Here is a 57,671-nt window from a genome sequence, read left to right as displayed (position 1 = left end):
TAATAAAAATGATAATTTTAAATGGGTACAAACTTATTTATTTACAGATTTACCTAGTTTATCCGCAAAATTTTTTGCGGGTAAATATTATACAGTAAGTAATGTATTTGATTCTGTACGTTTTAACGGTGTTAGTGTCTTTACTGATGAGAACATGTTACCGACTTCTCTAAGAGGGTATGCACCGAGTGTTACTGGAACCGCGACAAGTAATGCGACGGTTACTATCTCGCAAAATGGACGTATCTTGAATCAAATGAAAGTGGCACCAGGGCCTTTTTCAATTGATAACTTAAGTTCCTCTTTATCGGGGGCTCTTGATGTTAAAATTACAGAGGAAGACGGCTCTATACGTGAGTACCAAGTTTCTTCGACTAATATTCCATTTTTAACACGCCCAGGCATGGTGCAATATAAACTAAATGCAGGTCGGTTAGACCCAATGGGATATAAAAACATTAATGATGATTTTATATCAACTGAAGCTTCTTGGGGGATCCTCAATAATTTGTCTATTTTTGGTGGTGTTTTCGCAACCACTAATGATGAATACCATGCCTATAATGCAGGTGTTGGGGTAAATATGGAACGCTTTGGTGCAGTATCTTTTGATATTACACAGTCGAGAAATCAATTACAGGATGTTGCTTTACATACTGGTGAAAGTTACCGTATTAATTATGCAAAACGTTTTTCAAATTCGAGTCGACTGGATTTAACAGGGTACCAATTTTCTAACGAAGGCTTTATGTCAGTGAATGACTATATTAGCTTAAAAGAAACTCCGTTAACGCCACATTATCGGCAGAAAAATGTATTTACGACTTCTTTTACACAACAACTCCCTGATTTACAGGCAGATATAAGTTTAAGTTACTCACGGGAAAGTTATTGGAAAGAATCAAAAAATAACAATACTCTTAATTTATCGTTTAATAAAACCATAAACACAAGTTTTATAAATAATGCGATTTTATCATTATCAATTGGTGAAAGTAGCTACGTAAAAGGTACACGCTCTAAGCAAGCATACCTTTCGTTAAGCGTCCCATTGGGTGGCGAAAGAAATTCACGGATTCAATACTTTAGTTCTTATAATGATATTGATAAGAAATATAATAGTAATATTAATTACAACTCTAAAATTAATGATAATAACGTTAGTTTAGGTTTATCAAGTAAAGACTTTTTTGAAAATGCGGCAATGAATGCATCCGTTTATCGTGATACGCAATATGGTACTGCACAACTAACGGGTTCCTATGGCGAAGACTACCATACATTAAGTGGGTCACTAGATGGTTCTTTGACCATTACCAGCCAAGGCCCAGTCTTACACCGACGAGTTTATGATAACCAAGCTCGTATGGTTATTGATACAGATAAAGCGAAAGGGGTATCAATTAATAAAAATGAATCAGTCACGAATGGGTTTGGTTTAGCCGCAATTAGTAATGTTCCAACCTATTATAGGTCTACCCAGTATGTTGATCTTAATAATGTACCAGACAATGTCAGCATTGATGACAGCGTGATTGAATCAAATTTAACTGATGGTGCAGTTGGTTATTCAAAGCTTAATACATTAGTGGGTGAAAAAGCGTTAGTCACAATTAAATTCCCTGACGGCAATACGCCTCCATTTGGTGCTTTAGTTTATGGCTCTGATAATAAAAATGTATTGGGAATGATTGCAGAGGAAGGGCAAGTTTATTTAACAGGCTTCCAGCCAGATCAACAATTAATAGTTAAATGGAGTGGTGACCAGTCATGTCGAATTATGCTAGGTAAACAAAGTCATTTAACCAGTAAAAACATAACCTGTAATAAAGAATAGAAAATTATGAAAAAACTTAAATTAATAATGAGTGCTTTAATTTTAATTAGCACATACACACATGCATCAATTTCTGTTGACCGTACTCGCGTTATTTATGATGAAGCAAGTAAAGGTGTTAGCGTTGTGATTGAAAATATTGATAAAAAAGATCCTTATTTAGTCCAATCATGGATCGAAAATGAAAATGGCGAAAAAATTTCAGAACCACTGATTGCTTTGCCTTTATTACAACGTGTTGAAGCAAATCAAAAGAAGCAGGTTAGAATTAGTTTATCAAAAAATGATGTGAAAATACCGAGCAACCAAGAGTCATTATTTTACTTTAATGTCTTGGGTATTCCGCCGAAAACTAAGTTAGAAAATGCAGTTGAAATTGTCATTCAATCACGTTTTAAATTATTTTATCGTCCGAGTGAATTGAAAAAATACCCTAATAATGATTGGCAAAAAGAGTTGAAAGTGGAGAAAGTGGGAAAATCATTAAAATTAACTAACCCGACTCCCTATCACATTGTTGTGATTAATGTTAATGATAATGAATCTAAAGTTCCTGATTTTAAAGAAATTGTCGTGAAGCCAAATAGCAATGCAACATATTTACTATCAGATAAACAAGTGAAATCACCAAAAATGGTTGTGACTTATATTGATGATTATGGAACACCAAACTTATTGAAATATACATGTAATACCACTTGTTCTGTATCAAATGAAAAGGATAAGAGGTAATTTATGTTAATTTTGAAAAAAATAAATACATTCACTATATTATTTTTATTTTTGCTAAGTTTTCAGTCAGTAGCTGCGGTTAACAATTGTGTACCGAGTTCAGGAGCTACGTCTATAGAACAAGAATTAATCTTTGATATTACAAATAGTAGTGCCTCAATTCCAAATGGTACCTTATTGACATCAGCAATGAGCTCATATGTATCAGTGAAATGTGAGTTTACTGGCTCATCAAGTACAGCTAATGCAGTTTACTTTAAAAATACAATGCCGAATGCAATTAAAACATTGTTGATTAATAGTGGTGTCAGTGTGACACAACAAAATGTAATTTCATCTCCTAATCCAGTAACGATAACCAACCCAACTGTTCCAAATATTTATTTAGGGTATTGGAGTCAACCAGAGACAGGAATTACACGTAATATTGCTTTCATGTATAACTTCTATGTTTACAAGGGGGCTAATGCTCTTAAACCTTTTGATACTGGGTTATTTTTATTAGGAACTCATGTGGATTATTTAGGTAAGGATTTAGGCGGACCAACTTATGTGCGAATTAAAGGGGATTTAACCTTACTCTGCCCTGCGCCCGCGGTGAACATCACAGCTTCTAATGGGGGGAGTGTAAACTTTGACACGATTTCACCTAAACAAATGAATGCGGGAGAGGTAGTTAGCCGAACTTTTAATTTAGGTATGTCAGTGCCACAAGACTGCGAAACAGGGCTGAATATATCAGTTCGTTTTGAACCAAATAATAATACGGTGCTAGGCGGAAAATATCTTGATATGGGTAATGGATTACAAACGCTATTAACCCGTAATTCAACTGATATTAACTATAATGAAAGTTACAGTATTGGTGAAATCATGCCACAATCACCGATTAGTGTCCCTTTTACTGCGACATTAAGCAAGATTGCAGGCAGCACCATCGCTTCAGGTCCGTTTTCTAAAACAGTTCGAGTTGTTGTTTCATATTAAGAGTGTTAATTGACATTTTTTCTATGGTGTTATATTGAATATACATATTCTGATGCTGAGTATTATTAAATGAAAAAACTCAAATTAGTATTAGTTGATGATCATCCCATTGTGCTTTCAGGTTTGAAAGATACACTTTCTCAATCAATGAATTTAGAAATTTTAGGTGCCTACACTCAGGATGCTGAACTATTTTCTTTTTTGAAAAAAAATGAGGTTGATGTGATCGTAACTGATTATATGATGCCTAATAATACCCAGTCTAGCGATGGCCAGAATTATATTCAATTTTTACGTCGTCAATACCCAAATATTGCCGTGATTGTATTAACGATGGTTTCTAACCCCATGATTATACAAGTGTTATATGATTCAGGGGTGAGCGCGGTGGTGTCAAAAGAGGCGCCATTAAGCGACCTGATGAAGGCTATCACATTAGCGGGGCAAGGCCGCCAATATCGAGTTCCTGTTGCAGATATGACAACGACATTAAAAAGCCGTAATGCGGTAACATTAAATGATAGGGTAAAGACATTATCACCTCGTGAACTTGAGGTATTGCGCCTTTTTGTTCAAGGAAAGCCTATTGTTGATATTGCAAAGCAATTAAACCGCAGTGATAAAACTATCAGCTTACAGAAAAATGCCGCAATGCGTAAATTGGGTGTTGATAATAATCAAGCGTTAATCAGTTATTGCCTTACACATCATTTATTTGACTGATTTTTTTTATCCAATTAGCTAATTGATTGCAGATATTCTGGTTAACCTGAATATCAATGTGTGTTGATGCCTGTGAGTCTAATGTTGCCTCAAACTCACGAAGCTCATTAGCTAATTCACGTTGTTCCACACTAATTAATGCGCCACGGATACGATGGGATAACTGTTTTATTTCATCAATATTGTTATCTTCAACAGCTTGGCAAAATTGAGTAATATCGGTAATAAAATGATGAATAATTTTTTCTCTATCTTCTCCATTTAGCGGGTTAATCATTTCTAGGGGAGCCATTTCTAAAGTTGATGAGGAGTAAATCGGGAATAAACGGTTGAATAATTGAATTAAGGTTTCTAGCTCTATAGGTTTTACAAGCCATGAATCCATTCCAGATTCTAGGCATCGCTCTTCTTCTTCTTTTAATCCGTTTGCAGTAACACCAATAATCGGACATGTTTCGCCTTCACTGCGCAGCTGCTGTGCAAGTTCATAACCATTACGATAAGGCATATTAACGTCTGTAAGGATGATATCGACAATTTCGTTATCCCAAATCACCAACGCTTCTTCACCATCATTGGCAATAAATACCTTACAACCGAGTAATTCAAGCTGCTCTTGTAGAACAACTTGGTTAATGGGGTTATCTTCAGCAATTAAAACGCGAAGCGGGTATTTATGCATGTGAGTTTGTATACGAGATGTTGGACAAATAAGGGATCTCTGTTCTTTATTATTTTGTAGTAAGAATAGCTGCTGATTTAATTCAGATAGTCGGAAATTCATCTCAGGACTTACCCATTGTTGTCCATCCCAATGAGTTGGCAGAGGAAACGATGGAATTAAGATGCCGACAGCAATAACGGATGAGGTATCTATGGGGAGGCTATTTTCTGTGAAATAAACATTAGCCCCCCAACGTTTTAGCCATTGCGTTATATTTTCAGTCAATAATGGGTTTGGGGTTTGTAACCAAATATTGGTATTTTTTAGTGGTAGCCAATGTGGTTGCTGTATATCGAGTGCTAAAGGTAGTGTCACGAGAAACGAGCTACCAACCCCAACTTCACTCTGTAGGCTTATCTGCCCATCCATCAATTTAATGAGCTCAGAGCAAATAAATAGGCCTAAACCAGTACCGCCATAGGCATGAATTTCTGAATGAGCTTGATAAAATGGCTCAAATAATTTTATTTGTTGTTCAGGGCTAATTCCAACACCAGTATCACTGACACGTATTAATATATTATTATTACTTCTTTTGAGTTCAATAGTAACCGTGCCCCTGTGGGTAAATTTAATTGCATTACTGAGTAAATTACCTAAAATTTGTTGCAGTCGAGCAGAGTCACCAATTCTATTTGCTTGTACGCTTGGGTCAATAACAGCAAATAGGAGTAACCCTTTTTGCTGAGCAATACCTTGATATAGTTGAACGGTTTGTTGTACTAATTCTAATAAATCAAATGGATGATTATGGATTTGAATTTGGTTAGCTTCTATTTTGCTAATATCTAAAATATCGCCAATTAATTGCATAAGTAGTTGGGACGTTGTTGATATTCTCTCAATAAAATGAGCTTGTTGAGGTGAAAGAGAGGTGTTTGCGAGTAATTCTAACGTACCGATTAGGCCATAAAGTGGAGTTCTTATTTCATGGCTCATTGTTGCTAAAAATGTCGATTTAGCTCGGTTGGCTTCTTCTGCAAGCCGCTTCGCATCATCAAGTTGTTTTTCAGTTTCTGCTTGGATGGTGATATCAGTAAATGCGCATAAAATAACAGGGCGCTGTTGGTAATAAGTTGCTGTACTCACAACATAGAGGACATGCTCCCCTGATTTTAAAGTCGTTTTAACGTGTTCTGTGTCAGAAAGAACCTTGACGAGTAATTCATTATATTCATTTGAGTCGTGGGGAGTAGATATATTGGTTATTTTTAGCCAGTAACGAGCTAACTCATTCGCGAAGCGTAACTGCTGGGTTTCTTTATCTATTACACATAGGCCGATAGGGGTTGTTGCGATAAGCGTTTGGTTGAATGCTTCATTTTCTAAGATGGCTTGCTGGGAGTCTATTGCGGGTTGTAATATTTTTCGCTGGTACCAGCGGTGATATCCCCATCCACAAAATAAACTAAAGAAAAGAGCGATAACTAAACTGATAGGAAACCACAGGTTGTCTTCAAAAAAAGCAGCATAACTAATTCTATAATATCCAGTCCATTCATCAGTTTTAGATGAAAGCTTAAGAACCAGGCCATCTTTGGTATAAAAAATACCTTCTAATGCTTCTTCCTCAGGCGCTTGGGTTGTTCCAAGTAACTGACCATATTTCGTATGAATTAGCCAAAATTGATGTGTGAGTGTGGGGTTTAACATTCGTTCCAGCACACTTAACCTAGCTTGGCTTAACATACTGACCGCATAAATATTTTTAGGGGAAATGTGAGCATTCTGCCATAAATGCTCATCAAAACCTGCGGGAATAATCCCGATAAGAATATTATCAAAAGGCACTGGACGTAACCAAATAATTTGTTTTAAATCAGTCGGTTGTGATTCTGAAAACTGAGCGTGGATAGCAGGTAAATTTTTCCTGACGTTATCAATAACGGAATAATATAAGTTTGGAGATATCGATTCATTTCCTAATACAGTGCCAACAGAAGGCACACTGATACTAATTTGGTCGTGCTCATTGACAAAAAATACAGCGGCGGCAGGGAAATAGGACCCACCCCAAAACGTGGAATAATAATCAGCTAAGTAAGCGCCTAAAGAAAATAATATACTGGGTACTCGGGAGCATTCTAAACTTTTATCACAAGCCAGCGTGAATGGCATTGCGACTAAAGATTCTTTACCCTCAAGTAAATGTAATGGTAGCTTGATTGGTAGTGATTGCTCTTGTATTGCATAGGTTCGGCTTTCAACTAGCTCTGATAGATCTTGGTTTTGCTTATTTAACGATCTTAAAAATTTCTCTTGCTCATTGATATAGCCTATTAGTGACCTAAAATCGACTTCTAACCGCCTAGTTTCTTGTTGGACAATTCGTTCTGCGCTCCAAAATAATGTTGCTATTAGAATAAACAACAAAGGGAAAGCGACAGTGAGTATGCTGTTTGTGCGTCCTGATGTGCGAGTTATCCTTGAAAATGCAGTCGGAGAAGGGGTAGGCATAGTGCTGCTCTCATCGATTATAGGCAAACTCCATAATTTTCATAATAATATAAAATAAACAAATTAAACAATATTTCTTTATGCCAAAGGTTAGACAATTGCTGAATTGTAATAGTCTTTCAAATCATCTAATTCCCAACCAAAACCATTTAAATTAGTGATATGGTGTGAAAGTTTAGGATGATGGCTAACGATATAGAATAGCCTATGGTAAAAATCTGGAAAGTTAATACCGAGTATAAGAATAAATTTAAATAATACATCTACGGTTAATGCATTCTCACCTCGTTCATAACGGGATAATTGCTGTTGGCTAATACCTAGCTCTTTCGCAATGCTCTCACCGCTAATTCCTAACTCTTGTCGGTATTCTTGTAAGCATTTACCAACTAGCTGGCTGATATAATAAGTTGTATCTTTTTTCTTTTTCATGTGGAAACTTGACCCTAGTATCATTGATTCATAAAACTATTTTTATCTTGAAGAGTAAATTATGACAAAAATAAGATTTTAGAATATAAGGTATTCCTTAATTAAAAATAATGTTAAGTCATTTATTTCAGGTTCATATGTAGAGACTTATTTTAAGCATTATATTTATTTTCTTTTTATTTCAGAGAACTATTTTTGTTACTCAACAGTATGTTAAGTATTGATTGTGAATTGCTTGGTAAGGTTTAGTTGACTTATTGCATTAAGGCTTGGCTACATTCTCATTACAAATTATTATTATTTATTGTTTAATATTGTATTTGATTATTTTTTTAGCTCAATAGATGGGAATAAAAAATGATATTATAGTTTTTTAGTGGTTTATTTGAATAACTATTAATATAAAAACTTATTTTTAGGTTTTTAAATGAGACAACAAGCCAGTAAATACACGTAATAAGAGTGAGTGGGCGCCATTTAATGGATGAAATGAGAAAAGGGTGAGAATAATAATCTAGTTATAAACCTTAGCGTTTGGCTTTTTCTAGTTCTCTCCTAATTATTTAGTATAAGTTAAGCCAATTAACTTTGGTTTATGGTTATTTTTATATCTATATTCTGTATATAGGCTTATTACTCATAGCTTGCAAACAGAGAGTATAGAGAAATAGGTGTTTAGATGAGAGTAAAGGCCATTCCGTGTCTTTAGCCTAGTTAGCTAAGTATGAGTGTTTGAAAATACAAAAGCAAAAACCCGCCTTTTGGGCGGGTTCTTTAAATAGTGGTGCCCGGACTCGGAATCGAACCAAGGACACGGGGATTTTCAATCCCCTGCTCTACCGACTGAGCTATCCGGGCAACGGGGCGCATTAAACCGTATTCAGCTGTTTGCGTCAATGAGTTTTTAATAAAAAAACGTTTTTTTTTACTGAGTGTTTTCTTTTTCAGCAAAAGGTGATTGTTTAACGTGCTAATGTGGCTTTTTTAGCTTAGCGCCCCTTTTTTACGGCATAATGCGATCGTCAAAATATCTTCAGAAAGGTGCTGCGCTGTTTCAACATCTTGAATGTCACGTTGGACTAATAAACGGTTTAAGCACCCTTCGAGAACCAGTTCCATTTGGTTTGCAACAAGCTCAGAGTCTTCGATATCAAGTTCATCCAATAAATTTTTGGTAAAATTAAAGGAATTGTCTTTTTGTAGGCGACTGAGCTGGTGAATCGGGTGCTCTGAATCGGGGTAATAATTACAAGCAGAGATAAATAAACAGCCTGGAAAACGCCCCTCACTCACTTTCTCGGACAATTGTTGGTAACGGGCCATTAATTTCTGCTGTGGGCTTAGCGTTTCCTCTAGGAGCGTTTGGCGCTGCCATACTTCAATTTGTTGTCCATGAAAGCGCAAGCAATCATAAATAAGGGCTTCATCATCAGGCCAAAATTGGCGAATAGTCGAAAAATCAGATTCAATTTCACTGAGTAAATTTTCTGTTGATGCGGATAACCCCTGAATTTCTAACTGGTTTAATGCATGGCTTAAAATTGTTTCGCGCTGGATAGGCATTATGAACTCCATCGGCATCGTGTCTGTTTTTTTCATCATAGCAATGATCAATATTGAATTATAGCGCTTTGCTCAATAGCAATGGAGCTGGCGGAGCTACATAAATGAATAAACGGGGCATTTTTTGTAGAAAGGCGGGAGGAACAGGAGGGGGAAATATCCCCCCTGAATCTAAATTGACAGTGAATATCAAATTTAGACTGGAACGTTAATTAATCAAATTCGCCTCTAGCGCAACATCGATATAATAAAACTGAAAAATTTTCTTCATAAAATCATCGACATCATGCTTTCTTAACTCAAGGGCTTGTAAGATATCTAACAGACCTTGTATGGTGATGGCATTTTTACCCCTTTCGTAACGAGAAATTTGTTGCTGGCTAATGCTTAATCGTGATGCTAATTGCGCACCTGTTAAACCAACCGCTTTTCTTCGGTGTTTTAGATAGGTTCCAATATAAATGGAAATATCGGTATTATCATTTCGTTGAGTACTTAACATTCCTCCCCCAAATAAATTAATGCTGATGAGATAAATTATTTTAAGTAATGGACTTATTCTATAATTTAGCGCTCGTTTAACGGGTTTAAAAGAGAACCTGAATGGTTTTCTAATACCTATTAGACAAGGATGAGTTTAGCATTACCAATATTTATGGCGGATGGATTTTTGGGTATTAATAGATAGCGCCTATTTATAATACACAATAAAAGAGTATGCATTGTTGATTTTAAAGGATTATATATAAGTTTTATCACGTTAATATCTGTTTTTTTTGAAATTATACATTTAAAAATATCGTTGTTTTAGCTATATTGTTTTTGTTGTTTTCTGACGAACTTAGCGGAATTACACTGAGATATTAATCAATATATTCATTGCTTGTTACACTTATATTGAGGTTATTAATATAAATGTTTCATTGGAAAAATTTGGTTTATTTTATTCGATTTTTATATCTTATTTTGGTGTATTGAATATATATAAGATAGCTATGGTTTATATATTTACCTCTTTTATTAAATTTATAATATGAGACAGAAAATAATGTTGATGAATGATCTTTACAGATTTTATATTTATCATTGCCACTTTAGTGACAATGATAAATATATTTTCGAACAGAAAAAACCCGTGAATGATGTCACGGGTTTTTTAGGCTGTTCAATTGATGAATAGGGCTAGAGCATCATTCCACCGAACAGGAAGCCGAAAGTGACGGCTAATGCGACAGCAATGGTACCAGGGATAAAGAATGGGTGGTTGAAGACGAAGCGACCAATGCGCGTTGTCCCTGTATCATCCATTTGTACCGCAGCAACCAGTGTCGGGTAAGTCGGCAGAATAAACAGACCAGAAACCGCAGAGAATGACGCAATTGCAGTCAGTGGGCTAACACCTAAAGCCAGTGCCATTGGCATCAATGCTTTTGCTGTTGCTGCTTGTGAATACAGAAGCGCAGAACAGAAGAAGAAGATAACCGCTAGCATCCAAGAATGTTCGTGGATTAAGTCACCCGCAGTTGCTTTGATCCACTCAAGGTTGTGTTGTACGAAAGTATCACCTAACCAAGCCACACCTAAGATACAGATACATGCACTCATACCTGCTTTAAAGGTACTGGAGTTCAAGATAGCATCGGTATTTACGCGACAAAGGATAGTAATCAACGTTGCTACAGTCAGCATGATGATCAAAATCGCATTGGTGGTGTTCATCAATGGTGTTTCGACAATCCCTAAGCTTGGGCTATTGATGATGGCATAACAGACAACACCGATAACACCTAATAAGAACAGCATAACGGAAGATTTAGCACCAGGTTTGATTTCTTTGACTTGGCTACCACGCAGTTCAATTAAGCCTTCTGCTAAACGTTTTTGATAGATTGGGTCATCAGAAAGTTTAGAGTTAAACGTCCAAGAGATAATAAATGACATCAACATAATCGCGAGGAAGGTTGATGGCAGTAAAATTCCCAGCAGGGTGATGTAGCTGACTGTATTACCAGCACCCATCATCGCAGGGTTTTCCATAACCGATGCCATATAGACAACCGCAGCAGAAATTGGTGATGCAGTAATACCAATCTGAGCAGCAACGACCGCTGTTGATAATGGACGGCAAGGTTTAACGCCTTGTTCTTTTGCGACTTCTGCAATTACAGGTAGTGTGGCTAAAGAGATATTACCTGTACCTGCAAAGAGCGTCAGAAAGTAAGTGACAACTGGGGCAAGAATAGTGATGTATTTAGGATTGCGGCGCAGTAATTTTTCTGTTTGAGCAACTAAATAATCTAAACCGCCTGCAATTTGCATCGCAGAGATAGCGGCGATAACAGCCATGATGATGGAGATAACGTCAAATGGAATGGTACCTGGTTTCACGCCAATTGCAGCGAGTACCAGTACACCAAGGCCACCGGCAAAGCCGATACCTATCCCACCAAGACGGGCCCCCAAAAAAATGGCCAGCAGAACAATGACAAATTCTACGGCTAACATAGTGTTTACTCCTCGACAAAATGAAAATTAAAATTATGAAACTGTTATGTTAATTTTTTGTGTGTGCATGAATCAAAAAAGGCACGCTTTCCGATGAGAGGCGTGCCTTTATTTTTTTAAGTATTATTTATGATAAACATAAACTTTTAGTCATCAAAACGTTTTGCTTTGTAAGCTGGGTGTTTTAAGTTCTCAACAGAGAAAATATCATCCAGCTCTGCTTCAGTTAGTAAACCGCGTTCCAGCACAACTTCACGGACGCTCTTACCTGTTTCTGCACAGATTTTACCTACGATATCACCGTTATGGTGGCCAATGAATGGGTTCAAGTAGGTCACGATACCGATTGACTTAAAGACAAACGCTTCGCAGATTTCTTTGTTCACAGTAATACCGCTAATGCATTTCTCTTGCAGATTGCGACATGCATTGCTCATCAGAGAAATAGACTCGAACATTGCTTGACCGATAGCTGGTTCCATTACGTTTAACTGTAATTGGCCTGCTTCAGCTGCCATTGTTACGCAGATATCGTTACCAATAACTTTGAAACACGCTTGGTTAACCACTTCTGGAATCACTGGGTTAACTTTTGCTGGCATGATAGAAGAACCTGCTTGTAACTCAGGTAAGTTGATTTCTTTAAGACCTGCACGAGGGCCGGAAGATAGCAGGCGTAAGTCGTTACAGATTTTAGACAGTTTCATTGCCAGACGTTTTAAGCCTGCGTGAACAGTGATGTAAGCACCACAGTCAGAAGTTGCTTCGATTAAGTCTTCAGCAGGAACGCATGGTAAACCAGTCACTTCAGCTAATTTTTTCACTGCCAGTTCTGAATAACCAGGTGCGGTATTCAGGCCTGTACCGATAGCCGTTGCACCTAAGTTAACTTCGAGCAGTAATTCGATGCTACGTTTCAGATTTTTCTCTTCTTCTTTCAGAAGGGTAGCGAAAGCATGGAATTCTTGGCCGACGGTCATTGGAACGGCATCCTGTAACTGGGTACGACCCATTTTCAGAATGTCTTTGTATTCTTCAGCTTTAGCTTCAAAGCCTTTTTTCAGGTATTCAACAGATTCAATTAACTTCAGTACAGAGTTATACACTGCGATACGGAACCCAGTAGGGTAAGCATCGTTAGTGGATTGGCTTTTGTTCAGGTGGTCATTAGGGTTTAGGAATTCATATTCCCCTTTTTTATGCCCCATCAGTTCAAGACCGATATTTGCAAGAACCTCGTTGGTATTCATATTCAGTGATGTGCCCGCACCACCTTGGAATACGTCAACAGGGAACTGGTCCATGCATTTGCCTTCATTTAAAACAACATCACATGCTTTGATGATGGTTTCCGCGATATTACGTGGAATTGTGTGTTGTTCTTTGTTGGCTAAAGCCGCCGCTTTTTTAACCATAACCATGCCGCGAATAAATTCTGGGACATCGTTAATAGTGCGGTCGCTGATATAAAAGTTTTCAATCGCACGCAGAGTATGAACACCATAATAGGCATCGGCTGGAACTTCTTTTTTACCTAACAGGTCTTCTTCGATACGAGTATTGTTTGACATGAGAACCTTCTTAATTAGATTACAGTTACTGTCCGTTTATGCGCTTTTTAAAAATCCATATATCGTAAAAACAAAACTTAACAGGTGATTAATATCGCAAAATAAAACTTTACAAGCGATTAACACCTTCTACTACGTTATCAGCATTATGATCTACTGATTTATGGGTAGATAATATGCCTTTAATGAAACAATGCCTTGAACCTAGATCACTATATAGTTTGATTTATGCAACAGATTTTACGTTGTGTGATATTCATCACAGATAAGTCTGGTTAATCAAAAAACTCTATGAGTTGAAAAACGTTATCTTTGCCCCAATTATTATGGCTATACTAAAGAAAAAAGCGAACATTGATAGTTGTCTCTTAGATGCAGTTCACAAAGGTTTTCCGAGGGGCGTAAAATAGTTGATAGCTTATTGAAATAAAGGAGAACTTGTGCGCTGGTTACCACTAATTCTGATATGTATTCTCATTTACATTGAATCGGTTATTTTCGTGAGAGTCGCTTCCGAAGTGGGAGTTCTAATGACACTAATTTTAGTGGTCTTAACTTCCTGTTTGGGGGTCTCCTTGGTGAAAAACCAAGGCATGAAAAATGTCCTGCAAATCCAACAAAAATTAGCGTCTGGTGAAAGCCCAGCGGCAGAGATGATTAAAAGCGTTGCGCTCGTTTTAGCGGGCTTTTTACTCATCGTGCCAGGGTTTTTCACTGACTTTATTGGTTTATTGTTATTACTTCCACCAGTACAAAAACTTATCGTAATGCGATTAATCCCGCATATTCGTTTCTATCAACCTGGCGCGGGTTTTAATCAGTCAAGAAATGGCGGATATCAAAACGGTAATACGTTTGATGGCGAATTCCAACGTAAACAAGACGACCCGTCTTTTACCATTGATAACACTGATAAATCAGACTCATCAGATAAAGACGACCGTCCGAAACCGTAAATCCTTCGTATTTGTGGGGAGATAAAAATGAAAAATTTTTTATCTCCCCCCTTGAAGTCCCTCTGTCTAGCCCCAATCTGCTCAAACATGGTACTAGTTTATTTAAGACATGCTGGTATCGTCCTTTTACCTAGTGTGGACTTTATTTATAGGAGAACTATTAATGAAAATTCGTCCATTGCATGACCGTGTTATCGTTAAACGTAAAGAAGTAGAATCTAAATCTGCGGGTGGCATTGTTCTGACCGGTACTGCGGCAGGCAAATCAACGCGTGGTGAAGTTCTGGCAGTAGGCCAAGGCCGCATCCTCGAAAATGGCGAAATTAAAGCGCTGGATGTGAAAGTTGGCGATATCGTTATTTTTAACGACGGTTATGGCGTGAAAGCTGAAAAAATCGACAATGAAGAAGTCCTGATCATGTCTGAAAGTGACATCCTGGCAATTGTTGAAGCGTAATTTTCACTTAAAACTTCTCAACGAACGAAAAGAATTTGAAGGAAAGAGATAATGGCAGCTAAAGACGTTAAATTTGGTAGTGATGCACGTACGAAAATGCTTCGTGGTGTGAATGTTCTGGCAGACGCAGTTAAAGTAACCTTAGGTCCTAAAGGCCGTAATGTTGTTTTAGACAAATCATTTGGCTCACCTGTTATCACTAAAGACGGTGTTTCTGTTGCACGTGAAATCGAATTAGAAGATAGATTCGAAAACATGGGTGCTCAGATGGTCAAAGAAGTTGCCTCTAAAGCAAATGATGCTGCGGGTGACGGTACAACAACAGCAACAGTGTTAGCACAAGCTATCATCACTGAAGGTTTAAAAGCGGTTGCTGCGGGTATGAACCCAATGGACCTGAAACGTGGTATTGATAAAGCAGTTGTTGCTGCGGTTGAAGAGCTGAAAGCACTGTCTGTTCCATGTTCAGATACCAAAGCGATTGCACAGGTGGGTACTATTTCTGCAAACTCTGACGAAACCGTTGGTCGTTTAATCGCAGAAGCAATGGATAAAGTCGGCAAAGAAGGCGTTATCACCGTTGAAGAAGGTACAGGTCTGGAAGATGAGCTGGATGTGGTTGAAGGTATGCAGTTTGACCGCGGTTACCTGTCTCCTTACTTCATCAACAAACCAGAAACTGGTGCAGTTGAGTTAGAAAACCCATTCATCCTGTTAGTTGACAAAAAAGTCTCTAACATCCGTGAATTACTGCCAGTATTAGAAGGCGTTGCGAAAGCAAGCAAGCCACTGCTGATCATCGCTGAAGATGTTGAAGGTGAAGCGCTGGCTACCTTAGTGGTTAACACCATGCGTGGTATCGTTAAAGTGGCAGCGGTTAAAGCTCCAGGCTTCGGCGACCGTCGTAAAGCAATGCTGCAAGATATCGCAACTCTGACTAACGGTACTGTTATCTCTGAAGAGATCGGTATGGAGTTAGAAAAAGCAACATTAGAAGACTTAGGTCAAGCTAAACGTATCGTGATCAACAAAGACACCACCACTATCATTGATGGTATCGGTGAAGAAGACGCGATCGCAGGCCGTGTTGCTCAAATCCGTCAACAAATCGAAGAATCTTCTTCAGATTACGACCGTGAAAAACTGCAAGAGCGCGTTGCTAAATTAGCTGGCGGTGTTGCGGTAATTAAAGTTGGTGCAGCAACTGAAGTTGAAATGAAAGAAAAACGTGCTCGCGTTGATGATGCTCTGCATGCAACTCGTGCTGCTGTTGAAGAAGGCGTTGTTGCTGGTGGTGGTACTGCACTAGTTCGCGTTGCAGCTAAACTTGATGCACTGAGAGGCGACAACGAAGAACAAAACGTTGGTATTCGTGTTGCTCTGCGTGCGATGGAAGCGCCAATGCGTCAAATCGTCACCAACGCAGGTGAAGAAGCGTCTGTGGTTGTTAACAACGTGAAAGCAGCGAAAGGTAACGAGGGTTACAACGCAGCAACTGACACTTATGGCGATATGATCGACATGGGTATCTTGGATCCAACTAAAGTCACGCGTTCTGCTCTGCAATTTGCAGCCTCTATCGCTGGCCTGATGATCACCACTGAAGCGATGATCACTGACCTGCCAAAATCAGATGCACCTGACTTAGGTGGCGCTGGTATGGGCGGCATGGGTGGAATGGGCGGCATGATGTAAGCCATTTGGCAAACATCATGCACTAGTCACGAATATTTGTGACTTAGCCTGAATAAGACCAGCACGGTGGAGTTATCTCGCCGTGCTGGTTTTTTTTGGTTTTTAATTATATCGAACGATTAATTATAGATAATAATTAATATCCCCAATCAATGTACAATTGATGCGAAACACGATTTATTTTTGCGTCGACATTGCTTAGCGGGTTATATTTAACGTAAGGTAAGTGGTTTGAATTAGCAAAGAATAGGGCAGTTTCTTGATTAATTTGTGGTAGACTCTATTCGGCTGGTGATGTGTGGCAATTGTGACGCAGTATGCGGAGCACTTCCTAGCGATTTATGATATACCGTATTAGGGCTAATAATTTTTCAAACCAGCTGCAAAAACACAATGAAAAATGAGGGAAAACATGCGAATTAAAGTCTTGCTTGGTGCTGCTGCATTACTGCTATTAGCGGGTTGTTCAACGTCAACTAACTTGACTGCGGCAGGCTCACAAGTTCGTTTTGTTGAGAATCAACCTGGAAGTGATTGCCAACTTCTCGGTCAGGTTGCAGGGACACAAAGCAACTGGTTGAGTGGTGTAAATAATGAATCCAGCTCAATGCGTAGCGCAGCGAATGATTTGCGCAATAAAGCGGCTGAAATGGGCGGAAATGTGATCTTCGGTGCAACTAGCCCAAGTGAAACCGTGTTATCTAGCTTTATCCCACTAGATAGCAAAATGGTTGGTCAAGTGTACAAGTGCCCCTAAAATGAATTAGCGACGCCCAAATACCGATTATTTGGGCGTTTTGCTGATTAGCTCTGCCTTAAATTGAGATCGAGCAGTGTTTTGCTTGGTTCTCCTCCAATTTCCCGTGCAAGTTTAGGCACGAGATACCCAGATACTTTGCTCAATAATTGTTGTATCAATTGCCGAGCTTCAATATCGCTGACGAGAAAGTGGGCCGCACCTTGCACTTTATCCAATACGTGTAGGTAGTAAGGTAAGATCCCAACATCAAATAAGGCATTACTCAAATTCATCAGTGCCGTTACGTTATCATTGACTTGTCGCAGTAAAACACTTTGATTTAATAATGTTACACCTGCTTTTTTGAGCTTTTGCATTGAGTTCGCTAATGCTTTGTCTATCTCATTAGCGTGGTTGATATGCGTCACCATAACCACTTGTAAGCGCGAGCGTGCTAGTCTTTCGCACAAGGTATCTGTGATACGCTCAGGGATCACAACAGGCAAACGTGTATGAATTCTCAAACGGGTGATATGGGGAATTTCCTCCAATTGGCTTATCAACCAATCGAGTTCATGGTCTTTTGCCATTAATGGATCACCTCCAGAGAAGATGATTTCATTGAGTTCGGTGTGGTTTTTTATATAATCCACAGCCATCAACCAGTTATTTTTATTTCCTTTGTTATCTTCATAAGGAAAATGCCGGCGAAAACAGTAGCGACAGTTCACTGCACAGCCACCTTTAACGAGCAGTAATGCGCGGTTGTGGTATTTATGCAGTAAACTTGGGATCTCATTATCCTGCTCTTCCAGCGGGTCGGTAGAAAAACCAGGATGGACATCAAACTCGGCTTTTGCGGTTAATACCTGCAATAACAGCGGGTCTAGTGGATCGCCTTTTTTCATTCGTGAGATAAATGGCATTGGGACACGCAACGGAAATAATTGACGTGCCTCACGGCCTTCTTGCGAAGCAAGATGATTTTCCAAGTTCAGTATTTGCAGCAATTCATCAGGATTAGTGATTGCTTCAGCAAGTTGTTGTATCCAGACTTCTCTGGATGAGGTATTTTGAGTTACAATATCGACCATTTTTTGGCTATGCCATTTTTAGTTTATAAATTAGAGGATCACCATGGCTACTTATAGTACCAATGAATTCCGCTCAGGTCTTAAAATCATGTTAGATGGCGAGCCTTGTGTCGTTTTAGAAAGCGAATTCGTAAAACCAGGTAAAGGTCAAGCGTTCGCACGTGTGCGTATCCGTAAACTGATTTCTAACAAACTGTTGGAAAAAACCTTTAAATCTACTGATTCTGTTGAAGGTGCAGATGTCATGGATATGAACTTAACTTACCTGTACAACGACGGTGAGTTCTGGCATTTCATGAACAACGAAACTTTCGAGCAGTTAGCCGCGGATGAAAAAACCGTTGGCGACAACGCAAAATGGTTAGTTGACCAAGCAGAATGTATTTTAACACTGTGGGACGGTCGTCCTATCGCGGTAACGCCACCTAACTTTGTTGAGTTAGAAATTACCGATACTGACCCAGGCCTGAAAGGTGATACCGCAGGTACAGGTGGAAAACCTGCAACACTGAGCACTGGCGCAGTTGTTAAGGTTCCTCTGTTTGTTCAGATCGGTGAAGTTATCCGTGTTGATACTCGCTCAGGCGAATACGTTTCACGCGTAAAATAACGGCGTATCCTATACGGAATCGTTAAAAATAAAAAGCCGTGGTCGAGTGCCACGGCTTTTTTTGCATCTTTTTCTGGCCTAACAGCACTTAAATCCACCTTTTCCGCCATAACGTGCATCTTGGCGCTCTTTAAAAAACTCCTCGTAAGTCATCGGAGTTTGATCGGGGTGAGTCCGCTGCATATGGGCGACGTAGTTGTCGTAGTCGGGAACGCCGACCATCATTTTTGCCGCTTGGCCGAGGTATTTTGCGGCTTTCCCTAAATCTCCAAACATTTTTTTCTCCTTCATACTTCGCGCTACAGCGTTGTTGACTGCTCTCGGCTACCCAAGCCACATACTAGGGCATGCTCCTAGTTTCTCCTTCATACTTCACGCTGTTGCAGCGTTGGCTTCATTCGCTAACCCTAGTCACATACTAGGGTATGCTCCTAGTTTCTCCTTCATATTTCACGCTGTTGCAGCGTTGGCTTCATTCGCTAACCCTAGTCACATACTGGTGTATGCTCCTAGGGATTATCTTCTTTGCCGCCTTGCTCCAACGTGAATTATTTTGGAGAAAGAGCATGTACTCAAAACATGAAAAGCTTTTCCGCGAAAATCAATAGTGGCGCGTATTTGCCACGATTTCCTCGTAGTTGGCTGGCATTGGCTCGTATGGCACTTCATTCGCAGTCGGTTCGCTTGATTTTAACGCTTTAAGCGCGGTGCGGATCGAGAACAGAGCCAGTAATACCACGACAATCATAAAGAAAATCGTTAAGCCTGCATCTAAACGGTTATTGAAAATCAACTGTGTAAGCTGAGATTCGGTATATTGCACTGGAATATTGCCACTATCAATCATCGCTTGGAATTTATTCGCTACAGCTAAGAAACCAACGCGGGCATCTTCACTGAAGGTCTTTTCCCAGCCTGCCGTCATAGTACAAATCAGCAACCAAGCCGTTGGGACAAGGGCAACCCATGCATATTTTTGGCGCTTCATTTTGAACAGTACCACGGCACACAGCATTAACGCCATACCTGCCAGCATCTGGTTTGCGATACCAAAAAGCGGCCATAAGGTATTAATACCACCAAGTGGGTCGACAACACCTTGGTGAAGGAAATATCCCCATGCGAGCACACACAATGCTGTTGCAATCAAGTTGGCAGGTAATGAATCAGTACGTTTCAAGGATGGAGACACCACTCCCAGTAAATCTTGTAGCATAAAACGTGCCGCTCGAGTTCCTGCATCCACCGCGGTTAAAATAAATAATGCTTCAAATAAGATGGCAAAGTGGTACCAGAACGCCACATTCATCAGACCACCAAGCGCCCCATGCAGAATATAGGCCATCCCAACAGCAAGCGTTGGCGCACCACCAGCACGGGAGATAATACTGGTTTCACCGACTTCATTGGCAATGGTGTTGAGCTGCTCTGGGGTGATTTGGAAGCCCCAACTGCTCACCACTTGTGCGGCAGAAGCGACCACATCTTCGGTGCCTGCTGGTGCCAACATTGCCATTGGACTGTTCATGGCGAAATACACACCAGGGTCAATCACACACGCTGCGACTAACGCCATGATGGCAACAAATGACTCCATTAACATACCGCCGTAGCCGATAAAACAAGCTTGGTTCTCATTCGCTAACATCTTCGGCGTAGTACCCGATGAAATCAGTGCATGGAAGCCGGAAACAGCACCACAGGCAATAGTAATAAATAAGAATGGGAACAAATCTCCTGCCCATACAGGGCCTGTACCATCAATATATTTCGTGAGTGATGGCATTTGCAGGTTTGGGTTTAAAATTAAAATACCAATAGCGAGACCAATAATCGTCCCGATTTTTAGGAAGGTTGAAAGGTAATCACGCGGTGCAAGCAGCAACCAAACGGGCAAAACAGCGGCAACAAAGCCGTATCCAACTAACATCCACGTTAATTGTACGCCAGTATAGTCAAAGTACGGTGCCCATGTTTCACTTTCGGCAACCCATCCACCTGAAATAATAGCAAAAACAAGGAACACCAGCCCAATAATAGACACTTCACCAATGCGCCCTGGGCGAATATAACGGGTATAGATCCCCATAAAAATCGCCAGTGGAATAGTGAATGCGACGGTGTAGGTTCCCCATGGACTGTGAGTTAAGGCTTTTACTACGATCATCGCAAGTACTGCTAAAATGATCACCATGATCATAAAGCAGGCTATCAAAGCGAGAACACCTGCGGTATTGCCCATTTCTTCTTTGACTAACTCGCCGAGCGAACGTCCATCTCGGCGTGTCGAAACAAACAACACCATAAAGTCTTGTACGGCGCCTGCGAGTACGACCCCAGCAAGCAACCACAGCATACCAGGGAGGTAACCCATTTGCGCGGCAAGCACTGGACCGACTAAGGGGCCAGCGCCTGCAATCGCAGCAAAATGGTGACCAAATAACACTTTTTTATCTGTTGGAACGTAATCTAATCCATCATTATGACGAATTGCTGGTGTCATACGTGTTTCGTCAACTTGCAGGACTTTTTTCGCGATAAACAACCCATAATAACGGTACGCAATGAGATAAATACATACTGCTGCGACCACAATCCACAGCGCATTTATTTGTTCACCACGATATAAGGCGATGTAACCGAGTGAAAAAGCACCGAGCAGAGCGAGCACAATCCAAATAAATTGTTTACCCATAGTCATCCCCATCTGTTCAATGAATGATATCTGTTATTTATTTAAGTAAAACTGAGGAAGATATAGCGATAGTTAAGTTAAAGAAAAAGTAGCTAAAACGAGACACCTAATTGAAATTTTAGATAAATTCGATAATTGCAGTGAATATCACTAATCCAAGATCATTTATTGGATTTTATCTGGTTTTGAACTAGCGAATAGCTAATGGTGTTGGTATTTATCTTATTTTTATTAATAATGCAATATTTTCATCTAAACAAAGAGGTAGGAGAATAAAATGGAAACGAATGAGAGTGTTGATTACCGAAAGTTAAAAACCTTCGGTAATCAAATGAGTTATCTTAGGTGTGTCTTAAGCGTTGGATAATTTTTTTGCCAAAAAGCGTCGTAATAAGACCGAACATGATCAAAATTAAACCAGCGACTTGTATGCCATTAATATGCTCACCAAGGAATAATGCACTGCTGCTTAAACCGAACACTGGCACTAATAATGAAAACGGTGCAACACGCCATGCTTCATAGCGCCCGAGCAGTACACCCCATAGGCCGTAACCGACAAAAGTGGATAAATAAGCTAAATACAAAATCACTCCGAGCACAGGCCAATCAAAGCCTGTTAATCCGTCCACAATGGCATCTTCGCCCTCAAGTATCCACGAACTAATTAGGAAAGGAATAATGGGGATCAGCGCACTCCAACTGACGAGAGACAACGCACTGCATTTTTCTGCACCTTGATTTTGCATAATAATTCGGTTGGTAATATTACCACAAGCCCATGATAAACCAGCAATTAATGTGAATGCCAAACCGAGCATTGGAATATCATCTAACCCGCCTGCTGTCGCACCATTGGCTAACACCGTTAATCCTGCGATAGCGATAAACATGCCAATAAAATGGGTTGGTTGTAGCGTTTCCTTTAAAATCATGGCACCAAGTAATAAGGTAAAAAAGGCTTGAGATTGCAAAATAACGGAGGTGATCCCCGCAGGCATACCAACGCGGATAGCACAGAATAAAAAGGCAAATTGACCAAAGCTGATGGTTAACCCATACAATAATAACAATTTAAACGGAATTTTAGGCCGCTTGAAAATAAAAATGGCAGGAAAGGCAACAAAAACAAAGCGCAATGCCCCAAGGAGTAATGGCGGAAGCGCGGTCACACCGAGCTTGATAATGACAAAATTAACACCCCAAATAATGACCACACAGAGGGCAAGTAATATATCTTTGAAATTCATGCTAATTTCTCGATGGATAGGCTCGATAAGATTTTCTACTTTACCCTTGCTAAGGAGGGAGTGCGATATCAATGATGCTTATTAGCAAAAAACAGAATAAACAGGTTAAAAAAGGTCGCTAATTTATATTTATTTGTTATTTTTCGTTGCTTGAGTCTGTGCTGGTGAATGTTTATAATGAGGTACACATCACACGTATTCAGGACGACCTGGATCTCGTCATTCAATTATGGGGACGACCCCGAGTTATATACGGGAGCAACGACCATGGCATGGATCGTCCTTTTATTTGCAGGTTTACTCGAAGTGGTTTGGGCTGTAGGGTTAAAGTACGCCCATGGCTTTACACGCTTAACACCTAGTATTATTACAATTGTCGCGATTATCGCCAGTATGGGCTTATTAGCCTATGCTATGCGTGACTTACCTGTCGGAACGGCTTATGCAATTTGGACGGGGATTGGTGCTGTGGGTACGGCTATTGTTGGGATTATTTTCCTTGGTGAATCTGCGAATATGTTTCGTTTATTAAGCCTTGCGTTGATTATTACAGGGCTAATTGGCTTAAAAATATCGAGTTAGTTTTCAAATCAAGTATTATTTAATTAAAAATGAATAATAAGCGGGTGACAGAAAAAGTTACCCGCTTTATTTTTTGATATTTTTTGGGCATAAAGAAAACGGCTCTTTTGTTATTTTTCGTTATAACGAGATGGCCAAATTTCTGCAGGTTCCATACCTAAAAACTCTGCAATGATTCTTTCTCCCTTTGGCCAACGCCTTGATAGTGCATTGTTAAGTGTTGATGAATTTAGCCCTGCGGAACGCGATAATTCAGCAAGGGAAGAGTCTTTTTTCTTTATTGCCGCAATGATGTCAGCTGGGTGCCAATCTTTTTTCATAATATCTCCAGTGTTATTAGTTGAATAATGCTTGGTAGTTTTAAGAATAATATTACTGTATTTTTTATTTTCTTTTTTTAATACTATTATTAAATTATACTTTGAATGTTTTTTATTCTGTGATAGTGATATATATCCTTGGTTATTATTTTTTTATTAACATTTAATTATATTAAAAGGAATTATTATGGATGTTAAGAGTGAACTCTTGGAAAAAACATGTTCAGGTTTAAAAAATACTTTTTCTAATTATTTTGATTGGAATGATATTGACTTGTCTTTTTCAAAAGTAGATATTTTAAATAGGCAGGTTTATACTACATCGAGTAATTATGATTGGGTTCTGATGTATTGGGATGCGGATTTGGATAAAGTGATTGGTGAGCGGCTATCGACAGGGATACAGTATTGGAGTAACTACTCAAAAGAATATATGAACACCTTATTAAGAACAGATAAGTGTAAACTAAAAGTGGATTTTTGTGCTAAATATGGAAGTGTATATGAAATTACGTCAATTAATTCTAAACGAAAGTTATCGATAAAAGATATAATGGCAATATATAAATGCCGACCTATTATTTCTGATTATACTCACGGAGTATGGAAACAAAATGATGAAAATTATTTACCATTAAGAAGTCGTTTAGATATACCAATAGAAGGTAAGAACAGTATTAATGACTTAGAAAGTGAAATTTTAGATATTCACCAGTATATGCGTTTTGGAAATATTCGCTTTACTCGAAAAGAAATTACTACAATAAGAATGCTTCTATCTCATTGTAAAGTAAAGGAAATTAGCTATGCACAGGGATGTTCAGAGGTGTGTGAACACAAACGAATTCAAAGGATTAAAGAGAAACTTTCTTGCCCTCATGCTTCTTCAAGTGGCTTATTTAGTGCATTAAAAGAAAATGGAATTACACTCGCCTGCTTAGAAACTTTAGTCAATTATCCTTAATTTTCAATGTATAAGATAGCTGATGTATGAAATTCTAGGGATGATAAGGATAAAAAGATGAAATGGAAATTCAGGTTTGGTGCCGTCGCAGGTAATGCACTCGAATACTATGATATTGCTGTTTTTGCTGCAATATCAACTTATTTGAGCGCTGAGCTAACAAAGTTAGGTTATGAGCAAGCGACAGAAATGGTTTGGGGGATATTTGCACTGCGTTTTTTAATACGGCCTTTAGGCGGATATATTATAGGGCGCTATGCAGATACGGTTGGGAAAAAACCTGCCTTAATATTAACAAGCTTAATTACAGGTATTGCAACATTAATGATGGCTATATTACCTATTGAACTATTAGGTAACTATACACCAGTTGCTATATTAATATTACAACTCGCTTTGTCATTTAGTTTTGCAGGGGAGTATCCGTCTTTAATTACCTACTTATTTAAAGATGCACATATTAGAGAGCAAGCAAGAGTTTCGTCTATTATTGTCGGTAGTTCTTTGCTTGGTGTTATTGCTTCTTTAGGCATTGTTTTGGTGTTAAAAAATACGCTGAATGAAGATATGATGCAATCAATAGGTTGGCGAATTCCCTTATTCATAGGGGTTGCAAATATCTTAATGAGTTTTTGGTTTAGGTTTAATCTTCCAAATTATCAAGTGATTTCTAAAGATAAACAATCAATTAATTGGAAGAATGTGTTTTGGGTGTTTTTATTCACAATTCCTGGAACTGTTACATTTTATTCTCAAAACCTATCAACATCATTGATAATAGAGCAATTAAAGATTGAAGAAATAAAAAACTATTACGCAATTTTATCGTCAAGTTTACTTTTACTCCTCATGTTAATATGTGGTTGGCTAACGGATAAATACAGCTCAGCTAAGCAGGTCTTTAATATTGGCGTCATATTAATGGTTTTCTGTTCTGCACCGCTTTATCTCATATTGCAAACGAATAACTTATTACTCGTACTAATAGCTCAACTACTAATGTCTGTTTATTCAGCAATGATATTGTGTAATTTATCAGCAGTTCTCATCAGTAAGTCAAATGGGCAGGCGGCAATTTTAGGCATTGGTTATAATGGCGCTTCAGCTTCTCTTGGAGGGATCACGCCTTTAATTGTCAGTTACCTTAGCCAATATCACTTAGCTTACGTTGGGGCATTTATCGCTGTTTGTGGGTTATCGTATTTTATTTCCTATTTACTACCAAAGCACGCTCATACTTAGCTTTTTCTCCATTCATCCCCTCGTTCAATGAGCTGAATGAGGGGATGCGCACTATTTTTTAGAGTAACAAAACCGCTACAAGACCCATGCAGTCCGGGCACCGACAGTGGTACTTTTATGCAATCGAGTATGGCTAAGGCAAAATGCATCAATGCCTGCGCTATGTTGTGAATACCACGCACCACCGCGCATTAAGGTGCGTTCACCATAGTTACGCAGATAGATTTGATCATCTGATTGTTTAATTTTGTAAGGGGCGAGACCCAATATCTTCAATAAAGTCGGAATTTGTTCACCCTCGGTCGTTCCAACCAATCGAAACGGGCTATCTAACAGGCCCAGTGGGTAGCCTGAATCCATTGGCTCACCATTAAAATGATGGATCTGTGTCGAGATTATCGGGGTGCCAGCATTGCCATCAAGTTTGGCTATTGGTGAATCATATTTTGCACTTGATGGGCTATTAGGGGGGATTAACTCACCACTACTCATATCAATAGCTCGCCAATCTAACAATGCGTCATCAAGATGAATAGCGGCATCATTATTTTTTATGATTTGAATTTCTCCCGCGACTAGGCGTGCACCTGTTTGCCACTCCCAAAGGTTACCGACCAAATCGCTTATCCCTGAAAGTTGGTGATTATGGTACCAGCTTTCCCATTGTGCATTAGTTGGGGTTGTCGGGGTGCCTTGCAAACCGCCAGTCGCTAGCCCGTCAATTCGTGGAATAAATTCATCATGGTTAAAATAATTACGGCCGTAATCCGTATTACCATGAATAAGGTTATTGTGTTGATTAGTTAAGGCTGAGATGGCACTCCACTCTGCGTTAGTACTGATATGGCAGCCTTTACCTGATTGTTGCGCTAATGATTGAAATTGCGCTAAATCTAAATTGCATGCGGGTGATTGGTTGGGTTGGCTAACTAATTCATCATCTCGCAAACTTGCGCTGTAACAGGCGTAGAAAAAGGCATCAATAGGGCGCTCGTGAATGATAAAAGCTGGATGGATACCAGTGCCTAAAGAGGGGGAAATGTCTTGTAAATCAAACTGGGGTACGATGAAGACATAGTTCGGCTGGCCTTTAGGGCTGTAAATAATGGTTCGTTGCCCATGGCTTTGTTTTTCAACTTGGGTTCGTAGTGGATCAGGGGAATAAATTGTGGTCATCATAAGCCTCTGTTTTAAAGGGAAACCCAGTAGCCTTCTTGCCACTTGATGGGTAAGAACTGTTCAGTAAAATCTTTGAAAACCGTATTAACATCCAGATCAGGGAATATGCTAGGGTGTAACCAAGTCGCAAATTTTAGAGCGGCAATAAAGCCAAATGGGCTGTCGTAAAAAGTGTGCCAAATAGCATGAACATGCTGCTGTTTGACTGCATGCAATGTTTTAAAGGCATTACGCTGCATTAAAATTTTAAGTCTTTGTTTTGCTAGCGGTAAATCTGCACCAGGGCCTAATCCTACCCAATTGCCTTTCGGGTTATAGCCACTCCAATCGGTGCCGGTGACAATCACCATTTGAGCTTGGGTGTGAATAATCGTCTCTTGGTTTAGAACACCATATGTTCCATGAATGTATTGGTTAGCAATATTCTCTCCACCCGCAAACGAGAGAAACTGACCAAAATTTCCGTTTCCGTAGGCTAAGCAACACTCTTCAGTAAAACCTGCTGCACGCTCAAGGAGTACTTTTGGCCTTATAGGATTTGCATTAGCGAGGCGAGTATTTACATTATCTAGTTGTGTTTTAATAAATCGATTGATGCGATGAGCCCTTTCTTGTAAACCAAAGACTTTCCCCATAATCGCAATGCTTTTCGGCGTATTGGTGAGTGGGTCAACACTCATATCAAGGGCAATAACAGGGACATTAGCGCGCAGTAAAAGCATAAGAAGCCCATTGGCTTGTAGACCCGAAAATGTGCCCGTTGTCGTGAAAATAATGTCAGGTTTGAGCTCCAAAATCGTTTCCAAATTAGCTTGCGCCCCGCCGATCGCGGGGAGGTGGGGTAATTGTTCAATCTTAGGAAACGCCGTACAGTATTGTTGGTAACTACGCAAATCAGCAGTACGAAAGTTACTGGGAACAGCGACAAGTTTCTCCACAAAATTGGGTATTCCCAATGTGGCAAAGAGAAAAATCAGTGATGGGTCAGCCAAATAAATTTTCTGTGCATTTTCTGGGTAAGCAATAGTGCGTCCAAGGATGTCTGTCACCTTGGGCATTGCGGCTGCGACAACTGGGCAAGGCATTGCACTTAACGTCGCCATTGCTAACCCTGCCTTAATCAAATTCCTTTTAGAACTTTCCATAAGTTGCTTACCTATTGAATTAAAAGTAGTAATTAAGTGTGGCAAGTAACGTTCTATTCGTGCCAATACTGCAATAGGTGGAACTGGTACAGCTGGCAACGTAGGATTTATTGGTGACATTACTGACAGTTAACCCCAATTCCATACCCGTGAGTTCAGGGGCTAATGCATCCATTTGGTACCTTGCGCTAATATCGCCAAGCCAGACTGCTGGTACTTTAAATGTGTTGGTGTTGTCACCCCATGTTTCGCCGAGATAACGCACGCCAACGCCGACTAAAGCGCCTTCGAGGTAAGGGGAGTGAAAACGGTAGTCAACCCATGCGGAGCCGCTGTGTTTAGGGACTTGAACAGGGTGCTTATTTAAGACTGAAAGGTCTTGGCTTTCGGTGATTTTATTATCAGTAAAGGCATAGCTCACCATGACATTCACTGACGGTGTTAATGCTATACGGCTTTCAAAATCAACCCCACGAGAGCGAATTTTCCCTGTTTGATTATAGTAATCTGGATTTAGCGGGTTATGGGTGGTGACATTTTTTTGTTCTAACTCATACGCTGCAACGCTTGCCATGAGGTTATCCGATTGGTATTTAAGCCCCACTTCGGCTTGTTTTGATTCGGTTGGGATAAAGGATTTTCCATCCGCATCTGTCCCTAAAACGGGGTCAAAGCTATCGGAAAAACTGATCCATGGCGAAAAGCCATTTTCAAAAGCATAGGTTAGCCCAACGCGTTGGCTCCAAGCGGAAGTGTCATTTTTTTGCGTTGTGTGAGAGAGGTTATTATCAGTATCTAAATAAGACCAATCATAGCGTCCACTGAGGATCAAATCCCATTGTTGCCAACTAAGTTGGTCTTGTAGATAAACCCCATAACGATCAAAACGTTGGGTTGTTGATGTGCGGGAAACGGGGTAAGGTTTAAATTCAGGATGATGAGGTTTCACCCATGGATCGAAACTGACGGTTTGTGAGCCCCACCAGTCTTTATCCAGCTTTCCAGTTTGAAAATCAAACCCAGTGAGTAACTCGTGGCGAATATCGCCAGTTTTAACTTTATAAACCAGTTGGTTATCAGCAACAAAGGTTTTGGATTTGCTTGGTGAATCTTGGTAAACCGCGGTGAGTAACCGATCCCCCGCTAAGAAGCCGCGCGTGAAGTCTCGTTTAATGTGGGTATCTACATCAGAGTAGCGCATATTTTGTTTCAGTGTGACGGACGAGCTGACTTGGTAGTCAACTAATGAGGTCACTGACCACTGTGTACGTGTGGATTTTTCATGTTTGGGGTCACTGTAGTTTTGAGTGAAATCCAGCTTTCCATTTGGGTTCGGTAGCAAGCCAATTGCTTGAGCAGGCAAGGTATTATAGTGGCCAATGTGTGGATCATGTTGATATTGGCTTAAGACTGTCCAATTGAGTTTTTCATTGGGTTGCCATGTGATAGAAGGGGCCAGTAAGTAGCGAGATTGCTTCGAGGAATTCAATTGTGAATCCGTTGATAGCGCTAATCCATTCATTCTATATAGCAATGTTTCATCGTCATTCATGGCTCCAGTGGTATCAAATTTGACGGCATTGTTATCAAAATTGCCTTTTTGGAACTGAATTTGATGTGATTCATTGGCACTTGGGCGGCGTGATTGCATATTGATAACCCCCCCAGCTCCTCCTTGACCATACAGTGCAGATGACGGCCCATGAACGGCTTCGATACTATTGAGTGTCCATGAATCAACTTGCGGCCCCCAGATCCCACTGTTGCCGATAACCCGTAATCCATCCAAGTAATAATCTGCATCGAAACCACGAATTTTTGAAAAATCGATACCGCCACCAAAGGCGCCAAATTTTTCGCTGGTTACGCCTGCGCTGTAGCGTAAGGCTTGGCTGATTGATTCAGAAGGCAAAGTATCCATTTGCTCGCGTTTAATCACCGAAACAAATTGCGGCGTTTCCAATAAGGTGGCTGAGCTTTTTGTGGCAGTAGATTGAGTTTTACTGGCATAGCCAATAGGTTCTTGGCCTTGGTTTTCTGCGGCAGTGACGACCAAGACGTCTGTTTTGGGCTTTGCATTTGCGGTATTTGAGCAAATCAGGGCGCAGACCAATAAACTTAGGGTGGAAAGCGTGTAGGTTCGATGAGTAAATTTATGCATGCAATTTTAGCCAATAAAGTAAAAGAGAAATTTTATGGCGTTAGCATAGATCGTCGACCGACCATCAGTCAATCTAATTAATAATCATTTGCATTTAATATTGAAGAAAGGGATTCGTAGGGTGAGTGAGAAATTATTTATCGTATTGATATTAAAAATAAATATGACAGCGTTCGAAATATTTTTTTGTGTGAGATTAAAACAACGCGAGCTCGTCTGGGCGATTCACTCGCTGTATTTTTTATTTAATCAGTTGGCTAAATCGCTTATACAAAATTTCGCCTAAATTTTGTTGAGTATATTCATGGCTATTGGCGAGGTTGTCCACGGCGGCATGCATAGAGTGGTAAATCATGGTGGCAAGAAGGTCTGGAGGAAGGGCTGACCATTCTTGGTTTTTTTCGCCAAGGGTTAAAATTGCTTTGATTTGCAGGACTGCGCGCGTTTCATGGTCATTACTGCGACCGTGATATTCATCATGAAACAGCATGTCATGAACCTGTTGTTTTTCAACGTAATATTTGACACTGTTTTCGCACCAAGACTGGAGTTTATGCGCCGCACTTTTTTGCAGGGCGAGCGCGTCATCAATATTTCCTAAATACCAATCCATATAGCGAGTGCGTAAGGCTTCCATGATGTCATTTTTTGACTGGAAGTAGTGGTAAAACGTCCCTTTCGCCACATCCGCAGAGCGCACAATTTCACTGACAGTTGTGTTGACAAACCCTTTAGACAGAAAGAGCTCTTCCGCTGCATTCATCAGGTCATCAAGCCGTTCTTCTGCAGGTTTTGTTCTTGGCTTCTTAGGTGGTTGTGTCATTGGGTTTGTCTCTTAATGTCTTGTTCTAAAAAACAGTAGGAATAATGCATCATAGCATTGAAAGGCGATGTGTTAAAAGTTAGTCCATTGAAAGTATGGCCTTCTTGGTTCTATAGGTTACTTTTTGCTGAAAAAGTAAATAAGCGATGATCAAAAATAAATACATTAACGCCCCAATTAACCACACCCAGCCATCCCAAAACGATAATGTTTGGCCATAAATAAAGCTAAACAACAGTGGGCCAACGACGCCTGTGGCATTGGTTAAACTGACAAGAATACCTTGCAGTTTACCTTGGTTTTCTTGGCTCACTTGCGTAGACATTAGCCCTTGAAGTGCAGGAAGGGCGATGCTGCCCCCGGCTAGCAGAATTAGCGTTGGGTAAATCATCCAGCCTTGTGTGAGCAGTGATAAAATCAAAAATGCGCAGCCATCTACCATGAAGCCCAGTAAAATCGTTGTTTTTTCGCTAAATTTCTTCGCTACTGCCCCCGCGACGAAAGCTTGAAATAACGCATGCATCACACCAAGCCCCGCTAAAGATAATCCGACTTCCATACTGCCCCATTGAAAGCGGCTTTCGGTAAATAATACCCAAGTAGTGGCAGGGATCTGCCCAATGAGCTGTGCCATAAAAAAGACGAAAAGCAGCAGGATGATTGGTTTTATTATTTGCATAAAGGGAATTGGCGACGGTTGATCTTCATGCTGATCATCCTGTACGGCGGTCTTACGTTGATCTTTAAAAATAACCCAAATCACCACAAAAGAGCATGCATTTAAGACCGCCGCAATCACAAAAGGCAAGTGAGGAGATAACTGCCCAGCAAAACCGCCAATTGCAGGGCCAGCGATTAAACCCACGCCAAACGCAGCCCCTAAACGACCAAACCACTTGGTACGTTGTTGTGGCAGTGTATGGTCGGCAATAACAGAAGCGGCGACCGCACCTGTTGCACCGGTGATCCCTGAAATTAGGCGGCCTAAATACAGCATCCACAGTGAACTAGATAAAGCCAACAAAGTGTAGTCCAGCGCTGCCCCTGCAAGGGAGACCAACAAGATGGGTCTGCGGCCGAATTTATCAGACCATTTGCCAAGTATTGGAGCAAAAAAGACCTGCATGATGGCATATAAAGCCAACAAGATGCCGTAATGATTTGCCAAGTGTTCTATGGAGACATATTCACGGAGTAAGGCTGGTAAAACTGGCATGATCAACCCGATCCCCATCGCATCAAGGGCGGTGATCGTTAATGCGGTAATCGCAAATTTATTCATGGTTTTTTCTCTATCAGTGATAGATTTGGAATATATCCCTATCAGTGATAGAGTGTCAATCAGAAAATAAGGGGACAACTATGGCGCGATTAAATAAAGAGACGATTATTACAGCCGCTTTAGACTTACTAAATGAAGTGGGGATGGAAGGGGTAACAACGCGAAAGCTAGCTCAAAAACTAGGCGTAGAGCAGCCAACGTTGTACTGGCATGTGAAAAATAAGCGGGCTTTGTTGGATGAATTATCCGTTGAAATGCTAAAGCGCCATCATGACCACCCATTGCCAAAAGACAGTGAGACATGGCAGGAATTTTTGCGAAATAATGCGTTAAGCTTCCGTCGAGCGCTATTGAGCTACCGAGATGGGGCAAAAGTACATCTAGGGACTCGGCCTAGTGCGGAGCAATATTTCACAGTAGAAACCCAGCTGCAATTTATGGTGGATAACGGTTTTTCATTAAAAACGGGTTTGTATGCGATTAGTGCAGTGGGGCATTTTACATTGGGAAGCGTACTTGAGCAGCAAGAACATCGTGCTGCACAGGGAGAGAGAGAACAGAACGATGAGAATGTAATGCCCCCATTATTAAAATCGGCGCTTCAAATCATGGATAATGATGATGGAACTGAGGCTTTTTTGTTTGGTTTAGATGCATTAATTCAAGGGATTAAACCTTAATCTTTAAGGTATGGCAAATAAGCGCAAAGCCATACCTTAAACAATGGAAAACTATTTAGAGCATTGCTTATCTATTTGGCGTTTTCTATCGACTACTTTTTGTGCCGTTTGCATCGCCAATTGTTGGTCTGCTTGCATTCTTTTTGCGAATGCTTCAGGGTCATTACCCACTAACTCATAGAACAATTTATACTCAAGTGGTGCAACACACTTACATTTTTTCTCAACAGCCGCTTGTTGCTTTGCCTGTTTTTTATCTACTGAAGATTGTGCTTCCCCTGCCATGGGCAAATAACTGTAGGTGTTTGTGCTGACACATTCATTATAGAAATCTTTTTCGGTTGGCATTTCATTAGCACTTTCATTTCCCGTGGAAAACGAATTGGCATGGGCGGGTAATATTATGACTCCAGAAAGAAACAGCGAAATAAATAATCCTTTAAATTTCATTTTATTTTCTCTTACCATGAGTGATATAAAAATAGAGACGGTTAGTCTCTAACTTGTTTAAGTAAATATGATTAGTTTAACTTATTGATTTAAATTGGATAAATTAAGTTTTTATTATCCTTTACTTATCATAACAAGCCGATTTTTTATAACAACTGAGGTTAGTCTGAATATTCTGGATTTAAAATAAACGCCATTTTAGAACCGATAATCTCTATTTATGCGTAGTTTAAGTATTATTTTCTATTTTAATTTGCGATTAAAATTTAATTTTCTAGCAATAAAAAAATACCCCATACGCTTTCACATATGGGGTATTGATACGTATTTAAATTATTGCGTGATTACAGGGTGAATACACCAATCAGAGCAATAACACTAATGATTGCAGAACCGCCGTAAAAAACCCATTTTGTCGCAGGGACATGGATTTTAAAATCATGCAGTGTATGGTGAATACGGTGCATACCACACCAAACTGGCAGGATAATCATCAGTAATAAGAAAACACGGCCGATAAAGCTTTGGCTAAATGCCATAATGCGCTCATAGCTCAGCATCTCTGGTGCAACACCCAGTGGAATTAAAATTCCTAATAGAATGATGATTGCAGGGCCAATCACGGCGCTCCACATACCACCTGCACCAAATAATCCCCAGAAAATCGGCTCATCGGAACGTTTAGGCGTTAGATTCATCAGATTCTCCTTAGATTAAAATAACAATGCGATAGCTAAGATTGCTGCGGTAACAACAATCGTGAGAGCCCAGAAGCCTTTAACGATAGGCTCATCAGACATTTTCTTATCTTTCACAATAATACTGACGGCCTTTGGTGCAAGGTTGAACCACGTTGTGGTGTGCAGCAATGTAGCAGCCAGTGTAATAATGTTAATGATAAGAATGATTGGGTTACTTAAGAACCCAACAAAGCCAGCCCATGATTCAGGACCGCTTTTTAGCGCAAATACCCCATACAGGACTAAAATACTGAACCAGACCTGAAGGACTGAGGTGCTTTCACGCATGATGTAAAAGCGGTAGAAACCCAGCTTTTGCCACCAGTCGCCCTTCATTTCTCTGACATAGGGTTTACGTTTCGTAGTCATGACTTCAATTCTCCTTATCGTGGCTTCAGCATGGCGATAACAAAGTCTTGCGCGCTGGCAACTTTTCCTTGCTGAATAGCGCCAGCAGGGTCGACATGCTTAGGACAGACTTCAGAACAGTAGCCTACAAACGTACAGCTCCAGACACCATTGTCACCATTTAATAAGGTCATGCGCTCTTTCGCACCATGGTCTCGGTTATCTAAATTGTAGCGCTCTGCCAATGTGATTGCTGCTGGGCCGATGAACTCTGGGTTCAGTCCAAACTGTGGGCAAGCTGCATAGCACAGACCACAGTTGATACAGCCTGAGAACTGATGGTATTTGGCCATCTGTGCAGGCGTTTGTTTGTTTGGACCCTCAGAAGGTTTACGATCATTACCGATGATGTACGGTTTGATGGCTTCTAAACGCTCAATAAAGTGAGTCATATCAACAACAAGGTCACGTTCGATTGGGAAGTTACCTAATGGCTCAACTTTCATACCTTGCGGGTATTCACGCAGGAATGTTTTACACGCCAGTTTAGGCACTTTATCGACCATCATACCGCAAGAACCACAAATCGCCATACGACAAGACCAACGGTAAGACAGGTCTGGAGCGAGGTTATCTTTGATATAGCCTAATGCATCTAACAAAGAAGTTTGCTCGTCGTAAGGGACATCATACGTCACCAAATGGGGCTCACTATCCGTTTCCGGATTGTAACGCATGATCTCCATTTTTAGGTGTTTCATATCATCCATTAGCTTGCTCCTTCTTTGCCTTATCTTGAGCTTCAGCTTCGGCACCGTAAACACGTTTAGCTGGCTGAGATTTCGTGATTTTCACATCACTGTATTCTAAACGAGGGGAGCCCTCTGGGTTATAGAATGCCAAAGTATGTTTAAGGAAATTCACATCATCACGCTCAGTGCAGCCTTCGTCCAGACGTTGGTGAGCACCACGTGATTCTTTTCGGTTAATTGCAGAGTGAGCCATACATTCCGCCACATCAAGGCCAAAGCCTAATTCAATGGTATACAGTAGGTCAGTGTTAAAGACGCTGCTATGGTCAGTAATTTCGACGTGTTTAAAGCGTTCTTTCAGTTCGGCAATCTTATCAACGGTTTTTTGCATTAACTCAGGTGTACGGTAGATACCGCAACCTTCTTCCATTGAAATACCCATTTCATCGCGAATTTTCGACCAGCTCTCTTTCCCTTTCTGGTTCATGAGTTTTTGCAGGTCATTTTCGATATCGCGGGTACGTGCTTCAATGGCGCTGGCATTTGCAGGGGTTGCTTCGGCGGCATGGCGTGCAGCTTCTTCACCCGCTAAACGACCAAATACCACCAGTTCTGCCAGTGAGTTAGAACCTAAACGGTTTGCACCGTGCAAGCCAACAGAAGAACACTCACCCACTGCAAATAGGCCTTTAATGCGTGTTTCAGTGCGTTGATCTGTTTCGATACCACCCATGGTGTAGTGAGCGGTTGGACGGACAGGAATTGGGTCTGTTACTGGGTCAACGCCCACGTAAGCTTTCGCTAATTCACAAATGAACGGTAAACGCTCATGGAGTTTTTCTGCCCCTAGATGGCGAAGATCCAGATACACAACATCACCACGGTGTGTGCTAATGGTGCGTCCTGCTCGCCATTCGTGCCAGAAAGCTTGAGAAACTTTGTCACGAGGACCGAGTTCCATATACTTGTTTTCTGGTTTACCAAGTGGTGTCTCAGGGCCCATTCCGTAGTCTTGCAGGTAACGGTAGCCATCTTTGTTAACCAGAATACCACCTTCACCACGACAACCTTCGGTCATTAAGATACCTGAACCTGGTAATCCAGTTGGGTGATATTGAACAAATTCCATATCGCGCAGTGGTACGCCATGGCGGAATGCCATACCCATACCATCACCAGTTACAATACCACCATTGGTGTTATAACGATAAACACGGCCTGCACCACCCGTCGCCATCACGATCGCATTTGCACGAATTTGAACTTTCGTACCTTCCATCATGTTAAGTGCAACGAGTCCACGAGCTTGACCTTCATCAACAATGATATCGAGAACAAAATGCTCATCAAAACGTTGAATTTGAGGGTATTTTAATGATGTCTGGAAGAGTGTATGGAGCATGTGGAAGCCGGTTTTATCGGCAGCGAACCATGTGCGCTCAATTTTCATCCCACCGAAGCGGCGAACGTTAACTGAACCATCTGGTTTACGGCTCCACGGGCAACCCCATAATTCGAGTTGGGTCATCTCTGTTGGGCAATGTTCGACGAAATAATCGACGACATCTTGCTCACACAGCCAATCCCCACCTGCGACAGTATCATTAAAATGATAGTCATAGGAGTCATGAGCCTGAGTAACTGCGGCTGATCCTCCCTCTGCTGCCACGGTGTGGCTACGCATTGGGTATACTTTTGAGACCAGAGCAATCTTGATATTGGGATTTGCTTCAGCGGCAGCAATCGCTGCACGTAAGCCTGCGCCCCCGGCCCCGATAATCGCTAAATCGGCATTGAAGGTTTGCACTGCGCTTCTCCATTGTTCAAGTGTAAATTGATAAATTCTTTTAAATACTTTTGATAATTAGCTAGGTCATTTTCAATTCAACCTAATGTCAAATTGTCAAATCTCTCTTTTTTAATAGTAAATAATATAATAGCTAATAATGACTTATCGTGCTGTGAATTATAACGAATAGTCCAAGAGATAAATTTGATATAGAGGGGGGTTTTGGGTGAATTTACCCACGAAATGTGAGGTGGGTCATCTTTTTATAAAATGTTTTTACAATGAGAGTATTTTTAGCGTGTTAAGAATGAATAAAAAGAAATTTCAAATGATTATCATTATTTTTACATAAAAAGGCAGGATTAAAAACCAAGTAAACTAGTCGGATTTTATTCAAAGTAAGAGGATAATACTGTTATTTGCTGTGAAGATTTTAATTCATCTCGAATATTAAATTGGGACTTGCTTCACTCTTTATTTAAATACACTTTTTTATTTTTTAATTTCTCTATTTTAACGTATTGAGAAAGCGAATTGTTTCATTTTTTTGTTAACAGCTTTGTCACATAATATAAGGAATAATCATGTTTTCCCTCGCATAAACCCAGACGTTTAACATGACCTTACGACGTTATTTTTAGGTAAAAGCCCCGTTATCTGTAAAGGTTTGCTTAATCGAGTAAAGCCGAGGATAATCATGCCATCTTTACTCACCCTTAGTATGAAGAAGCCTGATTATTTCTTGATGGTGTTTTGCACTAGATAAATGTGCTTTTAAGCATACGAATGCATTGTGCGTCGTCCGAGAGGTGAGTACACTGCACGACTAAGTTTATTTTGGAGTCATCTTAATGAGTGATATAGCGAATTGGCAGCCAACCGCCCCCATCGCTAACCTGTTACAGCGTGCAAAAATTATTGCTGAAATCAGACGTTTTTTTACTGATCGCTGTGTACTAGAGGTCGAAACCCCCGCAATGAGTCAGGCTACTGTGACTGACTTTCACCTAGTGCCATTTGAAACACGTTTTGTGGGCCCAGGCGCTGCGCAAGGCATCAATCTTTACTTGATGACCAGTCCTGAATACCATATGAAACGCTTACTTGCTGCTGGCAGTGGGCCGATATATCAGCTTGGCAAAAGCTTTCGTAATGAAGAAGCGGGTAGGCACCACAATCCAGAATTTACGATGCTGGAGTGGTATCGCCCACACTTTGATATGTATCGCTTAATTAATGAGGTGGATGACTTATTGCAACAAGTGCTGGAATGTGAAAGTGCAGAGCTTCTTTCCTACCAACAGGCTTTTTTACGCCATTTAGATATCGACCCGTTATCCGCAGAAAAAAGTGAACTGCGCGAAGTGGCGGCACGCCTTGATTTAAGCAATATAGCTGCTCATGAAGAAGATAAAGATACGCTTTTACAGCTGCTGTTTACGATGGGAGTTGAGCCACATATTGGTAAAGAAAAGCCCGCTGTTGTGTATCACTTCCCTGCCACTCAAGCTTCTTTAGCGGTGATTAGCACTGAAGACCATCGCGTCGCAGAACGTTTTGAAGTGTATTATAAAGGTATGGAGTTGGCTAATGGCTTCCATGAATTGACGGATGCGAGCGAACAGCGCCAACGTTTTGAACAAGATAACCGTAAGCGTGCAGCGATGGGGCTATCTGTTCAACCGATTGATGAACATTTATTAGCGGCATTAGAACATGGATTGCCTGATTGCTCGGGTGTTGCTGTCGGGGTTGATCGCTTGATTATGATTGCGTTAAATGCTGAAAGGATCAGTGATGTGATTGCTTTTCCTGTCACGATTGCATAACGCTTATCAAGCTTATAGCTCGTTATATAATGCAGCCAAATGGCTGCATTATTGTTTTTGGCACGGAAGCGATTATTTCTGCTTCTGTTGCTCTAAGAACTTAACCCCTAGATCAGGGAAGTCGGTAAAGGCACCATCAACATCGGCCTGGTTGTATATGATGTCATAAAGCTGTTGCCCATCTTTGGCATATTTAGGTAGTTTATCGACACGAATAGTGAATGGGTGAACCGCCATGTTGTTTTTGTGGGCTTCTTTTACCATACCATTCACTTTGATATTATTTGGAGTGGAATCTTCATTAATTAACATATGATAATCAGGGCCAATACCATCTGCATAAGTTGCAATTTCTTTCATCGCACCTGGTTTCATCATCCAATCGTAATTATAGTTTACCCATGTTCCATCTGGTTTCTTCTCTTGTGTTTCTTCCCAATCGGTATAGGCAATCAATTGAACTAATTTAAGGTTCATCCCCATTTCAGGCATTAATGTGTTTTTGATGCGTTTTAGATCATTGGGATCAAAAGATTGCAGATAAACATTCGAGTCTTTATCTGTGTAACCATACGCTTTTAACACCTCTAGGGTTTTCTTGGTAATATCTTTGCCTTCTTGCTGGTGGAACCAAGGCGCTTTAATTTCTGGATAAATACCAATATTTTTGCCCGTTGATTTGTTCAAGCCTTGAACAAACTCAATTTCTTCTTGGAAGGTGTGAACACGGAAATCAGATTTACCCATAGGGAAACGGTTCGGATAGCTTTGGACTTTCTTACCATCAACAATATCGAACCCTTCTGTGAACTTCAGGGATTTAATTTCTGGCAGCGTAAAGTCAATCGCATAATAACGGCCATCTTTTCGTGCGCGATCGGGGAATCGCTCAGCCACATCTGTTACGCGGTCAAGATAATGGTCATGTAGCACAACCAGCTCATTATCTTTCGTCATCACTAAATCTTGTTCTAGAAAATCTGCACCTTGTGCATAAGCCATCGCTTTAGCGGGTAAGGTGTGTTCAGGTAAGTAACCACTTGCACCACGATGGGCAATGACCACCTTGTTTGTCGCTTGCGCGGCTGCGGACACTGACATCACTAAAACCATACTTGCCACCAACGTTTTTAATGGAAAGCTCATGATTATATCTCCTTGGCACTTTTTGGATAAAAAAAAGGCTATATCATTATGATATAGCCCTCAGGTTTAGCGTTTATTCATAAACGAAATGTTTATTGAGAGTTCGCTAATTCGCGTTTGTGTTTGCTTTCGCTAATCATAACGATAAACAGCAGAACAACAGCAAGGGCTGAACCACCAATCATCACAGCGAAACCACCGTCCCAACCGAAGTAGTCAACGGTATAACCAACGATAGCACTTGCAGCTACTGAACCACCGAGGTAGCCGAATAGACCCGTAAAGCCAGCCGCAGTACCTGCTGCTTTTTTCGGTGCAAGTTCAAGGGCGTGCAAGCCAATTAGCATGACAGGGCCATAGATTAAGAAACCGATGATTAACATACAGGCCATATCGATATTTGGGTTACCTGCTGGGTTCATCCAGAACACGATAGTCGCGATGGTGACAAGAACCATGAAGAATACACCTGTTGCGCCACGGTTACCGCGGAACACTTTATCCGACATCCAACCACATAATAGTGTGCCTGGGATACCAGCGTATTCATATAAGAAGTAAGCCCATGAAGATTTATCCATTGCGAAGTGTTTAACTTCACGCAGATAAGTTGGTGACCAGTCAAGAACACCATAACGTAATAAGTATACGAATACGTTAGCAATCGCAATCATCCATAACAGTTTGTTCGGGAAAACATACTTCATGAAGATTTCTTTTGCAGTCAACTCTTGTTCATCAGATGCTTTATAGTCTGTTGGATAGTCGTTTTTGTACTCTTCGATTGGAGGAAGACCACAAGATTGCGGGGTATCGCGCATTAACGCAAATGCAATGATTGCAACGAGGATAGCAGCCAATGCAGGCATATACAGTGCGGCTTTCCAGTCGTTAAACCATGCCATACCTAACATAAATAGTAATGGCGGGATACCACCACCGACGTTGTGTGCACAGTTCCAAACCGAAACGATACCACCACGTTCTTTTTGTGACCACCAGTGAACCATGGTACGTCCACAAGGAGGCCAACCCATACCTTGGAACCAACCACAAAGGAACAGTAATACGAACATTACCATTATGCTCGATGTCGCCCATGGCACGAAGCCCATGATCAACATCACTGCGGAGGCTAGTATCAAACCAGCAGGTAGGAAGTAACGAGGGTTCGCGCGGTCAGAGAATGACCCCATGATAAATTTAGAAAAACCGTAAGCAATTGAAATTCCTGATAAGGCGAAACCTAAGTCACCTTTAGAAAACCCTTGCTCAACAAGGTATGGCATTGCTAAGGCAAAGTTCTTTCGGACGAGATAATACGCTGCGTAACCAAAGAAAATACCCATGAAGATCTGCCAACGAAGCTTACGATAGACGGGGTCTACCTTATCAGCTGGCAGCCTCTCTATATGAGGTGCTGGTTTAAAAATGCTTAACATATACGCCTCCGATGGCATGCTAATATTTATTTACACTTGATCGCTCTCGGTGCTGAGAAAGATTGAGTGTTTATTATTGGTGAAGTAACAAAAACGAAAACAATCGAGTAATTTAAGAGCTTTTATTTTCTTAATTGCTCTAAATTGTAGTCATTAAAAAACAATTTATCTGTAATCCAACGCACAATTATTGATTTTGTTTATGAAGTTGCATAGTAAATGACATTTGTGAATGGAATGGAACTAGAAATGTTAATTATTTTGTGATTCTCATCACGATTCTGTTCTTTTTAACCCTAAAAATGTACAGATCGCTTTCGTTTTTGTTCCTTATCAAACATTGAGCACGTTTCTGGTCTATATTTAATAATAGATTATAAAAATAGAATCTATACTTATCGATTATAGAAATTATTTATTAATGTGAGGAATGTGACATGAATGGCTCATCTGTGACTGAAACGGATGTCATCATTATCGGTGGTGGCGCAACAGGTGCAGGAGTCGCTCGTGACTGCGCTCGCCGAGGTTTAAGAACCGTTTTACTCGAAAGGCATGACATTGCGACTGGTGCAACAGGGCGTAACCATGGATTACTTCATAGTGGTGCACGTTATGCAGTGACCGACGGTGAATCTGCCAGAGAATGTATTGAAGAGAACAAAATCTTAAAGCGAATTGCTCATCATTGTATTGAGCGAACGGATGGTTTATTTATTACATTGCCTGAAGATAGCCTCGATTATCAGCAGAAATTTATCACGGCTTGCCAAAGTGCAGGTATTGACGCTAATGCCATTGACCCTGCAGAAGCTATCCGTCTTGAGCCATCAGTTAACCCCGCATTAATTGGTGCGGTTCGCGTGCCCGATGGCACCGTAGACCCATTCCGCTTAACGGCTGCAAATATGTTAGATGCCAGAGAACATGGTGCAAAAGTACTGACTTACCATGAGGTTATTGGCCTTATTCGCGATGGTGATACTGTTCGCGGTGTGACAGTTTACGACCATCAGGCAAAAAAACAGTATGACATTTACGCAGAAATTGTTGTTAACGCAGGCGGGATCTGGGGACAAAAAATTGCCGAATACGGTGAGCTAAAAATTAAAATGTTCCCTGCAAAAGGGGCATTGCTCATTTTAGGTCATCGGCTAAATAACATGGTGATCAACCGCTGCCGTAAGCCTGCGGATGCGGACATTTTAGTGCCTGGCGATACAATTTCGCTGATTGGAACGACTTCCACACACATTGAATATGACCAAATCGACAATATGTATGTCACCCCAGAAGAGGTTGATATTCTTATTCGTGAAGGTTCGATGTTATCACCCGCATTGGCGACAACGCGCATTTTACGCGCCTATGCAGGCGTTCGTCCCTTAGTAGCTAGCGATGATGACCCTTCAGGGCGAAATGTGAGCCGTGGAATAGTGCTTTTAGACCATGCGAAACGAGATGGGATGGAAGGCTTTATCACCATTACAGGCGGTAAATTAATGACTTATCGACTGATGGCAGAATGGGCAACGGATAAAGTCTGTGAAAAACTCGGTCATTCAGCAAAATGTACAACGGCTGAAGCTGCACTGCCAGGTTCTCAACACAGCGCGGAAGAAGCCTTGCGCAACGTGGTTTCTATACCTGCACCAATTCGTGGTTCTGCAGTTTACCGCCACGGTGACCGTGCTTCCGCTATTTTAAGTACCGATCGTTTAGATAAAAGTTTAGTGTGCGAATGTGAAGCTGTAACGGCAGGAGAAGTACGTTATGCCGTCAATTCACTCACTGTAAACAATTTATTGGATTTACGTCGCCGTACCCGCGTTGGGATGGGAACTTGCCAAGGAGAGCTGTGTGCTTGTCGAGCGGCAGGTTTACTCAATCGGTTTAATGTCACGACACCGCATGAAACTGAGCAGCAACTTGGTCATTTTCTCAATGAGCGTTGGAAGGGCGTTCGCCCCATCGCTTGGGGGGATGCATTGCGCGAAAGCGAGTTTACCAGTTGGGTTTATCATGGGTTATGTGGGATGAATGAAGCCACATTAGGCAAAGCATCTCAGAAGGAGGCGGATAATGAAATATGATGTGGTTGTGATGGGAGGTGGCCTCGCGGGGCTGCTTTGCGGTATTCGCCTAACCCAGTCTGGTCTATCTTGTGCGATGGTGAGTGCTGGGCAAAATGCGCTGCATTTTTCATCGGGTTCATTGGATTTATTAACGCATTTACCTGATGGCCAAATTGCAGAAAAACCACTGACAATGCTTAGTGAGTTAAAATCGCAAGCACCTTTTCACCCCTATAGTTTGATGGGGGAAAATCAAGTGACTGAGCTGGCTAGAATGGCAGAATCCATCTTGCAGCAAACGGGTATTCGCTTAAAAGGTTCTTGCGAAGAAAATCATTATCGCATCACGCCGTTAGGCCATAAACGCATGACGTGGCTGAGCCCTGAGTCAGTCCCTACCATTGGCTTACATCAAAAAATGGATGTCAGCAAAATTGCCGTTGTCGGTATTGAAGGGTTCTTGGATTTTCAGCCACAAATGGTAGCCGATGAGTTACAACGAGAAGGAATACAGGCAAGTGCTCATTATGTGCATTTGCCTCTACTTGACCGACTGCGCGAAAACCCAAGTGAGTTTAGAGCGATTAATGTCGCTCGTTGGCTCGACAGACCCGAAAACATGGACCAAATCGTTGGGGAGATTTCGCCATTAATTGCTGATGCCGAAGCTGTTTTTATGCCTGCTTGTATAGGGCTGGACAGCGAACAGCCAATGTTGGAATTACAGAAACGATTAGGTAAGCAACTGTATTTATTACCCACTTTACCACCTTCATTATTAGGTATTCGCCTGCATGAGATGCTATTACGTCAATTTCGTCGCCAAGGTGGGATTGTCATGCCAGGGGACAAAGTGACATCGGTAAATCATTCAGAAGGCCGTATTGAATCTGTGCAGACTCGTAATCACGGGGATATTTCGCTCAAGGCTAAACATTTTGTGTTGGCAACGGGGAGCTTCTTTAATAATGGTTTAGTCGCTGAGTTTGACCGTGTGTATGAACCGCTGATGAATTTAGATTTGTGTGAAATTTCAGAACGTGCGAAATGGACCAATCAAGAGTTTTTTGCTTCCCAACCTTATATGGCCTTTGGTGTGAAAACAGATGAAAATCTGCGGGCTCAAAAAGCGGGAAAAGCGATTGAAAACCTGTATGTTGCAGGAGCGGTACTTGGTGGCTTTGACCCATTAACCCAAGGCTGCGGTGCGGGGGTTTCAATGATTAGCGCATTATTTGCCGCGAATGAAATCATTAATGAAGTGAGTAAAAACAAAGCGATGCAGGTGGAGGTGGCACAATGAGTATTCAAGATGCAAGCTTTGAAAGCTGTATTAAATGCACGGTGTGCACGACATATTGCCCCGTCGCGAAAGTGAATCCATTGTATCCGGGCCCAAAACAAGCGGGGCCAGACGGTGAGCGTTTACGCTTAAAAGACCCGATGCTCTATGATGAAGCTCTTAAATATTGTACTAACTGTAAACGTTGTGAAGTTGCTTGCCCATCGGATGTAAAAATTGGCGATATTATTGCCCGTGCAAGAAATACCTATAGCCAGCAAAAACCGAAAATCCGCGATGCAATCCTCAGCCATACGGATTTAATGGGCTCACTTTCTACGCCATTTGCTCCCGTGGTAAATACTATTACAGGGTTAAAACCTGTTCGCCAAATTTTGGATAAGGCGTTAAAAATAGACCATCGCCGTGAATTGCCTAAATATTCATTTGGGACATTCCGTCGTTGGTATTCTAAGCAAGCGGCAGAACAAGCTAAATTTGAAGAGCAGGTTGCGTTTTTCCATGGTTGCTATGTCAATTATAATCACCCGCAGTTAGGGAAAGACTTAATTAAAGTCTTTAATGGGATGAATATTGGTGTGCAACTGCTTAAACGTGAAAAATGCTGTGGTGTTGCATTGATTGCTAACGGTTTTATGAAACAAGCGAAACGCCAAGCTAACGTTAACTTAGAATCACTCCAAGAAACGATCTTAGAAAAACATATACCTGTGGTCGCAACATCGTCGACGTGTACATTTACAATCCGTGATGAATATACCCATGTATTGGATGTAGATACCTCAGAAATGCGTGACAATATCGAGCTGGCAACGCGTTATATTTACCGTCTTTTAGAGCAGGGGCGAGAGCTTAAGTTGAAACACACACCATTAAAAGTCGCCTACCATACTCCATGCCACATGGAAAAAATGGGTTGGACATCTTATACGCTAGAGTTAATAAAACGCGTGCCTGGTGTTGAGTTAATAGTACTTGATTCCCAGTGCTGTGGTATTGCAGGGACTTACGGGTTTAAGAAAGAGAATTATGAAGTTTCACAAGGCATTGGTGCAGGGCTATTCCGCCAGATAGAGGAAAGTGGGGCTGATATGGTCATCACAGACTGTGAAACCTGTAAATGGCAAATTGAGATGTCCACAAGTAAGAAATGTGAGCACCCAATTTCACTCTTAGCAAAAGCATTATAGTTAACTGAATTGTAGGGTTGTTATTCTTTGTTTTAGCTGAGTTTAACCCAGTTGGAGATAGCATTTCGCTATCTCCTTTTTTATGCTTAATGTTGACGAATTAATTGTTTTTTTTCTGAATTTGCAAAGAAGTATTTCAAGATGAAATTCAGTAAAACGCCATAAGCAGGTAAGAAAAAGAGCATACAAATAAGTAACTTAAAGACGTAATCGACTAACGCGATTTCCACCCAGTTTGCCGCCATAAATGGGTCACTACTGCGGAAAAAGGCGATAAAGAAGAAAGCGATGGTATCAATTAAATTACCAAAAAACATGGCGCAAGCAGGTGCAACATACCAGCGTGCATTTTGACGTAATTTATTGAAAACGCTGACATCTAATATTTGCCCAAGTACATATGCCATAAAACTTGCGGCAGCAATACGCGCAACGAATATATTAAACTCAGAGAGCGCAGTAAAACCTTGCCATTCACCTTGAAAAAATAGCGCAGAAATAACATAGGAAATCAGCAGTGCAGGCAACATGACTGCCGTAATAATTCGCCGAGCAAGCGGTGCGCCATAGATACGGACGGTTAAGTCAGTGGCCAAAAAGATAAAGGGAAAGGTAAACGCGCCCCATGTTGTATGGAAGCCGAAAATATTAATCGGCAACTGCACAAGGTAGTTACTGGATGTAATAATTAAAATATGAAATAAAGATAGCCAAATTAACGCAGTGGCTTTTTGCTGCGGAGTAAAATCAAACATATTGTACCTTTTTAGTCGCAATGGGGTGAGGGAACCCATGATATTCATCCCTAAATCGGGAGTAGCGCATCATACGCCTGTTGCGCAACAAAAGCAAAACTGTTCATTCATCAACGCGCATTTTATTATATAATCAATCCATTGATTCTTTTAAGAAGTCGTTTATATGTCTGATTTATTTAATAATGCAACCAAAACCCTTGATACACTAGGCTTACGCTGCCCAGAGCCCGTGATGTTAGTGCGTAAAACGGTTCGGAATATGGCCGAAGGCGAGACATTACTGGTTATTGCCGATGACCCTGCAACGACCCGTGATATTCCCGGTTTTTGCCGTTTTATGGAGCATGACTTGCTGGCGGTTGAAGCTGAAAGCGCCCCTTACCGTTATTTGTTACGTAAAAAAGCCAGCGGATTATAGGTTATAGTGCTGGTTGAGCGCTTGAGCCAACAAGGGAACAACCCGTTGAAATTCATCGCGTAAGTCCTTGTGTTTCATCGCAAGCTCCATGACGGCAACTTTGCGATGATTGACGAGTTCATCATCAATAACCGTGATATCAACAATGGGAAATGTTTTGCTATATAAATCTGATGCGACATCTGGCCAACGAAAGTAATGTGTCCAAGGTTGAGCATATGGATAAGGGCTCACTTTTCCGTGGTAAAATAATACAGGTACAACTAACGGTAAGTCTTTATTGCCTTGTTGTAGATGTTGATTCATGGCTAAAAAGCGTAATGCATCAACCGCCATCCCATTAGCTTATCTGGCGATGATTGGTGCTCAACTAACATATAAATATACCCATCACCTTGCTGTGTTTCGACGGTATACAAGACATCTGAGAAACGCGAATACAGCTGTTTATCAATAAAAAATGTGTTGGTTATCGCTAATGTGTCGAAATGGCATAATTGCTTAATATGGGTGGGAAGGTGGATATCAAAAAAGTCACGCGCATTATCTACTTTAGACATAAACCCTTTAAAGGCGGCGTCATGGGGCGTTGAATCACGCTGTTTTACCATATTGATTTCCCACTTAACAGATAGCTTGCTTACGTGGGTAATTTTACGCAACTTTCGGATTCACGGATAAAAAATTTGTCCTAAAATTACGGATGAGATGGTAATTAACTAATTGTAATAATTGATTATATTAAGTTGTGATTCGAAAAAAAAGCGCCACATTGGGCGCTTTGCTTAGTTGATGAAACACTACTTTTTCACTTGAGGTAATTTTACTCGAAGTAACCGTACAGCATTCGCGGTTACAAGTGCGGTTGCACCTGAGTCCGCAAGCACTGCTACCCAAAGTCCAGTGATCCCGAGTAAACTTGTGACTAAAAATACGCCTTTTAGCCCAAGCGCTATCGTGATGTTTTCACGGATAATTTTCCGCGTTGCACGGGATAGCGCAATAATTTCTGGTAAGCCCGTTAAACGGTTATGAGTTAAAGCGGCATCCGCGGTTTCTAACGCAACGTCAGTACCACTACCCATTGCCACACCAATGCTCGACGCTTTCATTGCAGGGGCATCGTTAATGCCATCACCGACCATCATGGTGCTATGGTTACGGTTCAGCTCCATAACTGCGGTGACTTTATCTTCTGGTAGTAAACCCGCACGGAACTCCATACCTAATTGGCCTGCAATTGCTCCCGCAGCACGCGGGTTATCCCCCGTTAACATGACGGCATTGACATTGAGCGCTTTGAGCATGCTCATCGCATCAGTGGCATCTGTGCGTAATGTGTCTTGTAGCGCAGTTAAACCAATAACTCGGTTATCTTCCAATGTGACAACGACCGTTTTACCTTCAGCTTCCAATGCTTCAACTTTGCTTTGCCATTCATTTTCTAATGGCGTCTCTAAGCGATTCGGTGCACTGACTAGTATGTGCTTATTATTCAGGAACCCTTCGACACCTTTTCCTGCAAGCGCTTTACGGTCTTGTGCTTCAGTTACAGCTAAAGAGAGCTCTTCTGCTTTATTTACCACTGCTTTTGCCAATGGGTGGTGTGAGCCAACTTCAACAGATGCTGTGATTTGGACTAATTCACTTTCGGTCATTCCATCAACAGGAACCAAGTTAGTGACGTGGGGTTTACCTTCCGTCAGCGTACCTGTTTTATCTAATGCGATAGTGGTGATGGTACCGAGTTGCTCAAGTGCTGCGCCACCCTTAATCAATGCACCGCGACGTGTTGCTGTTGCAAGGGCTGAGGTTATTGCCGCAGGCGTTGATATCACAAGCGCACATGGACAACCAATTAAGAGTAATGTTAAACCGCGGTAGATCCATGTTTCCCAAGGTGCAGAAAAGAAAATTGGTGGGATAATAATCACTAACGCTGAAATTAACATGATAATCGGCGTATAAATACGGCTGAAGCGGTCGATAAAGCGCTCAATAGGTGCACGGCGTTCTTCTGCTTCTTCAATCAGCTGCAAAATACGGTCAATCGCGTTCTGGCCTTGCTCTGAAACCACTTTCATTTGCACTGCACGGTCAACGGATAAGCAACCTGCTGCGACTTTTTCACCTGCGTTGCGTTCAACAGGAACGGATTCCCCTGTTAGTGCACTTTCATCAAAGCTCGCAAAACCTGAAACTAACACGGCATCCGTTGGTAAACGCCCGCCTGGTGCGACTTCAATAATGTCCCCAGGGCGCAGTTGTGCAACAGGAACTGTGGTTTTTTGCCCATCTTTAATGAGAATTGCATCTTCTGGAACCAGAGCCATTAATGCGCTGACCCCGCGACGAGCTCGACCTGCCGAATAGGACTCGAGCATTTCTCCTAGCATAAACAGTAAGATAACCATAGCGGCTTCTTCTGTAGCTTGAATAAAAATTGCCCCTACAGCGGCAACGGTCATCAATGTTTCGATAGCAAAAGGGGTGCCCGTTCGAATTAAACGTAATGACTTACTCGCGATAGGGTATAACCCATATAACGTGGTTAAAATAAAGGCGATGTTCCCGATTTTCGGGCTAAATGCTTCAATTCCCCAGCTGATTGCCATCAATATTGCTAAGATAATGACTGGCTTAGCTTCGCTCAGTAAGCTTTGTGGTGGTGCAATAGCCGCCGCGTTATTACTACCGACTTCGAGTAATTCATAGCCAGCAGCTTCTACGGTAGAACGAACCGCTGCACTGATGTTAGTATTTGCATCAACCACTAATTTTTCAGTAGCAAACAAGACCTTGGCTTGTTTGACGTCGCCGATTTGGCCAACAGCATTTTCAATTTTATTGGCGCAGCTTGGGCAATCCATCCCACGGATAATCCAGCTAAAACGCTGCCCAGCGGCTTGCAAAGGTTCAACTTCATCAGTGGTGTTTGCTGTTACTCCACAACTACCACTATGTTGGTGCTCGTGAGCCCCATGGGAATGCTCTCCATGGTTGTGATCTGAGTGACATCCACCACTGTGTCGGTGGGATTCCTCATCGTCATCAGGGTGTTTTTTGACGTCGCTATGCTCATGAACATGTGAGTCATTACTCGCCAGTGTACTTTTTTGTGGCACAGTGGATGAACATGCACTTGTGCTTGAACAGCAAGAGCTTGTATGTGTATGATTTTCTTTATGAGAGTGTGAGTGCATAAGCGCCCCCTTATCCAACTATAATGAGTTCCATCACTGATTGTTGATAAGTCTACACTCTGGAGTCTACTCCAGAGTCAAACGAAAAGAGGGAAGCCAACTGATAAAATTCTCAAATAGCATTTTTTATCAATTGGCACTTATTGCAGGAGGCGTTATAAATAAATTGCGCGGACAATAAAGAATTGTCCAAGGAAATATAATGCAGCAACAACCGCTTTTGAGGCTTTGAATGGTAAGCGAAAATGGGCAATTAACCACACGCAGTTAGATAAGAAAAGCAGCGATGCCCCCACCATTATGGAGAAGTTATATTCACGCCCAAGGCCAAAATATTGATCGCCAGCGACCCAAGCCATAATCATACACATGATTAAAGATGCAAAAACAATGGCTTGTAGGTTTTCCAACTTGCCCCAAATAAGAACAAGTGTGATAGCAGCAATAATGAGAGGCGCGGCTAACCAAGGCAAAAATAAACCAAAGTTTAATTGCATACCAAAGCTAATCGTGTAAATCAGGTAGCTAAGGAACATGAGGGTGACAGAAGTTAGTAAGTGTTCACTTGAAAACATTCGTGAGAGATCTGCAATCAGTGAAACCAACAACCCACCAAGAATAAGGTAATTTTGTAGATTTAAATCATCGGAACTCCAGCCCCAAAAAAGTAACAATAACAGCGTGATAGGGCGGAATAACCAACGTTGCCATCCTGGACCGCGATAGGCCGCATCGACATATAACCAGCCAGAAAAAAGCACTGCAAGAAATGGCCAACTAATCATACACATATCCTTATAAGTTCAATAAATGAAACGACAAAGGGTCGCTCACTGAGATAACGTGTTCTGTTTCTACAAATAAGATAAACTATAGTTAGGAACTTTTTAAGCGAAATGCACAAATTATGAATAAACCAATATTATTGATTATCGTTATTGCAATCATTGCCGTGCTTGCGACTAAACGTTTTTTTGACCAACGCAAGCAAAATGAAATCAACGATAATTCTTTACCTGTTAGTTACTTAGTAAAAGTAGATAACAAAAAAGATTATCCTTATCCCAATATGCGTTCCCGAGAACGTGATGTGGTTTCCCCTGAAACTTTTCGCTACGAGATTTATTTTAAAACGTTATCCAGTGGCGAAGTGATTAAATCCATTGTAACAGAAGAACAATATCGCGGTGTTGAGTTAGGTCGAGAAGGTAAACTCACTCTACAAGGAACGCGTTTTATCCGTTTTGAGCCAAATTAACTTATTGCCCTGATTGTTTTTTTTTCGCTTCGTCTAAGGCAGCCTTGGTTTTTTTCTGCATCGCTAACATTTCGAATACCCCAAAGAAAAAGATGCGAGTTTGCACTAAACCTGAAATTTTTTCGCCTTTAGGTAATGTGGCTTTTAGGAAAATGGTTTGCAATGCATGCATGAAAATCATAAAGACCATTGCGATATCCATAAAATATTTCAATGGCTTAGGGAATGGGTGGATCAAGTTGAATACCATAAAACCCCAAACGCAAATCATAAGCAGGCGACCAACGTTAATTAACATACTTTTTTCCTAAAGTGAGGTTCGAATAAATAAGCGATAGGCAACTTGGCCCGCAATTTTTTCACGATGAAGCTGCCAGTTTGCTGGAAGGTCAGTAAGTGGTGACTCCGCTTCTGACTCTACGTATATCCAGCTTTCGTCTGCTAACCATTGGTTTTTTTCGAGTAATTGAATTGTTTCAGTGAGCAAGCCTTTACGAAATGGTGGGTCAATAAATACCACGTCAAAAGGGCTTCCCTGTTGGCTTAATACGGTCAGGCTACTGTTATTAATAACGGTTGCATCCTCTGCCTGTAAACGCGCTTTATTTTCAGTGAGCAATTGTGAGTTTTGTTTATCCAGCTCAATAAATGTGACGTTTTGCGCAAAACGTGAAAGCGCCTCAAAACCGAGTGAGCCACTTCCTGCAAAGCAATCAAGGCAGCGCGCATCACGAATAACTGGCATTAACCAATTAAATAATGTTTCTTTGATGCGGTCTGTAGTTGGACGTAAGCCCTCACTATCACGGACTGGTAACTTTCTACCACGCCACTTCCCACCAATAATACGAATTTGCCCTAAAGGGGCTGATTGTGGTTTTCTTGCCATAATATGTATTGCTACTTAGCTAATTGTGTACTTAAAAATGATTGTTACCATTGTATACCTGTCAGGCGATAAGTTGCAGTGTTGTTATCCCCAATTGGCTGAATTTCGATTATAGCGTGTCGTTTTCACAGTTTTAACATAAAAATTCCGATTAAATTGTCAGGATTTTTCTTTCAGATATGTGTTGCGAGGCGATGAAATGATAGACTGCATGTAATTTGATTGCGATTTGATTATCGAGCGCCATATTTTTACCGCGAGGAGTGTAGTGGCAGATGGCTAAAGACAAGAAAAAAGGCTTTTTTTCATGGCTAGGTTTTGGTCGTAAAGATGAAGAAGAGACTCAAAAACAACAAGCTCAGCAGGAAGAAGCTGCAAATGAGGTTGAAAATCAACACCCTGTAGAAGATGCCGCTGCCTCAGAAGCAGAACGTCAATACCAAGCGGAGCAAGCTGCGATTAAAGCAGCAGAGGATGAAGCTGAGCGCCAGTATGAAGCGCAACAAGCCGCAATAGAAGCCGCAACAGAACAAGCAGAACTTGAACGTAAGGCTCAGCTAGAGGCGATCCAAGCTGCGCAAGAGCAAGCAGAACGTGAGCGTTTTGCAGCAGAAGAAGCGCGTTTAGCTGAAGAAAAGGCAGAGCGTGATCGCCAAGAAGAAGCGGCTCAACGCCTTGCTGAAGAAGAGTTAGAGCGTCAGCGTGAAGCTGAATTGGCTGCGGTCAAGGCTGCAGAAGACGCAGCAGAGCAGCAACGTCAAGCCGATTTGGCCGCGATTAAAGCAGCAGAGGACAAAGCTGAACGTGAACTGCAAGAAGCTGCGCGTTTAGCGGAAGAACAAGCAGAGCAAGAACGCCAAGCTGCGGAAGCTGCGCGTTTAGCTGAAGAACAAGCAGAGCAAGAACGCCAAGCTGCGGAAGCCGCGCGTTTAGCCGAAGAGCAAGCGGAACAAGAACGCCAAGCCGCGGAAGCTGCGCGTTTAGCGGAAGAACAAGCAGAGCAAGAACGCCAAGCCGCGGAAGCTGCGCGTTTAGCGGAAGAACAAGCAGAGCAAGAGCGCCAAGCTGCGGAAGCTGCGCGTTTAGCCGAAGAGCAAGCGGAACAAGAACGCCAGGCTGCGGAAGCCGCGCGTTTAGCCGAAGAACAAGCGGAACAAGAACGTCAAGCCGCTGAAGCTGCGCGTTTAGCCGAAGAGCAAGCGGAGCAAGAACGCCAAGCTGCGGAAGCTGCGCGTTTAGCCGAAGAGCAAGCGGAACAAGAGCGCCAAGCCGCGGAAGCTGCGCGTTTAGCTGAAGAAGAAGCAGAAGCTGAACGTCTTCGTTTGGAAGAGGAAAAAAATAGTTTATCAAAAGAGCAAGAAAAACCGAAAAAAGAGGGTTTCTTTGCTAGGCTGAAGAAAGGGTTATTAAAAACTCGTCAAAATCTGGGGTCAGGTTTTCTTAGCTTATTTACGGGTAAGAAAATTGACGATGATTTATTTGACGAATTAGAAGAACAGTTGCTAATTGCGGATGTTGGCGTTGAGACAACACGTAAAATTATCGACAACCTCACGGCTCATGCAAGCCGTAAAGATCTCAAAGATGCCGAAGCGCTGTATGGTAAATTGCGTGAGGAAATGTCTGATATTTTAGCGAAAGTCGATAAACCGCTCGTGATCGAAGATAAAAAACCCTATGTTATTCTTATGGTTGGGGTTAATGGTGTCGGTAAAACCACTACGATTGGTAAATTGGCTCGCCAATATCAATCTGAAGGCAAAAGCGTGATGTTGGCTGCGGGGGATACATTCCGTGCTGCTGCGGTAGAGCAATTACAAGTTTGGGGTGAACGCAATAAAATCGCTGTTGTTGCGCAACACACAGGTGCAGATCCAGCGTCTGTTATTTTTGATGCTATTCAGTCAGCCCAAGCCAAAGGTGTAGATGTGTTGATTGCGGATACCGCGGGCCGCTTACAAAATAAATCACATCTGATGGAAGAATTAAAGAAAATCGTCCGAGTAATGAAAAAACTGGATGAAAGCGCACCGCATGAAATTATGTTAACGCTGGATGCGAGCACAGGACAAAATGCGGTGAGTCAGGCGAAACTTTTTGACGAAGCGGTAGGTCTGACAGGTATAACATTGACTAAGCTCGATGGTACAGCAAAAGGTGGCGTAATTTTCTCGATTGCCGATCAATTTGGTATTCCAATTCGTTATATTGGTATCGGTGAAGGGATTGAAGATTTACGTCCATTTAAAGCCGATGACTTTATCGAGGCCCTATTTGCCCGAGAGGAATAATTTTCGATGATTCGCTTTGAACACGTTAGTAAAGCTTATCGCGGTGGCCGCCAAGCTCTCCAAGGGGTTGATTTTCATCTACAACCCGGGGAGATGGCATTTCTAACAGGCCACTCAGGCGCAGGTAAAAGTACGTTACTCAAACTCATTTGCGGCATAGAGCGCCCAAGTGCGGGTCATATTCTGTTTAATGGTCATGATATTAGTCGATTGAAAAATCGGGAGATCCCTTTTCTGCGTCGGCAGATTGGAATGATTTTTCAAGATCATCACCTGCTATTTGACCGTACAGTGTATGACAACGTTGCGATGCCACTAATTATCTCTGGTGCAAGCACGGAAGATATTCGTCGACGTGTTTCTGCGGCATTGGATAAAGTGGGCTTATTAGACAAAGCAAAAAACTTTCCAATTCAATTATCTGGTGGTGAGCAACAGCGTGTGGGCATTGCTCGCGCAGTGGTTAATAAGCCGACAATGCTCTTGGCAGATGAGCCAACGGGTAACCTTGATGGTGAATTATCGGAAGGGATTATGCGGTTGTTTGAAGAGTTTAACCGTGTGGGAGTGACGGTTTTGATGGCAACCCATGATGTTGCGTTGATTGAGCGCCGTAACTACCGTGTTCTGACATTAAGTGAAGGTCGGATGCTTGGAGGTCAACATGGCTAAAAATGCTCGAAGAGCCAAGCCTGAACGTGCAATGCAATCAAAAAGCAAGGCACTCAAAGGGGGATGGCGCGAACAATGGCGTTATTCTTGGTTGAATGCACTGGCAGATATGCTCAGACAGCCTTTGGCAACCTTTTTGACCATCATGGTGATTGCGATTTCATTAACTTTGCCAAGTTTATGTTATGTGGTTTGGAAAAACGTATCTCAAGCTGCGGCACAGTGGTATCCGACGCCACAACTTACGGTTTATCTGGATAAATCCCTTGATGAACAAGGTGGGCAAAATGTCGTGACGCAGCTGCAATCACTTGAAGGCGTTGATCATGTGAATTATTTATCACGGGATCAAGCCATGAGCGAGTTTCGCAGTTGGTCAGGCTTTAGTACCGCATTAGATATGCTAGAAGAAAACCCATTACCAGCTGTGGCTATCATCACACCCAAAATTGATTTTGAAGGGTCGGATGTTTTAACGACATTAAGGGATAGAGTCGGCCAAGTTGATGGTATTGAAGAAGTACGTATGGACGATAGCTGGTTTGCGCGGCTTGCTGCCTTGACGAGCCTGGTGGGCAAAATAGCTTCAGTCATTGGTCTTCTCATGATTGTGTCTTTGTTCTTAGTGATAGGTAATAGTGTTCGTCTCAATATCTTCGCAAGGCGAGACACCATTAATGTAATGAAATTAATTGGTGCGACAGATGGTTTTATTATGCGGCCATTCTTAAACGGCGGCATTGTGCTCGGTGGTGTGGGGGCGATTATTTCGCTGATCATGACCTTCTTATTGGTTTGGCAACTAGGTAGTGGTGTGGCACAAGTCGCGAGTGTGTTTGGCACACAATTTCATATTGAGGGGTTACTTTGGGAAGAATCCCTATTAATCCTTTTATTGTCAGCGATGGTGGGGTGGATTGCGGCATGGTTAGCCACATTACAACATTTACGTCATTTTACACCTGAGTAACCGTTTGTTTTCTTGTCATTTTCAGTAAGGGCTATTGGTGGTTATATTACCCTAGCCCTTGATTATATTAGATATTGACTTTAAGAATGAACTTAGTCTGAATTGTTTTGTCCTATATTGACCCACCGTTAACAATTCTTGTATATAATTTATTTAATGCGGTGAAACTGGTAGACTATCTACTTGTTTACAGCATATCGTTTTTTCATTGTTAACCTATATGATGGTTATCAACATCGAATAAATTTCATTCCTAATATTTATAGAGGATCTGAATGACCAAAGACATGCAATCATTAACGCTTGTTCCGCAAGGAAGTATTGAAGCCTATGTTCGAGCTGCTAATGCTTACCCAATGCTGACCGCTGAGGAAGAAAAGGAACTTGCTGAACGGCTGCATTATAACGGCGATCTGGATGCTGCAAAGCAACTGATCTTATCGCATTTGCGCTTTGTTATTCACGTTGCTCGTAGTTATGCAGGTTATGGTTTACCGCAAGCGGACTTAATTCAGGAGGGTAATATCGGCCTGATGAAAGCCGTGCGCCGTTTTAACCCTGAAGTGGGAGTGCGCCTCGTTTCCTTTGCCGTGCATTGGATCAAAGCGGAAATTCATGAATATGTTTTGCGTAATTGGCGAATTGTTAAAGTTGCCACTACAAAATCGCAGCGTAAATTATTTTTTAACTTAAGAAAAAATAAGAAGCGTCTTGGTTGGTTTAATCAAGACGAAGTCGATATG

Annotated in this window: 51 protein-coding genes, 1 tRNA gene and 1 pseudogene (2 of these 53 cut by a window edge); 23 read left to right on the top strand and 30 right to left on the bottom strand. The window is 41.3% G+C overall.

Annotated features, from left to right (window positions below):
• The 4 genes from ACE2AL_RS17490 to ACE2AL_RS17475 form a co-directional block, all read left to right on the top strand.
• Positions 1–1,837 carry the 3' portion of a fimbria/pilus outer membrane usher protein gene (locus ACE2AL_RS17490; RefSeq protein ID WP_375083729.1) on the top strand. It extends 644 nt beyond the left edge of the window, so 1,837 of the gene's 2,481 nt are visible here — the last part of the coding sequence; the start codon falls outside the window, past its left edge; its stop codon occupies positions 1,835–1,837.
• A 6-nt stretch (positions 1,838–1,843) separates the two neighbouring features.
• Positions 1,844–2,569 carry a molecular chaperone gene (locus tag ACE2AL_RS17485; protein ID WP_353167773.1) on the top strand — a complete coding sequence of 242 codons (726 nt, stop codon included), beginning with the start codon at positions 1,844–1,846 and terminating at the stop codon, positions 2,567–2,569.
• Positions 2,570–2,572: 3 nt separating this feature from the next.
• Positions 2,573–3,556, top strand: coding sequence for a fimbrial protein (locus ACE2AL_RS17480; RefSeq protein WP_375083728.1), 984 nt, complete (start codon positions 2,573–2,575; stop codon positions 3,554–3,556).
• A gap of 69 nt (positions 3,557–3,625) precedes the next feature.
• A complete protein-coding gene (locus tag ACE2AL_RS17475; RefSeq protein ID WP_272573997.1) occupies positions 3,626–4,279 on the top strand; it encodes a response regulator in 654 nt (217 codons plus the stop codon).
• On the opposite strand, the gene ACE2AL_RS17470 is transcribed toward ACE2AL_RS17475, so the two are convergent.
• From ACE2AL_RS17470 to aspA, 7 genes are all read right to left on the bottom strand, one after another.
• A complete protein-coding gene (locus ACE2AL_RS17470; RefSeq protein ID WP_375083727.1) occupies positions 4,257–7,460 on the bottom strand; it encodes an ATP-binding protein in 3,204 nt (1,067 codons plus the stop codon). The two genes, ACE2AL_RS17475 and ACE2AL_RS17470, sit on opposite strands and share 23 nt — an antisense overlap.
• A 90-nt stretch (positions 7,461–7,550) precedes the next feature.
• Complete coding sequence (locus ACE2AL_RS17465; protein WP_241016812.1) at positions 7,551–7,892, bottom strand: helix-turn-helix transcriptional regulator; 342 nt, start codon at positions 7,890–7,892, stop codon at positions 7,551–7,553.
• 782 nt (positions 7,893–8,674) lie between these two features.
• Positions 8,675–8,750: transfer RNA gene (locus ACE2AL_RS17460), tRNA-Phe, on the bottom strand.
• Between the two features lie 126 nt (positions 8,751–8,876).
• On the bottom strand, positions 8,877–9,455 hold the full coding sequence (locus ACE2AL_RS17455) for a transcriptional regulator (RefSeq protein ID WP_206083460.1): 579 nt from the start codon (positions 9,453–9,455) through the stop codon (positions 8,877–8,879).
• A gap of 208 nt (positions 9,456–9,663) precedes the next feature.
• Positions 9,664–9,957, bottom strand: a complete 294-nt coding sequence (locus ACE2AL_RS17450) for a helix-turn-helix domain-containing protein (protein WP_206083461.1) — start codon at positions 9,955–9,957, stop codon at positions 9,664–9,666.
• 680 nt (positions 9,958–10,637) lie between these two features.
• A complete protein-coding gene (locus ACE2AL_RS17445; RefSeq protein ID WP_206083462.1) occupies positions 10,638–11,960 on the bottom strand; it encodes an anaerobic C4-dicarboxylate transporter in 1,323 nt (440 codons plus the stop codon).
• 146 nt (positions 11,961–12,106) lie between these two features.
• The gene (gene aspA / locus ACE2AL_RS17440; protein WP_206083463.1) at positions 12,107–13,531 is read right to left on the bottom strand and encodes an aspartate ammonia-lyase; all 1,425 of its coding nucleotides are present in this window, start codon (positions 13,529–13,531) and stop codon (positions 12,107–12,109) included.
• A gap of 440 nt (positions 13,532–13,971) precedes the next feature.
• On the opposite strand from aspA, the gene ACE2AL_RS17435 reads away from it, so the two are divergent.
• The 4 genes from ACE2AL_RS17435 to ACE2AL_RS17420 all read left to right on the top strand — a co-directional run bounded on the left by ACE2AL_RS17435 (position 13,972) and on the right by ACE2AL_RS17420 (position 17,396).
• Entirely contained in the window at positions 13,972–14,487 is a 516-nt protein-coding gene (locus ACE2AL_RS17435) for an FxsA family protein (protein WP_206083464.1), read from the top strand.
• Positions 14,488–14,650: 163 nt separating this feature from the next.
• Positions 14,651–14,944, top strand: a complete 294-nt coding sequence (locus tag ACE2AL_RS17430; protein WP_206083465.1) for a co-chaperone GroES — start codon at positions 14,651–14,653, stop codon at positions 14,942–14,944.
• Between the two features lie 51 nt (positions 14,945–14,995).
• Positions 14,996–16,639 carry a chaperonin GroEL gene (gene groL, locus ACE2AL_RS17425; protein ID WP_206083466.1) on the top strand — a complete coding sequence of 548 codons (1,644 nt, stop codon included), beginning with the start codon at positions 14,996–14,998 and terminating at the stop codon, positions 16,637–16,639.
• Positions 16,640–17,051: 412 nt separating this feature from the next.
• Complete coding sequence (locus tag ACE2AL_RS17420) at positions 17,052–17,396, top strand: DUF4156 domain-containing protein (RefSeq protein WP_047756639.1); 345 nt, start codon at positions 17,052–17,054, stop codon at positions 17,394–17,396.
• Between the two features lie 47 nt (positions 17,397–17,443).
• On the opposite strand, the gene epmB is transcribed toward ACE2AL_RS17420, so the two are convergent.
• On the bottom strand, positions 17,444–18,472 hold the full coding sequence (gene epmB / locus ACE2AL_RS17415) for an EF-P beta-lysylation protein EpmB (protein WP_206083467.1): 1,029 nt from the start codon (positions 18,470–18,472) through the stop codon (positions 17,444–17,446).
• Between the two features lie 43 nt (positions 18,473–18,515).
• Here epmB and efp point away from each other — a divergent pair, with 43 nt between their 5' ends.
• Positions 18,516–19,082, top strand: a complete 567-nt coding sequence (efp, locus tag ACE2AL_RS17410; RefSeq protein WP_004258667.1) for an elongation factor P — start codon at positions 18,516–18,518, stop codon at positions 19,080–19,082.
• A gap of 78 nt (positions 19,083–19,160) precedes the next feature.
• On the opposite strand, the gene ACE2AL_RS17405 is transcribed toward efp, so the two are convergent.
• From ACE2AL_RS17405 to ACE2AL_RS17395, 3 genes are all read right to left on the bottom strand, one after another.
• Positions 19,161–19,358 carry a YbdD/YjiX family protein gene (locus tag ACE2AL_RS17405; protein WP_272539318.1) on the bottom strand — a complete coding sequence of 66 codons (198 nt, stop codon included), beginning with the start codon at positions 19,356–19,358 and terminating at the stop codon, positions 19,161–19,163.
• Between the two features lie 325 nt (positions 19,359–19,683).
• Positions 19,684–21,777 (bottom strand): pyruvate/proton symporter CstA, encoded by a 2,094-nt coding sequence (gene cstA, locus ACE2AL_RS17400; protein ID WP_272681450.1) that lies wholly within the window; start codon positions 21,775–21,777, stop codon positions 19,684–19,686.
• A gap of 341 nt (positions 21,778–22,118) precedes the next feature.
• Positions 22,119–23,027: an EamA family transporter gene (locus ACE2AL_RS17395; protein ID WP_206083470.1), complete on the bottom strand. Its 909-nt coding sequence runs from the start codon at positions 23,025–23,027 to the stop codon at positions 22,119–22,121.
• A 267-nt stretch (positions 23,028–23,294) separates the two neighbouring features.
• Here ACE2AL_RS17395 and sugE point away from each other — a divergent pair, with 267 nt between their 5' ends.
• Positions 23,295–23,609, top strand: a complete 315-nt coding sequence (gene sugE, locus ACE2AL_RS17390) for a quaternary ammonium compound efflux SMR transporter SugE (RefSeq protein WP_206083471.1) — start codon at positions 23,295–23,297, stop codon at positions 23,607–23,609.
• Between the two features lie 110 nt (positions 23,610–23,719).
• Here the strand turns inward: sugE and ACE2AL_RS17385 are convergent, their stop codons facing one another.
• Entirely contained in the window at positions 23,720–23,929 is a 210-nt protein-coding gene (locus ACE2AL_RS17385; protein ID WP_272539316.1) for a helix-turn-helix transcriptional regulator, read from the bottom strand.
• A 187-nt stretch (positions 23,930–24,116) separates the two neighbouring features.
• Between ACE2AL_RS17385 and ACE2AL_RS17380 the strand changes: the two genes are divergently transcribed.
• Together ACE2AL_RS17380 and ACE2AL_RS17375 are read left to right on the top strand one after the other, a co-directional pair.
• Positions 24,117–24,893: a hypothetical protein gene (locus tag ACE2AL_RS17380; protein ID WP_375083726.1), complete on the top strand. Its 777-nt coding sequence runs from the start codon at positions 24,117–24,119 to the stop codon at positions 24,891–24,893.
• Between the two features lie 57 nt (positions 24,894–24,950).
• On the top strand, positions 24,951–26,135 hold the full coding sequence (locus ACE2AL_RS17375; protein ID WP_206083474.1) for an MFS transporter: 1,185 nt from the start codon (positions 24,951–24,953) through the stop codon (positions 26,133–26,135).
• A 75-nt stretch (positions 26,136–26,210) separates the two neighbouring features.
• On the opposite strand, the gene ACE2AL_RS17370 is transcribed toward ACE2AL_RS17375, so the two are convergent.
• From ACE2AL_RS17370 to tet, 5 genes are all read right to left on the bottom strand, one after another.
• On the bottom strand, positions 26,211–27,314 hold the full coding sequence (locus tag ACE2AL_RS17370; protein WP_375083725.1) for a hypothetical protein: 1,104 nt from the start codon (positions 27,312–27,314) through the stop codon (positions 26,211–26,213).
• Between the two features lie 11 nt (positions 27,315–27,325).
• Positions 27,326–28,459, bottom strand: coding sequence for an ABC transporter substrate-binding protein (locus tag ACE2AL_RS17365; RefSeq protein WP_272539314.1), 1,134 nt, complete (start codon positions 28,457–28,459; stop codon positions 27,326–27,328).
• Positions 28,460–28,478: 19 nt separating this feature from the next.
• Positions 28,479–30,620 carry a TonB-dependent siderophore receptor gene (locus ACE2AL_RS17360; RefSeq protein WP_375083724.1) on the bottom strand — a complete coding sequence of 714 codons (2,142 nt, stop codon included), beginning with the start codon at positions 30,618–30,620 and terminating at the stop codon, positions 28,479–28,481.
• Positions 30,621–30,861: 241 nt separating this feature from the next.
• Positions 30,862–31,443 carry a TetR/AcrR family transcriptional regulator gene (locus ACE2AL_RS17355; protein WP_206083478.1) on the bottom strand — a complete coding sequence of 194 codons (582 nt, stop codon included), beginning with the start codon at positions 31,441–31,443 and terminating at the stop codon, positions 30,862–30,864.
• Positions 31,444–31,522: 79 nt separating this feature from the next.
• The gene (gene tet / locus ACE2AL_RS17350; RefSeq protein WP_272574001.1) at positions 31,523–32,725 is read right to left on the bottom strand and encodes a Tet(A)/Tet(B)/Tet(C) family tetracycline efflux MFS transporter; all 1,203 of its coding nucleotides are present in this window, start codon (positions 32,723–32,725) and stop codon (positions 31,523–31,525) included.
• Between the two features lie 80 nt (positions 32,726–32,805).
• On the opposite strand from tet, the gene tetR reads away from it, so the two are divergent.
• The gene (gene tetR / locus ACE2AL_RS17345) at positions 32,806–33,405 is read left to right on the top strand and encodes a tetracycline resistance transcriptional repressor TetR (protein ID WP_375083723.1); all 600 of its coding nucleotides are present in this window, start codon (positions 32,806–32,808) and stop codon (positions 33,403–33,405) included.
• Positions 33,406–33,456: 51 nt separating this feature from the next.
• Here the strand turns inward: tetR and ACE2AL_RS17340 are convergent, their stop codons facing one another.
• From ACE2AL_RS17340 to frdA, 5 genes are all read right to left on the bottom strand, one after another.
• On the bottom strand, positions 33,457–33,855 hold the full coding sequence (locus ACE2AL_RS17340) for a hypothetical protein (protein WP_375083722.1): 399 nt from the start codon (positions 33,853–33,855) through the stop codon (positions 33,457–33,459).
• Positions 33,856–34,199: 344 nt separating this feature from the next.
• Positions 34,200–34,553 carry a fumarate reductase subunit FrdD gene (gene frdD, locus ACE2AL_RS17335; protein ID WP_206083482.1) on the bottom strand — a complete coding sequence of 118 codons (354 nt, stop codon included), beginning with the start codon at positions 34,551–34,553 and terminating at the stop codon, positions 34,200–34,202.
• 15 nt (positions 34,554–34,568) lie between these two features.
• Positions 34,569–34,964: a fumarate reductase subunit FrdC gene (frdC, locus tag ACE2AL_RS17330; RefSeq protein WP_004258617.1), complete on the bottom strand. Its 396-nt coding sequence runs from the start codon at positions 34,962–34,964 to the stop codon at positions 34,569–34,571.
• Positions 34,965–34,978: 14 nt separating this feature from the next.
• Positions 34,979–35,713: a succinate dehydrogenase/fumarate reductase iron-sulfur subunit gene (locus tag ACE2AL_RS17325; RefSeq protein ID WP_004258616.1), complete on the bottom strand. Its 735-nt coding sequence runs from the start codon at positions 35,711–35,713 to the stop codon at positions 34,979–34,981.
• Positions 35,706–37,502: a fumarate reductase (quinol) flavoprotein subunit gene (gene frdA / locus ACE2AL_RS17320; protein ID WP_206083483.1), complete on the bottom strand. Its 1,797-nt coding sequence runs from the start codon at positions 37,500–37,502 to the stop codon at positions 35,706–35,708. Before frdA ends, ACE2AL_RS17325 begins: the two co-directional genes overlap by 8 nt.
• A gap of 833 nt (positions 37,503–38,335) precedes the next feature.
• On the opposite strand from frdA, the gene epmA reads away from it, so the two are divergent.
• On the top strand, positions 38,336–39,313 hold the full coding sequence (epmA, locus tag ACE2AL_RS17315; protein WP_206083484.1) for an elongation factor P--(R)-beta-lysine ligase: 978 nt from the start codon (positions 38,336–38,338) through the stop codon (positions 39,311–39,313).
• Positions 39,314–39,385: 72 nt separating this feature from the next.
• Here the strand turns inward: epmA and glpQ are convergent, their stop codons facing one another.
• The gene (glpQ, locus tag ACE2AL_RS17310; protein ID WP_375083721.1) at positions 39,386–40,459 is read right to left on the bottom strand and encodes a glycerophosphodiester phosphodiesterase; all 1,074 of its coding nucleotides are present in this window, start codon (positions 40,457–40,459) and stop codon (positions 39,386–39,388) included.
• 92 nt (positions 40,460–40,551) lie between these two features.
• Positions 40,552–41,901: a glycerol-3-phosphate transporter gene (glpT, locus tag ACE2AL_RS17305; protein WP_375083720.1), complete on the bottom strand. Its 1,350-nt coding sequence runs from the start codon at positions 41,899–41,901 to the stop codon at positions 40,552–40,554.
• Positions 41,902–42,338: 437 nt separating this feature from the next.
• On the opposite strand from glpT, the gene glpA reads away from it, so the two are divergent.
• Genes glpA through glpC form a run of 3 tightly spaced genes read left to right on the top strand, consistent with a single transcriptional unit; the run spans position 42,339 to position 46,469 of the window.
• On the top strand, positions 42,339–43,994 hold the full coding sequence (gene glpA, locus ACE2AL_RS17300) for an anaerobic glycerol-3-phosphate dehydrogenase subunit A (RefSeq protein ID WP_272539308.1): 1,656 nt from the start codon (positions 42,339–42,341) through the stop codon (positions 43,992–43,994).
• On the top strand, positions 43,984–45,279 hold the full coding sequence (gene glpB, locus ACE2AL_RS17295; protein ID WP_206083488.1) for a glycerol-3-phosphate dehydrogenase subunit GlpB: 1,296 nt from the start codon (positions 43,984–43,986) through the stop codon (positions 45,277–45,279). Before glpA ends, glpB begins: the two co-directional genes overlap by 11 nt.
• Positions 45,276–46,469, top strand: a complete 1,194-nt coding sequence (gene glpC / locus ACE2AL_RS17290; RefSeq protein WP_206083489.1) for an anaerobic glycerol-3-phosphate dehydrogenase subunit GlpC — start codon at positions 45,276–45,278, stop codon at positions 46,467–46,469. The genes glpB and glpC overlap by 4 nt, the downstream gene beginning before the upstream one ends.
• An 86-nt stretch (positions 46,470–46,555) precedes the next feature.
• Here glpC and ACE2AL_RS17285 read toward each other — a convergent pair whose 3' ends face one another.
• Positions 46,556–47,224 (bottom strand): 7-cyano-7-deazaguanine/7-aminomethyl-7-deazaguanine transporter, encoded by a 669-nt coding sequence (locus ACE2AL_RS17285; RefSeq protein WP_206083490.1) that lies wholly within the window; start codon positions 47,222–47,224, stop codon positions 46,556–46,558.
• Positions 47,225–47,390: 166 nt separating this feature from the next.
• Between ACE2AL_RS17285 and tusA the strand changes: the two genes are divergently transcribed.
• The gene (tusA, locus tag ACE2AL_RS17280; RefSeq protein WP_206083491.1) at positions 47,391–47,645 is read left to right on the top strand and encodes a sulfurtransferase TusA; all 255 of its coding nucleotides are present in this window, start codon (positions 47,391–47,393) and stop codon (positions 47,643–47,645) included.
• On the opposite strand, the pseudogene ACE2AL_RS17275 reads toward tusA, so the two are convergent.
• The 3 genes and pseudogenes from ACE2AL_RS17275 to ACE2AL_RS17265 form a co-directional block, all read right to left on the bottom strand.
• Positions 47,646–48,256, bottom strand: a pseudogene (locus tag ACE2AL_RS17275) (Rpn family recombination-promoting nuclease/putative transposase); the annotation flags it as partial.
• A gap of 189 nt (positions 48,257–48,445) precedes the next feature.
• Positions 48,446–50,848: a zinc/cadmium/mercury/lead-transporting ATPase gene (locus ACE2AL_RS17270; RefSeq protein ID WP_206083492.1), complete on the bottom strand. Its 2,403-nt coding sequence runs from the start codon at positions 50,846–50,848 to the stop codon at positions 48,446–48,448.
• Between the two features lie 155 nt (positions 50,849–51,003).
• Positions 51,004–51,633, bottom strand: coding sequence for a lysoplasmalogenase (locus ACE2AL_RS17265; protein ID WP_206083493.1), 630 nt, complete (start codon positions 51,631–51,633; stop codon positions 51,004–51,006).
• Positions 51,634–51,755: 122 nt separating this feature from the next.
• Here ACE2AL_RS17265 and ACE2AL_RS17260 point away from each other — a divergent pair, with 122 nt between their 5' ends.
• The gene (locus ACE2AL_RS17260; RefSeq protein WP_206083494.1) at positions 51,756–52,106 is read left to right on the top strand and encodes a DUF2500 family protein; all 351 of its coding nucleotides are present in this window, start codon (positions 51,756–51,758) and stop codon (positions 52,104–52,106) included.
• A gap of 1 nt (position 52,107) precedes the next feature.
• On the opposite strand, the gene ACE2AL_RS17255 is transcribed toward ACE2AL_RS17260, so the two are convergent.
• Together ACE2AL_RS17255 and rsmD are read right to left on the bottom strand one after the other, a co-directional pair.
• Positions 52,108–52,404: a DUF1145 family protein gene (locus ACE2AL_RS17255; RefSeq protein WP_206083495.1), complete on the bottom strand. Its 297-nt coding sequence runs from the start codon at positions 52,402–52,404 to the stop codon at positions 52,108–52,110.
• Positions 52,405–52,413: 9 nt separating this feature from the next.
• A complete protein-coding gene (gene rsmD / locus ACE2AL_RS17250) occupies positions 52,414–52,995 on the bottom strand; it encodes a 16S rRNA (guanine(966)-N(2))-methyltransferase (RefSeq protein ID WP_272574005.1) in 582 nt (193 codons plus the stop codon).
• Positions 52,996–53,270: 275 nt separating this feature from the next.
• Here rsmD and ftsY point away from each other — a divergent pair, with 275 nt between their 5' ends.
• From ftsY to rpoH, 4 genes are all read left to right on the top strand, one after another.
• Complete coding sequence (gene ftsY / locus ACE2AL_RS17245) at positions 53,271–55,286, top strand: signal recognition particle-docking protein FtsY (protein ID WP_375083719.1); 2,016 nt, start codon at positions 53,271–53,273, stop codon at positions 55,284–55,286.
• 6 nt (positions 55,287–55,292) lie between these two features.
• A complete protein-coding gene (ftsE, locus tag ACE2AL_RS17240) occupies positions 55,293–55,958 on the top strand; it encodes a cell division ATP-binding protein FtsE (RefSeq protein ID WP_206083498.1) in 666 nt (221 codons plus the stop codon).
• The gene (gene ftsX, locus ACE2AL_RS17235) at positions 55,951–56,928 is read left to right on the top strand and encodes a permease-like cell division protein FtsX (RefSeq protein ID WP_272539207.1); all 978 of its coding nucleotides are present in this window, start codon (positions 55,951–55,953) and stop codon (positions 56,926–56,928) included. The genes ftsE and ftsX overlap by 8 nt, the downstream gene beginning before the upstream one ends.
• Positions 56,929–57,203: 275 nt before the next feature.
• Positions 57,204–57,671 carry the 5' portion of an RNA polymerase sigma factor RpoH gene (gene rpoH, locus ACE2AL_RS17230; protein ID WP_206083500.1) on the top strand. Its footprint extends 408 nt past the window's final position, so only the first 468 of its 876 coding nucleotides appear in the window; it begins with the start codon at positions 57,204–57,206; the stop codon falls past the right edge of the window.

Origin of the sequence: Providencia xihuensis (assembly GCF_041953405.1) — a bacterium.
Classification (GTDB): domain Bacteria; phylum Pseudomonadota; class Gammaproteobacteria; order Enterobacterales; family Enterobacteriaceae; genus Providencia; species Providencia vermicola.
Note: the sequence above shows the minus strand (reverse complement) of the source record. Positions and strands in the feature narration are given on the sequence as shown.

Bases quoted from the DNA above. Each gene is read 5' to 3' on its own strand.
- ftsY (WP_375083719.1), top strand. From the start codon at position 53,271: ATGGCTAAAGACAAGAAAAAAGGCTTTTTTTCATGGCTAGGTTTTGGT.
- ACE2AL_RS17375 (WP_206083474.1), top strand. From the start codon at position 24,951: ATGAAATGGAAATTCAGGTTTGGTGCCGTCGCAGGTAATGCACTCGAA.
- ACE2AL_RS17405 (WP_272539318.1), bottom strand. From the start codon at position 19,358: ATGTTTGGAGATTTAGGGAAAGCCGCAAAATACCTCGGCCAAGCGGCA.
- ACE2AL_RS17325 (WP_004258616.1), bottom strand. From the start codon at position 35,713: ATGGATGATATGAAACACCTAAAAATGGAGATCATGCGTTACAATCCG.
- ACE2AL_RS17455 (WP_206083460.1), bottom strand. From the start codon at position 9,455: ATGCCTATCCAGCGCGAAACAATTTTAAGCCATGCATTAAACCAGTTA.
- frdC (WP_004258617.1), bottom strand. From the start codon at position 34,964: ATGACTACGAAACGTAAACCCTATGTCAGAGAAATGAAGGGCGACTGG.
- sugE (WP_206083471.1), top strand. From the start codon at position 23,295: ATGGCATGGATCGTCCTTTTATTTGCAGGTTTACTCGAAGTGGTTTGG.
- ftsE (WP_206083498.1), top strand. From the start codon at position 55,293: ATGATTCGCTTTGAACACGTTAGTAAAGCTTATCGCGGTGGCCGCCAA.
- epmB (WP_206083467.1), bottom strand. From the start codon at position 18,472: ATGGTCGATATTGTAACTCAAAATACCTCATCCAGAGAAGTCTGGATA.
- groL (WP_206083466.1), top strand. From the start codon at position 14,996: ATGGCAGCTAAAGACGTTAAATTTGGTAGTGATGCACGTACGAAAATG.
- ACE2AL_RS17475 (WP_272573997.1), top strand. From the start codon at position 3,626: ATGAAAAAACTCAAATTAGTATTAGTTGATGATCATCCCATTGTGCTT.
- ACE2AL_RS17285 (WP_206083490.1), bottom strand. From the start codon at position 47,224: ATGTTTGATTTTACTCCGCAGCAAAAAGCCACTGCGTTAATTTGGCTA.
- frdD (WP_206083482.1), bottom strand. From the start codon at position 34,553: ATGAATCTAACGCCTAAACGTTCCGATGAGCCGATTTTCTGGGGATTA.
- ACE2AL_RS17370 (WP_375083725.1), bottom strand. From the start codon at position 27,314: ATGATGACCACAATTTATTCCCCTGATCCACTACGAACCCAAGTTGAA.
- ACE2AL_RS17355 (WP_206083478.1), bottom strand. From the start codon at position 31,443: ATGACACAACCACCTAAGAAGCCAAGAACAAAACCTGCAGAAGAACGG.
- ACE2AL_RS17480 (WP_375083728.1), top strand. From the start codon at position 2,573: ATGTTAATTTTGAAAAAAATAAATACATTCACTATATTATTTTTATTT.
- glpQ (WP_375083721.1), bottom strand. From the start codon at position 40,459: ATGAGCTTTCCATTAAAAACGTTGGTGGCAAGTATGGTTTTAGTGATG.
- ACE2AL_RS17395 (WP_206083470.1), bottom strand. From the start codon at position 23,027: ATGAATTTCAAAGATATATTACTTGCCCTCTGTGTGGTCATTATTTGG.
- ACE2AL_RS17270 (WP_206083492.1), bottom strand. From the start codon at position 50,848: ATGCACTCACACTCTCATAAAGAAAATCATACACATACAAGCTCTTGC.
- ACE2AL_RS17265 (WP_206083493.1), bottom strand. From the start codon at position 51,633: ATGATTAGTTGGCCATTTCTTGCAGTGCTTTTTTCTGGCTGGTTATAT.
- ACE2AL_RS17420 (WP_047756639.1), top strand. From the start codon at position 17,052: ATGCGAATTAAAGTCTTGCTTGGTGCTGCTGCATTACTGCTATTAGCG.
- rsmD (WP_272574005.1), bottom strand. From the start codon at position 52,995: ATGGCAAGAAAACCACAATCAGCCCCTTTAGGGCAAATTCGTATTATT.
- tetR (WP_375083723.1), top strand. From the start codon at position 32,806: ATGGCGCGATTAAATAAAGAGACGATTATTACAGCCGCTTTAGACTTA.
- efp (WP_004258667.1), top strand. From the start codon at position 18,516: ATGGCTACTTATAGTACCAATGAATTCCGCTCAGGTCTTAAAATCATG.
- ACE2AL_RS17360 (WP_375083724.1), bottom strand. From the start codon at position 30,620: ATGCATAAATTTACTCATCGAACCTACACGCTTTCCACCCTAAGTTTA.
- ACE2AL_RS17385 (WP_272539316.1), bottom strand. From the start codon at position 23,929: ATGAAAAAAGATTGGCACCCAGCTGACATCATTGCGGCAATAAAGAAA.
- aspA (WP_206083463.1), bottom strand. From the start codon at position 13,531: ATGTCAAACAATACTCGTATCGAAGAAGACCTGTTAGGTAAAAAAGAA.
- ACE2AL_RS17465 (WP_241016812.1), bottom strand. From the start codon at position 7,892: ATGAAAAAGAAAAAAGATACAACTTATTATATCAGCCAGCTAGTTGGT.
- tusA (WP_206083491.1), top strand. From the start codon at position 47,391: ATGTCTGATTTATTTAATAATGCAACCAAAACCCTTGATACACTAGGC.
- ACE2AL_RS17470 (WP_375083727.1), bottom strand. From the start codon at position 7,460: ATGCCTACCCCTTCTCCGACTGCATTTTCAAGGATAACTCGCACATCA.
- ACE2AL_RS17340 (WP_375083722.1), bottom strand. From the start codon at position 33,855: ATGAAATTTAAAGGATTATTTATTTCGCTGTTTCTTTCTGGAGTCATA.
- ftsX (WP_272539207.1), top strand. From the start codon at position 55,951: ATGGCTAAAAATGCTCGAAGAGCCAAGCCTGAACGTGCAATGCAATCA.
- ACE2AL_RS17450 (WP_206083461.1), bottom strand. From the start codon at position 9,957: ATGTTAAGTACTCAACGAAATGATAATACCGATATTTCCATTTATATT.
- ACE2AL_RS17430 (WP_206083465.1), top strand. From the start codon at position 14,651: ATGAAAATTCGTCCATTGCATGACCGTGTTATCGTTAAACGTAAAGAA.
- glpC (WP_206083489.1), top strand. From the start codon at position 45,276: ATGAGTATTCAAGATGCAAGCTTTGAAAGCTGTATTAAATGCACGGTG.
- ACE2AL_RS17255 (WP_206083495.1), bottom strand. From the start codon at position 52,404: ATGTTAATTAACGTTGGTCGCCTGCTTATGATTTGCGTTTGGGGTTTT.
- glpT (WP_375083720.1), bottom strand. From the start codon at position 41,901: ATGTTAAGCATTTTTAAACCAGCACCTCATATAGAGAGGCTGCCAGCT.
- ACE2AL_RS17365 (WP_272539314.1), bottom strand. From the start codon at position 28,459: ATGGAAAGTTCTAAAAGGAATTTGATTAAGGCAGGGTTAGCAATGGCG.
- glpB (WP_206083488.1), top strand. From the start codon at position 43,984: ATGAAATATGATGTGGTTGTGATGGGAGGTGGCCTCGCGGGGCTGCTT.
- epmA (WP_206083484.1), top strand. From the start codon at position 38,336: ATGAGTGATATAGCGAATTGGCAGCCAACCGCCCCCATCGCTAACCTG.
- ACE2AL_RS17380 (WP_375083726.1), top strand. From the start codon at position 24,117: ATGGATGTTAAGAGTGAACTCTTGGAAAAAACATGTTCAGGTTTAAAA.
- tet (WP_272574001.1), bottom strand. From the start codon at position 32,725: ATGAATAAATTTGCGATTACCGCATTAACGATCACCGCCCTTGATGCG.
- glpA (WP_272539308.1), top strand. From the start codon at position 42,339: ATGAATGGCTCATCTGTGACTGAAACGGATGTCATCATTATCGGTGGT.
- ACE2AL_RS17485 (WP_353167773.1), top strand. From the start codon at position 1,844: ATGAAAAAACTTAAATTAATAATGAGTGCTTTAATTTTAATTAGCACA.
- ACE2AL_RS17260 (WP_206083494.1), top strand. From the start codon at position 51,756: ATGAATAAACCAATATTATTGATTATCGTTATTGCAATCATTGCCGTG.
- cstA (WP_272681450.1), bottom strand. From the start codon at position 21,777: ATGGGTAAACAATTTATTTGGATTGTGCTCGCTCTGCTCGGTGCTTTT.
- ACE2AL_RS17445 (WP_206083462.1), bottom strand. From the start codon at position 11,960: ATGTTAGCCGTAGAATTTGTCATTGTTCTGCTGGCCATTTTTTTGGGG.